The organism is Janthinobacterium sp. GW823-FHT06H09, from assembly GCF_058794735.1.
On sequence record NZ_JBXAHC010000005.1, the window covers coordinates 337031 to 392639 of the forward strand.

Annotated in this window: 54 protein-coding genes (2 of these 54 cut by a window edge); 25 read left to right on the forward strand and 29 right to left on the reverse strand. The window is 64.2% G+C overall.

The genetic code is table 11. The features are described from left to right. Positions 1-2103 carry the 5' portion of an insulinase family protein gene (locus AC1Q6X_RS10695; RefSeq protein ID WP_492496855.1) on the reverse strand. 768 nt of this gene lie to the left of the window's left edge, so 2103 of the gene's 2871 nt are visible here — the first part of the coding sequence; the start codon lies at positions 2101-2103; its stop codon lies off the left edge, out of view. Between the two features lie 284 nt (positions 2104-2387). Between AC1Q6X_RS10695 and AC1Q6X_RS10700 the strand changes: the two genes are divergently transcribed. The 5 genes from AC1Q6X_RS10700 (at position 2388) to AC1Q6X_RS10720 (ending at position 7548) form a co-directional block, all read left to right on the forward strand. Then, the gene (locus tag AC1Q6X_RS10700) at positions 2388-3800 is read left to right on the forward strand and encodes a HAMP domain-containing sensor histidine kinase (protein WP_492496857.1); all 1413 of its coding nucleotides are present in this window, start codon (positions 2388-2390) and stop codon (positions 3798-3800) included. Next, complete coding sequence (locus AC1Q6X_RS10705; protein ID WP_492496859.1) at positions 3797-4339, forward strand: hypothetical protein; 543 nt, start codon at positions 3797-3799, stop codon at positions 4337-4339. The genes AC1Q6X_RS10700 and AC1Q6X_RS10705 overlap by 4 nt, the downstream gene beginning before the upstream one ends. Beyond that, complete coding sequence (locus AC1Q6X_RS10710) at positions 4336-5703, forward strand: sigma 54-interacting transcriptional regulator (RefSeq protein ID WP_121670765.1); 1368 nt, start codon at positions 4336-4338, stop codon at positions 5701-5703. The genes AC1Q6X_RS10705 and AC1Q6X_RS10710 overlap by 4 nt, the downstream gene beginning before the upstream one ends. A 267-nt stretch (positions 5704-5970) precedes the next feature. Continuing rightward, positions 5971-6333 (forward strand): BON domain-containing protein, encoded by a 363-nt coding sequence (locus AC1Q6X_RS10715; RefSeq protein WP_034752546.1) that lies wholly within the window; start codon positions 5971-5973, stop codon positions 6331-6333. A 201-nt stretch (positions 6334-6534) separates the two neighbouring features. Beyond that, the gene (locus AC1Q6X_RS10720; RefSeq protein WP_492496862.1) at positions 6535-7548 is read left to right on the forward strand and encodes a bile acid:sodium symporter family protein; all 1014 of its coding nucleotides are present in this window, start codon (positions 6535-6537) and stop codon (positions 7546-7548) included. Here AC1Q6X_RS10720 and AC1Q6X_RS10725 read toward each other — a convergent pair. Further along, positions 7500-8963 carry a UdgX family uracil-DNA binding protein gene (locus AC1Q6X_RS10725; RefSeq protein ID WP_492496863.1) on the reverse strand — a complete coding sequence of 488 codons (1464 nt, stop codon included), beginning with the start codon at positions 8961-8963 and terminating at the stop codon, positions 7500-7502. The two genes, AC1Q6X_RS10720 and AC1Q6X_RS10725, sit on opposite strands and share 49 nt — an antisense overlap. Beyond that, a complete protein-coding gene (locus tag AC1Q6X_RS10730; protein WP_070312680.1) occupies positions 8960-10192 on the reverse strand; it encodes a putative DNA modification/repair radical SAM protein in 1233 nt (410 codons plus the stop codon). Before AC1Q6X_RS10730 ends, AC1Q6X_RS10725 begins: the two co-directional genes overlap by 4 nt. Before the next feature lie 137 nt (positions 10193-10329). Here AC1Q6X_RS10730 and modA point away from each other — a divergent pair, with 137 nt between their 5' ends. Genes modA through AC1Q6X_RS10750 form a run of 4 tightly spaced genes read left to right on the forward strand, consistent with a single transcriptional unit; the run spans position 10330 to position 13315 of the window. Continuing rightward, positions 10330-11100 (forward strand): molybdate ABC transporter substrate-binding protein, encoded by a 771-nt coding sequence (modA, locus tag AC1Q6X_RS10735; protein WP_070223268.1) that lies wholly within the window; start codon positions 10330-10332, stop codon positions 11098-11100. Positions 11101-11116: 16 nt separating this feature from the next. Further along, positions 11117-11788 (forward strand): molybdate ABC transporter permease subunit, encoded by a 672-nt coding sequence (gene modB / locus AC1Q6X_RS10740; protein WP_492496866.1) that lies wholly within the window; start codon positions 11117-11119, stop codon positions 11786-11788. Positions 11789-11796: 8 nt separating this feature from the next. After that, positions 11797-12507: a sulfate/molybdate ABC transporter ATP-binding protein gene (locus AC1Q6X_RS10745; protein WP_492496954.1), complete on the forward strand. Its 711-nt coding sequence runs from the start codon at positions 11797-11799 to the stop codon at positions 12505-12507. A 40-nt stretch (positions 12508-12547) separates the two neighbouring features. After that, entirely contained in the window at positions 12548-13315 is a 768-nt protein-coding gene (locus AC1Q6X_RS10750; RefSeq protein ID WP_070223263.1) for a TOBE domain-containing protein, read from the forward strand. 78 nt (positions 13316-13393) lie between these two features. Here AC1Q6X_RS10750 and AC1Q6X_RS10755 read toward each other — a convergent pair whose 3' ends face one another. Beyond that, on the reverse strand, positions 13394-16468 hold the full coding sequence (locus AC1Q6X_RS10755; RefSeq protein WP_492496868.1) for a response regulator: 3075 nt from the start codon (positions 16466-16468) through the stop codon (positions 13394-13396). 239 nt (positions 16469-16707) lie between these two features. Here AC1Q6X_RS10755 and fnr point away from each other — a divergent pair, with 239 nt between their 5' ends. Beyond that, positions 16708-17466 carry a fumarate/nitrate reduction transcriptional regulator Fnr gene (fnr, locus tag AC1Q6X_RS10760; RefSeq protein WP_070223259.1) on the forward strand — a complete coding sequence of 253 codons (759 nt, stop codon included), beginning with the start codon at positions 16708-16710 and terminating at the stop codon, positions 17464-17466. 126 nt (positions 17467-17592) lie between these two features. On the opposite strand, the gene AC1Q6X_RS10765 is transcribed toward fnr, so the two are convergent. The 11 genes from AC1Q6X_RS10765 to AC1Q6X_RS10815 form a co-directional block, all read right to left on the reverse strand. Then, positions 17593-18117, reverse strand: a complete 525-nt coding sequence (locus AC1Q6X_RS10765) for a FixH family protein (RefSeq protein ID WP_070223257.1) — start codon at positions 18115-18117, stop codon at positions 17593-17595. Positions 18118-18263: 146 nt separating this feature from the next. Next, a complete protein-coding gene (gene ccoG, locus AC1Q6X_RS10770; protein WP_121670761.1) occupies positions 18264-19646 on the reverse strand; it encodes a cytochrome c oxidase accessory protein CcoG in 1383 nt (460 codons plus the stop codon). Positions 19647-19650: 4 nt separating this feature from the next. Next, positions 19651-20571: a cytochrome-c oxidase, cbb3-type subunit III gene (gene ccoP / locus AC1Q6X_RS10775; protein WP_046681778.1), complete on the reverse strand. Its 921-nt coding sequence runs from the start codon at positions 20569-20571 to the stop codon at positions 19651-19653. Further along, on the reverse strand, positions 20564-20764 hold the full coding sequence (locus AC1Q6X_RS10780; RefSeq protein ID WP_070223255.1) for a cbb3-type cytochrome oxidase subunit 3: 201 nt from the start codon (positions 20762-20764) through the stop codon (positions 20564-20566). Before AC1Q6X_RS10780 ends, ccoP begins: the two co-directional genes overlap by 8 nt. 1 nt (position 20765) lies before the next feature. After that, positions 20766-21380 carry a cytochrome-c oxidase, cbb3-type subunit II gene (gene ccoO, locus AC1Q6X_RS10785; protein ID WP_070223252.1) on the reverse strand — a complete coding sequence of 205 codons (615 nt, stop codon included), beginning with the start codon at positions 21378-21380 and terminating at the stop codon, positions 20766-20768. A gap of 15 nt (positions 21381-21395) precedes the next feature. Further along, positions 21396-22823, reverse strand: coding sequence for a cytochrome-c oxidase, cbb3-type subunit I (gene ccoN / locus AC1Q6X_RS10790; protein WP_046681775.1), 1428 nt, complete (start codon positions 22821-22823; stop codon positions 21396-21398). Positions 22824-23051: 228 nt separating this feature from the next. Further along, a complete protein-coding gene (gene ccoS / locus AC1Q6X_RS10795) occupies positions 23052-23228 on the reverse strand; it encodes a cbb3-type cytochrome oxidase assembly protein CcoS (protein ID WP_046681774.1) in 177 nt (58 codons plus the stop codon). Positions 23229-23230: 2 nt separating this feature from the next. Continuing rightward, on the reverse strand, positions 23231-25660 hold the full coding sequence (locus AC1Q6X_RS10800) for a heavy metal translocating P-type ATPase (RefSeq protein WP_492496873.1): 2430 nt from the start codon (positions 25658-25660) through the stop codon (positions 23231-23233). A 22-nt stretch (positions 25661-25682) separates the two neighbouring features. Continuing rightward, positions 25683-26453: a sulfite exporter TauE/SafE family protein gene (locus AC1Q6X_RS10805; RefSeq protein ID WP_492496875.1), complete on the reverse strand. Its 771-nt coding sequence runs from the start codon at positions 26451-26453 to the stop codon at positions 25683-25685. A gap of 9 nt (positions 26454-26462) precedes the next feature. Further along, positions 26463-27911 carry an oxygen-independent coproporphyrinogen III oxidase gene (gene hemN, locus AC1Q6X_RS10810; RefSeq protein WP_070223244.1) on the reverse strand — a complete coding sequence of 483 codons (1449 nt, stop codon included), beginning with the start codon at positions 27909-27911 and terminating at the stop codon, positions 26463-26465. Positions 27912-27936: 25 nt separating this feature from the next. Next, a complete protein-coding gene (locus AC1Q6X_RS10815) occupies positions 27937-29595 on the reverse strand; it encodes a methyl-accepting chemotaxis protein (RefSeq protein ID WP_070223242.1) in 1659 nt (552 codons plus the stop codon). A gap of 261 nt (positions 29596-29856) precedes the next feature. Between AC1Q6X_RS10815 and AC1Q6X_RS10820 the strand changes: the two genes are divergently transcribed. Next, a complete protein-coding gene (locus tag AC1Q6X_RS10820) occupies positions 29857-31074 on the forward strand; it encodes a DUF1444 domain-containing protein (protein ID WP_492496877.1) in 1218 nt (405 codons plus the stop codon). 10 nt (positions 31075-31084) lie between these two features. On the opposite strand, the gene AC1Q6X_RS10825 is transcribed toward AC1Q6X_RS10820, so the two are convergent. The 3 genes from AC1Q6X_RS10825 to AC1Q6X_RS10835 all read right to left on the reverse strand — a co-directional run bounded on the left by AC1Q6X_RS10825 (position 31085) and on the right by AC1Q6X_RS10835 (position 34702). After that, positions 31085-33196, reverse strand: a complete 2112-nt coding sequence (locus AC1Q6X_RS10825; protein WP_230504438.1) for an EAL domain-containing protein — start codon at positions 33194-33196, stop codon at positions 31085-31087. 42 nt (positions 33197-33238) lie between these two features. Next, the gene (gene yiaA, locus AC1Q6X_RS10830; RefSeq protein WP_492496880.1) at positions 33239-33670 is read right to left on the reverse strand and encodes an inner membrane protein YiaA; all 432 of its coding nucleotides are present in this window, start codon (positions 33668-33670) and stop codon (positions 33239-33241) included. Between the two features lie 84 nt (positions 33671-33754). Next, on the reverse strand, positions 33755-34702 hold the full coding sequence (locus tag AC1Q6X_RS10835) for a DUF808 domain-containing protein (RefSeq protein ID WP_121670757.1): 948 nt from the start codon (positions 34700-34702) through the stop codon (positions 33755-33757). Between the two features lie 181 nt (positions 34703-34883). On the opposite strand from AC1Q6X_RS10835, the gene AC1Q6X_RS10840 reads away from it, so the two are divergent. The 3 genes from AC1Q6X_RS10840 to AC1Q6X_RS10850 all read left to right on the forward strand — a co-directional run bounded on the left by AC1Q6X_RS10840 (position 34884) and on the right by AC1Q6X_RS10850 (position 38010). Then, complete coding sequence (locus AC1Q6X_RS10840; RefSeq protein ID WP_492496882.1) at positions 34884-35525, forward strand: LysE family transporter; 642 nt, start codon at positions 34884-34886, stop codon at positions 35523-35525. A gap of 103 nt (positions 35526-35628) precedes the next feature. Next, positions 35629-37398: a DUF6600 domain-containing protein gene (locus AC1Q6X_RS10845; protein ID WP_492496884.1), complete on the forward strand. Its 1770-nt coding sequence runs from the start codon at positions 35629-35631 to the stop codon at positions 37396-37398. A 315-nt stretch (positions 37399-37713) separates the two neighbouring features. Continuing rightward, on the forward strand, positions 37714-38010 hold the full coding sequence (locus AC1Q6X_RS10850) for a DUF493 family protein (protein ID WP_070223235.1): 297 nt from the start codon (positions 37714-37716) through the stop codon (positions 38008-38010). Here AC1Q6X_RS10850 and gcvA read toward each other — a convergent pair. Beyond that, positions 38003-38908, reverse strand: a complete 906-nt coding sequence (gene gcvA / locus AC1Q6X_RS10855; RefSeq protein WP_070223233.1) for a transcriptional regulator GcvA — start codon at positions 38906-38908, stop codon at positions 38003-38005. The genes AC1Q6X_RS10850 and gcvA overlap by 8 nt on opposite strands. A gap of 110 nt (positions 38909-39018) precedes the next feature. Between gcvA and yfcF the strand changes: the two genes are divergently transcribed. After that, positions 39019-39657: a glutathione transferase gene (gene yfcF, locus AC1Q6X_RS10860; protein ID WP_083287351.1), complete on the forward strand. Its 639-nt coding sequence runs from the start codon at positions 39019-39021 to the stop codon at positions 39655-39657. Here the strand turns inward: yfcF and AC1Q6X_RS10865 are convergent. Then, the gene (locus AC1Q6X_RS10865; protein ID WP_492496887.1) at positions 39545-40816 is read right to left on the reverse strand and encodes a multidrug effflux MFS transporter; all 1272 of its coding nucleotides are present in this window, start codon (positions 40814-40816) and stop codon (positions 39545-39547) included. The genes yfcF and AC1Q6X_RS10865 overlap by 113 nt on opposite strands. A 125-nt stretch (positions 40817-40941) precedes the next feature. Here AC1Q6X_RS10865 and pdxR point away from each other — a divergent pair, with 125 nt between their 5' ends. From pdxR to AC1Q6X_RS10905, 8 genes are all read left to right on the forward strand, one after another. Beyond that, a complete protein-coding gene (gene pdxR / locus AC1Q6X_RS10870) occupies positions 40942-42414 on the forward strand; it encodes a MocR-like pyridoxine biosynthesis transcription factor PdxR (protein WP_492496889.1) in 1473 nt (490 codons plus the stop codon). Between the two features lie 75 nt (positions 42415-42489). After that, complete coding sequence (lipB, locus tag AC1Q6X_RS10875; RefSeq protein WP_070223225.1) at positions 42490-43194, forward strand: lipoyl(octanoyl) transferase LipB; 705 nt, start codon at positions 42490-42492, stop codon at positions 43192-43194. Positions 43195-43231: 37 nt separating this feature from the next. Further along, complete coding sequence (gene lipA / locus AC1Q6X_RS10880; protein ID WP_070312669.1) at positions 43232-44239, forward strand: lipoyl synthase; 1008 nt, start codon at positions 43232-43234, stop codon at positions 44237-44239. Between the two features lie 122 nt (positions 44240-44361). Further along, complete coding sequence (locus AC1Q6X_RS10885; RefSeq protein ID WP_070223351.1) at positions 44362-44631, forward strand: type II toxin-antitoxin system Phd/YefM family antitoxin; 270 nt, start codon at positions 44362-44364, stop codon at positions 44629-44631. Continuing rightward, on the forward strand, positions 44612-44917 hold the full coding sequence (locus AC1Q6X_RS10890; protein ID WP_070223221.1) for a Txe/YoeB family addiction module toxin: 306 nt from the start codon (positions 44612-44614) through the stop codon (positions 44915-44917). The genes AC1Q6X_RS10885 and AC1Q6X_RS10890 overlap by 20 nt, the downstream gene beginning before the upstream one ends. Before the next feature lie 90 nt (positions 44918-45007). Continuing rightward, positions 45008-45676: a uracil-DNA glycosylase gene (gene ung, locus AC1Q6X_RS10895; RefSeq protein WP_070288957.1), complete on the forward strand. Its 669-nt coding sequence runs from the start codon at positions 45008-45010 to the stop codon at positions 45674-45676. Between the two features lie 105 nt (positions 45677-45781). Continuing rightward, on the forward strand, positions 45782-46093 hold the full coding sequence (locus AC1Q6X_RS10900) for a type II toxin-antitoxin system TacA family antitoxin (protein ID WP_071650246.1): 312 nt from the start codon (positions 45782-45784) through the stop codon (positions 46091-46093). Beyond that, the gene (locus tag AC1Q6X_RS10905; RefSeq protein ID WP_175444800.1) at positions 46068-46550 is read left to right on the forward strand and encodes a GNAT family N-acetyltransferase; all 483 of its coding nucleotides are present in this window, start codon (positions 46068-46070) and stop codon (positions 46548-46550) included. The genes AC1Q6X_RS10900 and AC1Q6X_RS10905 overlap by 26 nt, the downstream gene beginning before the upstream one ends. A 101-nt stretch (positions 46551-46651) precedes the next feature. Here the strand turns inward: AC1Q6X_RS10905 and AC1Q6X_RS10910 are convergent, their stop codons facing one another. The 4 genes from AC1Q6X_RS10910 to AC1Q6X_RS10925 form a co-directional block, all read right to left on the reverse strand. Beyond that, the gene (locus AC1Q6X_RS10910; protein ID WP_492496893.1) at positions 46652-48808 is read right to left on the reverse strand and encodes a TonB-dependent receptor; all 2157 of its coding nucleotides are present in this window, start codon (positions 48806-48808) and stop codon (positions 46652-46654) included. A 92-nt stretch (positions 48809-48900) separates the two neighbouring features. Further along, positions 48901-49239: a hypothetical protein gene (locus AC1Q6X_RS10915; protein WP_492496895.1), complete on the reverse strand. Its 339-nt coding sequence runs from the start codon at positions 49237-49239 to the stop codon at positions 48901-48903. A 67-nt stretch (positions 49240-49306) separates the two neighbouring features. After that, the gene (locus tag AC1Q6X_RS10920) at positions 49307-50128 is read right to left on the reverse strand and encodes a helix-turn-helix transcriptional regulator (RefSeq protein ID WP_492496897.1); all 822 of its coding nucleotides are present in this window, start codon (positions 50126-50128) and stop codon (positions 49307-49309) included. Then, positions 50118-50663: a YbhB/YbcL family Raf kinase inhibitor-like protein gene (locus tag AC1Q6X_RS10925; RefSeq protein ID WP_492496899.1), complete on the reverse strand. Its 546-nt coding sequence runs from the start codon at positions 50661-50663 to the stop codon at positions 50118-50120. Before AC1Q6X_RS10925 ends, AC1Q6X_RS10920 begins: the two co-directional genes overlap by 11 nt. A gap of 215 nt (positions 50664-50878) precedes the next feature. Between AC1Q6X_RS10925 and AC1Q6X_RS10930 the strand changes: the two genes are divergently transcribed. Further along, complete coding sequence (locus AC1Q6X_RS10930; RefSeq protein WP_492496901.1) at positions 50879-52036, forward strand: PepSY-associated TM helix domain-containing protein; 1158 nt, start codon at positions 50879-50881, stop codon at positions 52034-52036. Between the two features lie 90 nt (positions 52037-52126). After that, entirely contained in the window at positions 52127-52549 is a 423-nt protein-coding gene (locus AC1Q6X_RS10935) for a PaaI family thioesterase (protein ID WP_492496903.1), read from the forward strand. A gap of 68 nt (positions 52550-52617) precedes the next feature. Here the strand turns inward: AC1Q6X_RS10935 and AC1Q6X_RS10940 are convergent, their stop codons facing one another. The 5 genes from AC1Q6X_RS10940 to AC1Q6X_RS10960 form a co-directional block, all read right to left on the reverse strand. Continuing rightward, a complete protein-coding gene (locus AC1Q6X_RS10940) occupies positions 52618-53313 on the reverse strand; it encodes an anti-sigma factor (protein ID WP_070312663.1) in 696 nt (231 codons plus the stop codon). Beyond that, positions 53310-53900: a sigma-70 family RNA polymerase sigma factor gene (locus tag AC1Q6X_RS10945; protein WP_492496905.1), complete on the reverse strand. Its 591-nt coding sequence runs from the start codon at positions 53898-53900 to the stop codon at positions 53310-53312. The genes AC1Q6X_RS10940 and AC1Q6X_RS10945 overlap by 4 nt, the downstream gene beginning before the upstream one ends. Positions 53901-53985: 85 nt before the next feature. Beyond that, positions 53986-54507 carry a peroxiredoxin family protein gene (locus tag AC1Q6X_RS10950; RefSeq protein WP_070223196.1) on the reverse strand — a complete coding sequence of 174 codons (522 nt, stop codon included), beginning with the start codon at positions 54505-54507 and terminating at the stop codon, positions 53986-53988. A gap of 86 nt (positions 54508-54593) precedes the next feature. Beyond that, the gene (locus tag AC1Q6X_RS10955) at positions 54594-55280 is read right to left on the reverse strand and encodes a BON domain-containing protein (protein WP_070223194.1); all 687 of its coding nucleotides are present in this window, start codon (positions 55278-55280) and stop codon (positions 54594-54596) included. Further along, positions 55273-55609: the 3' portion of a phosphoheptose isomerase gene (locus AC1Q6X_RS10960; protein ID WP_034752465.1), read on the reverse strand. The gene runs 260 nt beyond the window's last position; the window shows 337 of its 597 coding nt (coding positions 261-597); its start codon lies beyond the right edge, outside the window — the gene reads right to left on this strand; its stop codon occupies positions 55273-55275. Before AC1Q6X_RS10960 ends, AC1Q6X_RS10955 begins: the two co-directional genes overlap by 8 nt.

A 55609-nucleotide genomic window follows, 5' to 3' on the forward strand; every position in this document is an offset into this window, starting at 1 on the left:
CGACGTCTTGCTCAACTGCTGCAAACGGCGGTAGAACGGCAAAGCTGCCGGGCCGCCGACGATGTCGTCGAAGCGGCGCGTTGGCGACAGCGGGGCCGCCGACGCCAGCATGGCGTAGCGGTTGCCCGATTCGGCCAGGCTGGAGAGTTTGTCCTGCACCAGGCTTTCGATCAGGAAGGCCAGGCGCTCTTCTTCATCGAAGCGTGGCTTGGCGATCCAGGCCGACAGCACGGCGGCGATCGCCGCGTGTTCTTCGCGCAAGCCGCTGGCCGAGAACGACAATTCCACGCGCATCGCTTGCTGCGGGCGCGGGATGGCTTCCAGGCCGATGTGGAACGACGGCACCATGCTCTGGCGCCAGGCGCTGGCGTCGTCGAACGACATGTCGCCCACGCCCAGTTCCGGCGCCAGGTCCGTGTACAGGCGCAGCCAGGGCCACGACGCTTCCGGCAAGCCCGATACGTCGTACAGCACATTGGCATAGCTGATGCCGTTCGAGGCAATGCTGAACGCCACGGCGCCATCGACGGCCGGTGGAATCGGCAGGGCCGGGCGCGGCGCGGCGCTGACGTCGCCCGGGCGGATGCGCGGCAGCACTTCCGAATTCGACGGCAGTTGCTGATGCGCTTCCAGCGCGGCGGACTCGGCCACGATGTGTTCGCGCTCGGCATCCGTCAGCTTTGCCTGCAGGGCCGCCAGTTTGGCGTCTTCCTGCGCGGCGCGGTCCGTAAAATAGGCGCTGTCGGGCACCACGTGCGTCGTCAAACGGGTCGGGTTGGCGATCAGCTCGCGTACCAGCTGCTTGAAGAAGGCCGGGTCGTCGATCTGCTGTTCCAGGGTTTCCAGGATGGCCGCATTGTCGAAGGCATCCATCACGTTGCCGTCGTACATGGCCAGCGGCAAGGCGTGCAGCAAACGGCCCAGGCCGTAAGGCATGCGGCCGCTGCTGATTTCGCGCTGGCTGTATTTGATGTCGCGCAAGGCCGCGTGCAGCACGGCGGCGGGTATGCCCTCTTCCGCCGTTTCTTCCAAGGCCGTCCAGATGCGCTGGTGCGCATCGGCGATCTGTTCCTGCGTCAAACCTTCCATGCCGATGTGGAACACCATCTGGCGGATGCCCGCGTCACGGCCATTCATGTCCGATGGGCGGCCATAGCCGGCCGATTCCATGGCGCGCATGACGGGCGCCGACGATTCACCGAGCAAGCCGTGCGACAGCAAATGCGCGTGGTAGTAGGCGATGGGGTCGCTCGATTCGCCCATCAGCCAGGCAAATTGCAGGCCGAATTCATCGTCGCGCGCTTCCTGCGAAGGAATCTTGACGATGTTTTCCTGCGGCGCCGTCCACGCGGGCGCCAGCTGCGGCAGGCGGCGCGGGCTAAAGCCGCTGAGCTTGGACAGCACGCGCTCGGCGACCTGCTCTTGCACGGCCGACGCTTCGATATTGCCGGAGGTCATGATCACGGCTTGCGAAGGATGGTAGTGACTGGCGTGGAATTCTTTCAGCATGGCATGCGTCAGCTCGGGGATATTCAGCGGATCGCCGCCCGATTCCACTTCATACGTCGTGCCCTTGAGCAAGGCGCTGGCGATGCCGCTGTCGAGTGCGCGCATGGGGCTGTTGAAGGCGCCCTTCATTTCATTGAAGACGATGCCCTGGTACACGAGCTTGTCGCCTTCGAACGCATGGCGCCAGCCTTCCTGGCGGAAATTCAGGTAATCGAGGTTGGGGAAGAAGGCGGCGTCGAGGTACACGTCGAGCAGGTTGAAGAAATCCTTGCGGTCGGTGCTGGCGAACGGATACACGGTGCGGTCCGGATAGGTCATCGCATTCATGAAGGTGGCCGTCGAGCGGCGCAGCATCGAGAAGAACGGGTCGCGCACCGGGTAGCGCGACGAACCGCACAGGGCCAGGTGTTCGAGGATGTGGGCGCGTCCGTCGCTCAATTCCGGCACAGTGGGAAAGGCCACCAGGAACACCATCTCAGCCTGCTCGGTATGCATGTGGATATGGCGCATGCCCGTTGCTGGCTCGACATATTGCTCGATGGTTGCCTGCAAGACTGGAATGAAGTTGCTGCTGACTTTTTCAAATGTGCTCATGCGGTATGGGATCTCTTCGGTAGGTGATTCGGAGTGTCGGTGGGGCTGCATCACATGTGGGGGCAAAGTGGCGCAATGCCAGGGCCGTGGGCTACTTTGATGCCTGCGTGAAGTTTTTCCCTATTGTACTAGGAGTATTCGTGCGCCGCCGCCGGGGCCTTGCTGGCCGCCGGAAAAGCGACAGTGTTGCAAAATTGATCATTACAAGGTGGGTGGCGTCTCCGAATGAAAGCTTAGCGTACCATGCGCCTTTTGCACTCCAGACTGAACCGAAGGCGCCTACCTTGTCCCGACTTTCCTTTCGCCAACTGTTATTTGCCGCCTTCATTTTGACGACGGGTATCTTGACGGCTACTTCCGTGCAAGCCCTGCTGACCCTGGAGCACCTGGCCCGGCTGGGGCGCGAGACGGCGGCGCAGGCGATTGCACTGACGGAACAGTCGCAGCGCCTGTCCGAGCGCACCCTGGCCATGGAGCGCAGCGCGCGCCAGTTCCTCGTGCTGGACGACCCCGTGTTCCGCGAGCGTTACGCGGCGGCGCGCGAGGAAGCGACGGCGGCGCTGCAAGTGCTGAACCGCGCCACGCCCGAATTCGCTCCCCAGCTGGCCGACGAATGGACGGTGCAGGCGCAATCGGCGTGGGAAGTGTTGCAAGCTGGAAAACGCCGCAAACGCGATGGCCACGCCGTCGTGTACCGCGCGTTTGCCCGCATGACGCAGATCAATGACAGCCTGGCGCGCGAAAGCAAGACGGAAATCGGCAGCCGCAATGACGCGCTGCTGGCCGAGCTGGAGCGCCAGCGCCGCCTGCTGGGCCTGCTGGTGGGCGGCGCCGTGCTGCTGGCGGCCGTGCTGGCCACCTGTTTCGGTTTTTTACTCTCGCGTCCGCTGCGCCGCATCGAGACGGCCATCGAGCGCCTGGGCGAGAAGCGCTACGACCAGCCCATCGTCGTCGGCGGCCCGGCCGACACGCGCCGCCTGGGCCAGCAGCTGGACTGGCTGCGCCAGCGCCTGGCGGACCTCGATGCCGACAAGGAACGTTTTCTGCGCCACATCTCGCATGAGCTGAAGACGCCGCTGGCGGCCCTGCGCGAAGGCGTGGCCTTGCTGGAAGACGAGGTGGCGGGCAAGCTCAGCGACAGCCAGCGCGAAATCGCCGGCATCTTGCAGCAAAACACGGCCTCGCTGCAAACCCAGATCGAAGACTTGCTGCGCTACAATACCGCCGCTTTTGATGCCCAGCATCTGGCGCACAGCAAGGTCGACTTGCTGGTCTTGCTGCAAGATGTGGTGGCCGCGCAGCGCCTGCAATGGCTGGCGCGCCGTTTGACGGTCGAGGTGCAGGGCGAGTCCCTGATCGTGCAGGCCGACCGCGACAAGCTGGCCACCGCCCTGGCGAATTTGCTGTCGAATGCCGTGCGCTTCAGCCCGGAGGGCGGCACCGTGCGCTTCAGCTTGTCTTGCGAAGGCGGCCGTGTGCGCATCGATTGCATCGACGAGGGGGCCGGCGTGGCGCCCGAGGATGCCGCGCGCATTTTTGAACCGTTTTACCAGGGAGTGCGCCAGGCGGCCGGCGCGCGCAACGGCAATGGCATCGGCCTGTCCATCGTGCGCGAATATATCGCCGCCCACGATGGCAGCGTCACTCTTTTACCGCGCCAGGCTGGCGCGCATTTTCGGATAGAACTGCCCTTATGATGACGAGAACTTCCCTGGCCGGCATGGCCGCCTGTGCGCTGCTGTTGGGCGCTTGCGCCGCCAAGTCCCCCGTCCAGACGCCCGTGCTGGTACAGACGCCGCCGCGCGTGGTGGTCGTGGCCGACCCCCAGCTGGCCGAACTGCTCGCGTATCAAAGCGCCTTGCGCCTGATGACGCCGTCGGAACTGGCGAAAGCGCAGCTGGACCAGGCCAAGGCCGACCACGCGCCGCACAACACGATCCGCCGCGCCATGCTGCAGGCGACCGTGCGCGGCCCCGGCGACCTGGCCCGCGCGCAAGCGTTGCTGGAACCGCTGGCCACGGCCACGGGCAAGGATGCGCAGCTGCTGGCGCCGCTGGCGCAATTGCTCGGCAGCCAGTACGCGGAACTGCGCCGCCAGGAAGACAGCATCGACAAGCTCAACACGCAGTTGCGCGACGCGCAGCGCCGCATCGACTTGCTCAATGAAAAACTCGAGGCACTGAAAAACATCGAGCGCAGCCTGTCCGTGCGCCCTGCCGCGGGAGCGGCGAAATGAGCGAGCACGCCCACATTTTATTGGTCGACGACGACCCCGACCTGTTGCGTTTGCTGACCATCCGCTTGAAGGCGGGCAACTACCGCGTGACGGCCGTGGGCAGCGCGGAAGCGGCGCTGGCGCGCCTGGCCGTGGAATTGCCGGCCCTGGTCATTACCGACGTGCAATTGCCGGGCCGCGACGGCCTGGCTTTGTTCGATGAGATCCGCCGCCAGCATGCTGCCCTGCCTGTCATTTTACTGACCGCGCACGGCACCATCCCCGACGCCGTCGATGCCACGGCGCGCGGCGCGTTTGCGTATCTGACGAAGCCGTTCGACGGCAAGCTCTTGATGGAAAAGGTGGCGTACGCCATCAACTTGTCCACCGTCATGCCGGCGCCCGCGTCCGGCGACGAAAGCTGGCGTGCCGAACTGATCAGCCGCAGTGCGCAGATGGCCGAGCTGCTGGCCGAAGCCAAGCTGGTGGCCGGTTCCGACGCCAGCATCCTGATCCGCGGCCCCAGCGGCACGGGCAAGGAATTGCTGGCGCGCGCGCTGCACAACGCCAGCCGCCGCGCCAAGGCGCCGTTCATCGCCGTCAACTGCGGCGCGATTCCCGAACAACTGCTGGAATCGGAACTGTTCGGCCACGTGAAAGGCTCGTTTACGGGCGCCGTGGGCAACCGCGAAGGTTTATTTCAGGCGGCCGATGGCGGCACCCTGTTTCTGGACGAGATCGGCGACATGCCGCTGCCGCTGCAAGTCAAATTGCTGAGGGTGCTGCAGGAGCGGGCCGTGCGGCCCGTGGGCGCCGACCAGACGCGGCCTGTCGACGTGCGCTTGCTGTCCGCCACGCACCGCGACCTCGATGTGGCCATGGCGGAAGGGCAATTCCGCGAAGACCTGTATTACCGCCTCAACGTCGTGACCTTGACCCTGCCGCCGCTGGCCGAGCGCCGCGAAGATATCGCCCTGCTGGCGAACCATTTCCTGCAGAAACTGGCGGCCAAGTACCAAAAAACCCTGAACGGCTTCGCGCCCGACGCCCTCACGGCCCTGGTGGCGGCGCCATGGCCCGGCAACGTGCGCCAGCTGGTCAATGTCGTCGAGCAAGTCTGCGCGCTGGCCACGGCGCCGCTGGTGCCCTTGTCGCTGGTGCAGCGCGCCCTGCGCGTGCCGTCGCTCGAAGCGCTCAGCTATAACGAAGCCAAGCAGCGCTTCGAGCGCGACTACCTGATCCAGCTGCTGCGCCTGACGGACGGCAACGTGGCCGACGCGGCCCGCCTGGCTGACCGCAACCGCACGGAGTTCTACCGTTTATTGCAGAAATACGAGCTGACGCCGGCCCTGTTCCGGGCCGACGGCGACCCTGTCGCTGATTAGCGACAAAAATAAAGCGTTAAAAATCAGCGTCTTAGTCTGAAACATTGATATTGTTGCCACAAGCTGTCGCTGGCAGGCGACAAAAAGCCCCGTTTTTCGGGCCGGATCCGGCGGAAATGGGCTGGAAAAATCGGATTTGAATATAAGTACTTGATTTTTAAGGGAAATTAAAAGCTGGCACGGTGCTTGCTGTATGGGTAGATGTGACGCTTCAAAGTGTTGCTTTATCCAAGTAAGAAGCTTTTAACTTCATTGAGAGGAACTACCATGCAAACATCGAAACTGTTCAATACCCTGGTTGCCGCTATCGTACTGTCGGGCGCCTCGATCACCGCTTCGCATGCAGCTGACTCCGCCCCAAAAGCACAAGCTCCTGCTGACACCGTCGTGGCCGCCAACGCCGCCGCTGCCGTCCCTGATGAAACCATCACTTCCTCGGCCAAGGCCGCCCTGAGCGCCGATGCGCAAGCCGCTGCCCTGCCAGTCAAGGTAGCAACCCAGCAAGGTGTGGTCGTCCTGTCGGGCGATGTACCGAGCGCCGAAGCGGGTGACCGCGTCGTGCAGATCGTCGCTTCCGTGAGCGGCGTGAAAGAAATCAAGAACGAGCTGAAAGTCAAAGCCGCCGGTTAATCCCTCGCGCTGTACTTTACTCCGGGTTGCCCTGTCTGCGGACAGGGCATTTTTTTTGTGCCATTGTGTCCACAAGCCACGCTTGCTTCCAGGCAGGTAGTCCGGCGATAGGGTTAGAATAGCCAGCACTGGCGCCGATTCCGGCGCTTTTTGTCATCCATGGCGCAGTGTTGCAAGGCTGGGCCGCTACCAGGCTACCGCATGTCTTCTTTTTCTTCCGCCGCCCTGCTGCGCAATCTGAAACCCGACAACTTCACCATCGCCCTGCTCGTCACCGTGGCGCTGGCCAGCTTCCTGCCCTGCACGGGCCAGACGGCCGTGGTCTTCGGCAATATCACCACTGTTGCCATCGGCGCCCTGTTCTTCCTGCATGGCGCCAAGCTCTCGCGCGAAGCTGTGGTGGCCGGCGTCATGCACTGGCGCCTGCATTTGCTGGTGCTGGCCAGCACGTTTATTTTGTTCCCCCTGCTGGGCCTGGCCCTGCGGCCGCTGGCGCTGACCTTCCTCACGCCCGAGCTGTACGTGGGCATTTTGTTCCTGTGCGCCTTGCCGTCGACCGTGCAATCGTCGATCGCGCTGACGGCCATGGCGCGCGGCAATGTGCCAGCCGCCATCTGCAGCGCTTCGGCCTCGAATTTCATCGGCATTTTTCTTGCCCCCATCCTGGTGGGCTTGCTGGTGGCGAAAGGCGCGGAAAGCAAGTCGTCGGTCGACGCCGTTTTATCGATTGTCATGCAATTGCTGCTGCCCTTCCTGGCCGGCCAGTTCCTGCGCCGCTGGATAGGCCGCTGGGTCGACCGCCACAAGGCCATGCTGAAATTCGTCGACCAGGGTTCCATTTTGCTGGTGGTCTACACGGCCTTCAGCGAAGCCGTCAGCGAAGGCCTGTGGCACACGATCTCGGTGGAAACCCTGGTCGCCCTGGGCGTGTTCAGCATCGTGCTGCTGGCCCTGGTCCTGGGCCTGATGACGTTCATCAGCCGCCGCCTGGGTTTTAACAAGGAAGATGAGATCGCCATCGTCTTTTGCGGCTCGAAGAAAAGCCTGGCCAGCGGCGTACCGATGGCCAAGGTCTTGTTCGCCACGCACTCGCTGGGCATGGTGATTTTGCCGCTGATGCTGTTCCACCAGATTCAATTGATGATCTGCGCCGTGATTGCGCAGCGCTATGCGCGGCGCGATGAGGCGCAGGAAGTGCCGGCGGCGACGCCGTGATGCGGCTCCTGCAGTAGCCGCAGCGCCTGCCGCAAGCCATCGACAATCACCGCGTAGGCCTGGCGCCGGCTCTCTTCGTCCCGTGCGCGCAGCACATATGACGGGTGATACACGGTCACCACCCAGCGCCCGTCGTGTTCGATGGGCGTGCCGATCAGCGGCGTCATGCTGGCCGCGCCATCCTGCAGCACGGATTTCAATGCCGTGCTGCCCAGCGCCACGATCACCTGTGGTTTGCCACGTTCGATCTCTTCTTCCAGCCAGCCATGGCAGGCGAGGATCTCGCGCTGGGCCGGGGTCTTGTGCAGGCGGCGCTTGCCGCGCGGTTCCCACTTGAAATGCTTGACGGCATTGGTCAGATAGATGCTGTCGCGCGCTAGGCCCGCTTCCTGCATGGCCTGGTCCAGCAGTGTACCGGCCGGGCCGACGAACGGCAGTCCGGCCAGGTCTTCCTGGTCGCCCGGTTGTTCACCGACGAGCATGATGCGGGCGGTGTGCGGACCTGTGCCGGGCACGGCTTGCGTGGCGTGCTGCCACAGTGCGCAGCGGCGGCACTGGTCCAGTGTCGTGGCGGCCTCGCGCACCGGCTGGGCCCGCTCTGCGCTGATCGGGATCATGGCGGCGCCCTGCCGCTGTCCCACGCTGGCGGTTTGGCCCGTGCGCCGCTCGCCGTTGGCCGCGCCGCTCAGCATGGTGGGCACGATGGCGCCTTCGGGTAAATTTTTCCAGAAGCGCGAAGGGATATGGCTGTGCAGCAAGTCCGCATTCACGCGCGCGGGGTTGAAGATGCTGCGGTAGTACGTCAGCCATAGCGCTTCGCCCGCATCGTCGATGTCGGCCGCGCCGCGCAGCAGGGCCGGTCCCGCGTGCAAGGTGGCGCCATCCCACAGCATGCTGGCGCCGGGCGTGGCGATCATCCAGCTGGCCTTTCCCATGCGGCGCGCGAAGTGGCGCGCCACCTGCGGCAGCACCGCGTGCGTGGGCTCGAACCAGGCGACAAAACGGGGCGCGCCGTCACTTTCGGCCCGCTCGCGGAAGCGCACGTAGGCATGCATGTCGTGCTCCTCGCGGTGCACGGCCTTGACCATGGCGTGCAGGCGCGCGCCGTCCGCGTCGGCCGGGGACACCACGTCGTGCTGGCCCTGCTGCCAGCGCCACAGCACCTGATACAGGAAGGCCCAGCGGTCATGCACGTTGAAACAGGCGGCGCTTTCCAGCAGTTCCACCAGCTGGCGGGGCAGGCGCAGCGGTGGCGCGCCGGTATCCGTGGCCTCTGGCGTGGAGGAAAACAGGTCGCCGTCGCCGGGCTGCGATTGCCAGGCCACGTCGGCAGGCGGCACGCCGCGCGCGATCAGTTCGCGCGCGGCCGCGCGCCACGCGTCGAACGATTGCGCCAGCCGCACGAACGTACTCATGCTGCCTGCAGCTCCGGCCATAAGTTCAATTGCTGCGGTGCGTCCGCCATGGCGCGGCGCAAATGTTCGGAGGCGGTGGTGTCGCGTGCGGGAAAGTAGTCGGCCGTGATGATGAAGGGGGCAATCTTTTTCATGCTGCAGCGCAGGCGCGACAGGTCGGCATAGCGCACTTGCCGCAAACGGCGCAGGTCGACGATGCGCTGCGCGTTACGCAGGCCGATGCCGGGCACGCGCGCGATCATGTGCTGCGCCGCGCGGTTCAAGTCCAGCGGAAAATGTTCGCGGTGCGCCAGCGCCCACGCCAGTTTCGGATCGATGTCGAGCGCCAGGTTGCCGCCGCTGGCGGGCAGCAGTTCGCTGGCCTGGAAACCATAGCTACGCAGCAAGAAATCGGCCTGGTACAGCCGGTGTTCGCGCAGCATCGGCGGCGGCGCCAGCGGCACGCTTTTCGGGCTGTCGGGGATGGGGCTGAAGGCCGAGTAGTACACGCGCTTGAGTTTATAGCTGCCGTACAGGGTCTCGGCCGTGGCGAGGATTTGCTGGTCGTCGCTGGCGTCGGCGCCGACGATCATCTGCGTGCTTTGCCCGGCCGGCGCGAAGCGCGGCGAGCGCGGTTCTTCGGCCTTTTCATCGAGCTTGCGGCGGATGGCGCCCATGGCCAGCTTGATCGTGTGCACGCTCTTTTCCGGCGCCAGCTTCTGCACGCTGTCCTGGGTCGGCAATTCGATGTTGACGCTGAGCCGGTCGGCATAGCGGCCCGCCTGCGCGACCAGGGCCGGATCGGCGTCGGGGATGGTTTTCAGGTGGATGTAGCCGCGGAACTGGTGTACTTCGCGCAACTCGCGCGCCACCTGCACCAGTTGCTCCATCGTGTAGTCGGCCGACTGGATGATGCCGGAACTGAGGAACAGGCCGTCGATGTAGTTGCGCAGGTAAAAGTCGCTGGTCAGTTTCACCACTTCGGCCACCGTAAAGCGCGCGCGCGGCACGTTCGAGGTACGGCGGTTGACGCAGTACTGGCAATCGTACAGGCAGTAATTGGTCAACAGTATCTTCAGCAGCGAGACGCAGCGCCCGTCCGGCGTGTAGCTGTGGCAAATCCCCATGCCCGAGGTGGCGCCAAAGCCGTCCTTGCCGATGGAATCGCGCTTCGGCGCGCCGCTGCTGGCACAGGAAGCGTCGTACTTGGCCGCGTCGGCCAGGATTTCCAGCTTGTCCGTCAATTCCATGGTGCACCTCGATATACTGTGTTTATATACAGTATATCAGGGAATCGGCCTGGTACCGGCTTGATCTGTGCAATGGCAGAACGCTATATATCGGTGTATATTACGGACCTGGTTCTTTTCTCATTCAGGATACGCTCATGTGCCTCACCTTGCGCCTCACCTCCCTCGCCCGCCTGCTTGGCGTCACCCTGCTCGCCACTGCCGCTACCTCCGCCCTTGCCGGCGAAGTGGTCGTGTCGGCCGCAGCCAGCCTGACGAACGCGTTCAAGGATGCGGCGCAAAGCTACGAGGCGCAGTATCCGGGCAGCAAGGTGTCCCTGAACTTTGCCGCCTCGGGCGTGCTGCTGCAGCAGATCGTCAAGGGCGCGCCCGTCGACGTGTTTGCCTCTGCCGACCAGGAAACCATGGATGCGGCGCAAAAGCAGGGCCTGGTATTGCCGGCCGACCGCATGGACTTCGTCGGCAACAGCCTGGTGCTGATCGTGCCGCACGATAGCAAGCTGGGCATCAAAGCTTTGGCCGACCTGACGCACAAGGGCGTGACCCGCGTGGCCATCGCCAACCCGGCCAGCGTGCCCGTCGGCCGCTATTCGGAAGGCGCGCTGAAGAAGGCGAAGCTGTGGGAAGCCGTGCAGCCGAAAGCCATCGGCACGCAAAACGTGCGCCAGTCGCTCGACTATGTGGCGCGCGGCGAAGTCGATGCGGGCTTTGTCTACGCCACCGACGCGGCCATCATGAAAGACAAGGTGAACGTGGTGCTGGACGTGCCGCTCGACGCGCCCGTGCTGTACCCGATCGCCACCATCAAGGGCAGCGGCAATGCCGCCGAAGCGAAGCGCTTCGTCAGCTACCTGCAGACGGCACCTGCGCAAGCCATCCTGGCCAAGTACGGGTTTAAAAAGCCATAAAGTAAAAAGACTGTACATGGATATCGCCTGGACCGCGCTGGCCCTGTCGCTCAAAGTTGCGGCCTGGGCCACGGCGCTCAATTTGCTGCTCGGCATCGGTACGGGCTATCTGCTGGCGCGCACGCGTTTTCCGGGGCGCGAGCTGCTCGACGCCCTGCTGACCCTGCCGATGGTGATGCCGCCCACCGTGCTCGGCTATTACCTGCTGGTGCTGCTGGGCCGGCGCGGCACCCTGGGCGTCTGGCTGCAGGACAACTTCGGCATCAACCTGATCTTTACGTGGCAGGGCGCCGTGATCGCTTCCACGGTGGTCGCCTTTCCCCTCGTCTTCAAGCCCGCGCGCGCCGCCTTCGAAGCGGTTGACGGGCAGCTCGAGCAGGCGGCCCGCGTGCTGGGCATCTCGGAGCTGGCGATTTTCTTTCGCGTCACCTTGCCGCTGGCCTGGCGCGGCATCCTGGCCGGCGTGCTGCTGGGCTTCGTGCGCGCGCTCGGCGAATTCGGCGCCACCCTGATGGTGGCCGGCAGCATTCCCGGCAAGACGCAGACCCTGTCGGTGGCCGTGTATGAAGCCGTGCAGGCGGGCCAGGATGAGGTGGCCAATACGCTGGTCGTGATTATCTCGCTAGTTTGCATCGTGGTGCTGCTGTCGGCTGGCCGCCTGGCGCCCGGGCGCGTCGCGCACAAATGAGGCCTATGATGACGTCCATGCAACTCGACCTCGACATTCGCGCTACCTTGCGCTCCGGCAAACGCCGTTTCGACCTGCACGTGCAATGCACCTCCGGCAGCCAGCGCATCGCCATGTATGGCCCGTCCGGCGCCGGCAAGAGCATGACCCTCAAAGCCATTGCCGGACTGTTTACACCGGATGCGGGCCATATCCGCCTGAACGGGCGTACCCTGTTCGACTCGGCCGCCGGCATCAACTTGCCGCCGCAGCAGCGCAATGTCGCCTACCTGTTCCAGGATTACGCGCTGTTCCCGCACCTGACGGTGCGCCAGAACGTGGGCTTCGGCCTGGCGCGCGGCTGGTTCAATCCGCGTGCGCGCGAAAAATTGCAGACGGTCGAGCATTGGCTCGATGCCTTCCACTTGCAGGAACTGGCGCACCAGTTTCCCGACGAGTTGTCCGGAGGCCAGCGCCAAAGGGTGGCGCTGGCGAGGGCGCTCGTGGCGGAACCGGCCGCGTTGCTGCTCGACGAGCCGTTCGCCGCCCTCGATCCGGCCCTGCGTGTCAAAATGCGCCTGGAACTGAGCCAGTGGCAGCAGCGCCTGGACGTGCCCATGATCCTGATCACCCATGATCCGGAAGATGCGCGCATCCTGGGCGAGCATGTGCTGTACTTGCGCGACGGACAGATCGATAACAGGGAAGAACACATGGCATTGGGTGAACGCATTGGATAAATCAGCGGCAGCGGAAATCGGCCTGCAAGGCTCGGTATGGATGACGGTGGGCGGCGAGCACCTGGGCGGCGCCGGTCGGGTGGAATTGCTGGGCGCCATCGCCGAATGCGGCTCCATCACGCAGGCGGCCAAGCTGGTGAAGATGAGCTACAAGGCGGCCTGGGACGCGATCGACGCGATGAACAACCTGGCCGGCGAGCCGCTGGTCGAACGCCTGACGGGCGGCAAGGGCGGCGGCGGCACGCGGCTGACGCAACGGGGACGCCAGCTGGTCGACAATTTCCGCATCATCGAGCGCGAGCATGCGCGCTACCTGCGCCAGCTGGGCAGCCAGGCCGAAGGCATCGCCGACGATCTTTTACTCATACGGAGAATGGCCATGAAAACCACGGCACGCAACCAATTCCTGGGCAAGGTGGCCGAACTGAAACAGGGCGCCGTCAACGACGAAGTCACGCTGGAATTGCCGGGTGGCCAGCACATCGTGGCCATCGTCACGCAAGGCAGCAGCGCAAGCCTGGGCCTGGTGCCGGGCGCGGAAGCGTTTGCGCTGATCAAGGCATCGTCGATCATCCTCGTGGCCGACAGCGCAGGCGCGCGCTTTTCCGCGCGCAACCAGCTGGCCGGGCTGGTGACGCGCGTGCAGACGGGCGCCGTGAACACGGAAGTGGTGCTGGACTTGCCGCGTGGCGGCACGATCGCCGCCATCATCACCAACCAGAGTAGCACCGAGCTGGGCATCGAGATCGGCAGCAGTGTGACGGCGATTTTCAAGGCGTCCAGCGTGATTCTGGGCGTGCCCGCGTAAATGGGGTAGGTCGGATTAGCGCGCAAGCGCGTAATCCGACAAGGTTCCGGGGTCTGACCCCAGTTTTACGTTGCAGGCTTAATCCTTCAGCCTGGACAACCAATCGGCCGCCGCCGCCAGCGCCTGCTCCAGTTCCTGCGCCGTCTGCGCCAGCAGCGCCGGCACCTCGTCGAGGCGGCCCGCATCGATGGCTTCCTCGGTGGCGAACGCGGTGCGGATCAGGCGTTTCGTGCCCAGGGTGCCGACGGAGCCGCGCACGCTGTGCAGGATGCGCGCCACGTCGCTGTGGCGGCCTGCCTGCAATGCTGTTTCGGCGTCGCGCATGGGCGTCATGCCCTTGTTCAGCGCGTCTTCCACCATGCGCCGCAGCACGCCGCGCCCTTTCGCGTCGCGCCCCATCACGCGCATCAGCGGCGCCATGGAAAACACTTCCTCATCGGCGACGGGCGCCGGCCCCGCCGTCTGCACTGGCGGGCGCTTGGGCAGGTGGCGCAGGATCACTTCCATCATCTCTTCCACCACCACGGGCTTGGCGATGAAATCGCTGATGCCGGCCGTCATGCAGCGCTCGCGCTCGGACGCCAGCACGCCGGCCGTCATGGCGATCACGGGCAGGCTCAAGCGTAGTTCCGTGCGGATGATGTGGGTGGCGCTGAAGCCGTCCATGACGGGCATCTGCATGTCCATCAGCACGATGTCGTAGCGCAGCGCTTCCGTGCGCAGCCGTTCCACGGCCTGCAAGCCGTCGCCCACCACGTCGAGGGTGGCGCCCATGTGTTCGAGGATGCCGCGCGCCACGGCCTGGTTCAAATGGTTGTCTTCCACCAGCAGGAAATGCACGCCGGCCAGTTCCGTGCCCAGCGGCTGCTGCAGCATGCGCTGCTCGCCGCCGTCGTGCTTGGTAATCAGCGCCTGGTGCAGGGCGTCGAACAGGCTCGAGCCCGTGATGGGCTTCATCAGCACGACGTCGGCCTCGGCCGCGCTGGAGATTTCCTCCAGGTGGTTGCGGGCGAAGGCGTTGACCATCACCACGATGGGCTGGCGCTGGCCGCTGGCTGCCTGGCGGATAGCCTTGGCCGTGGCCAGGCCGTCCATCACGGGCATGTGCCAGTCGGCCAGCACCACGTCGTACGGCTGCTGCTGCGCCAGGCGCTCGCGGTACAGTTCGATAGCGGCAAAGCCGGAGTCCACTTCGTCGGCCAGCCAGCCCCATGCCTCGATCAGCTTGACGATCAGTTCGCGCGTGGTGCGGTTGTCGTCGGCCACCAGCAGGCGCAGCTGGCCCAGGGTGGGCGTGCGCCGCGTTTCGGCCGGCTGCGCCAGCATCTCGAACGGCACGCTGAACCAGAAGCGGCTGCCTTTGCCTTCGCTGCTGGCGACGGCGATGTCGCCGCCCATCATGTGGATCAGCTGTTTGCTGATGGCCAGGCCCAGGCCCGTGCCGCCGAAGCGCCGCGTGATGCTCTGGTCGCCTTGCGAAAACGCGGCAAACAGCTGCTGTTGCTGCAACTCCGTCATGCCGATGCCCGTGTCGCGCACTTCGAAGCGCAGCCAGGCGCGGCCCTTGTCTTTCTCGGACAGGCTGACGGCCACCACCACTTCGCCGCTCTCGGTGAACTTGATGGCGTTGCCGGCCAGGTTGACGAGAATCTGCTGCAGGCGCTGGGCGTCGCCCATGAGGCGGCGCGGCACGTCGGGCTCGACGGCAATCGCCAGTTCCAGCTCCTTTTCGCCCGCATTCATCGTCATCGTCGTGGCCAGCGTGTTCATGACCTCGTCGAGGTCGAATTCGACGGGCGACAATTCCATGCGGCGTGCCTCGATCTTCGAATAATCGAGCACGTCGTTGAGGATGCCCAGCAGCGACTGGCCGGCCACGCGCACCATGGTCAGATACTTGCGCTGTTCCGTATCGAGCTTGGTATTGCCCAGCAAATACACCATGCCCAGCACGGCATTGAGGGGCGTGCGGATTTCATGGCTCATGTTGGCCACGAAATCGCTCTTCGCGCGGTTGGCCGCCTCGGCCCGGTCGCGCTCCTGTTCCAGCTCCGCCGCGCGCGATTCGAGCTCCTGCTGCAAGCGGTCGCGCTCGCTCATCAGGCCGTTGAACGCTTCCGTCAGCTCGCCGATCTCGTCGCGCTGCTGCACGGGCACGGGAGTGAAACGGCTGCCGCTGGCGCGCAGCGCCTGCAGGGTGTCGCGCAGGCGCACCAGCGGCGAGAGCAGGCGCACGGTGACCCAGCCCAGCACGGCTGCGGCCAGCAGCGAGGCGAGGATGCTCCACAGCACCAGCCGGTACAGCACGCCGTCGAACGGTTCGAAGGCGTCGTCGAGGGGCAGCGAGGCGGCCAGCAGCCAATTTACGGATTTCAGGCGCTTGAAGCTGTTGACGGCCGTGATGCCGCGGCTGTTGGTGCTGACCATGGTGCCTTCGCCATCGTCCTTCAGCAGCCGGGTGGTCGTCAGGTTGGCGTTCGGCAGGCGCGGCTGCAGCAAACGGCTGGTGTCGGGATGCAGCACATAGCGCGGCACGGCGCCGCGCGTGAGGACGAAGTAATAGCCGCTCTTGCCGATCTTTTCTGAGCGCAACCTCCCCAGCAGGTTATCCTTGTACAGGCGCAGCACGCCGATCACCACGCCGGCCACCTGGCCATCGGCGCCCAGCACGGGCGCGACCATCTGCACGATGGGCATGCCGCTCGATTTGCCCAGCATCGGCTCGGTGATCATGGGCTGGCGCGTGCGCAGCACGGTCTGGAAATACTCGCGCTCGGCGACGTTGATCCCGGCGCGCCCCGCCACTTCCGGCATGTCGGCCACGACGGCGCCGTGCGCGTCGAGCACCAGCACGTCGTCGAACAGCACCAGCATCGAGCGGCGCGAATAGTAGTCGCGCAATTGGGCGGGCTGGGTGATCAGTTCTGGCGGCTGCTGCCGGGCCGTCAGGGTGACGATCTGCAGCAGCATGCCCAGCTTGTCGTCGAGCTCGGCGGCGGTGCGGCTGATCAGGGACGACTGCTGGCTCAACAGTACCTTGGTGAAATCGTCGCGCATGTGCTGCACCTGGATCATGGTGACCAGCGCGATCATGGCGATCGAGGTCAGGCTGGTGGCCAGCGCGACTTTTGCTTTGATGCCGAGAGGCTTCATGATTTCCTTTTCAGTACCGGGCGGCACAGGCGGCAGATAATGCTGTCAGGAATTTTCCTATCAATACCCCAGCTTGGCAAGCGCCGCCACGCAAATTGCCCTCTCCGCATGGGCTTTTGACGATGTTGCCATATAATTAAAGTCGGAACGTCGTTTATTCAGCGAAATTGCGGTGAAATTGGCACACGGCAACCCTGTATGCAGTAAACTTGTTGTTGCATTTTCTAAAAGGTACCGACATGACTGAAGCGCTACTCACTCCAACCTCGCCCACAGTGACCGTGGAAGCGTTGCGTGCGCGATGCTCGACCTGCAGCATGCATCAATTGTGCCTGCCGATGGGCCTCGACGTGGGCGACATGGACAGACTGGACCAGATCATCGGCCGCCGCCGCAAGATCGTGCGCGGCGCTTCGCTGTTCCGCATCGGCGACTCGTTCCAGAACCTGTATGCGATCCGTCTGGGCCACTTCAAGACCTACCAGATCAATCCGGGCGGCGAAGAGCAGGTGACGGGTTTTCAGATGGCTGGCGAACTGCTGGGCATGGACGCCATCAGCGCCGACCGCCACCACTGTAATGCGGTGGCGCTGGAAGACAGCGAAGTGTGTGAAATCCCGTTTTCCAGCCTGGAACAATTGCTGGGCAATATGCCGACCCTGCTGCGCCATTTCCACCGCATGATGAGCCAGGAAATCACGCGCGAGCAAAGTGTCATGCTGTTGCTGGGCAACATGCAGGCGACGCAGCGTTTTGCCGCCTTTATCGTCAACCTGGCGTCGCGCTATGAAGCGCGCGGCTATTCGGCCAGCAAATTTCAGTTGCGCATGTCGCGCGAGGAAATCGGCAACTACCTGGGCCTGACCATCGAAAGCGTCAGCCGTTTATTGTCGAAATTCAAGAAGGAAGGCTGGCTGCGCGTCTCCAACCGCGAGATCGAGATCTTGCAGCCGGCCAAGTTAAAAGCCATTACAGCCGGCACCGACGTCTGCAAGTAACAGCACCGTCAAAACCTACTGCGCGTCGTGCTTTGCGGCCTGCGATGCTCGCTGTGCTATAGCACAGCTGTGCTTCTCAGCCACAAATCACTGCCGCTCGCTACGGTTTTTTCCCGGCGCTGTACGTTATAACTCTTCATCCGCATGCAGCGCGATGCTGCGTTGCACGGGCCAGGTCCAGATGCCGGACAGGCGCCACTCGCGTTTGTCGTTTTCCACCAGCACTTGCCAGCGGCTGCGCTCGAGCATCGGCAGCGCCACGGAAAAATTGCCGGCCGCATCGGGCTGCACCAGCAGCTTGATATCCTTTTCCGGCAGGGTCGCATGCGCCAGGTGCAGCTGCAAAGGCCCCTGGTACGCCTTGCCGAAGCTGTGCACGGAGCCGCTCAGGCGCGCTGCAGCGACGTCATACGACAGGGTCGTATCCATGGCCAGGTCGCTGGCGATCGTGTCGCGCTTCAAATCCTGGTTGATCGCCTTGCCCTGCTTGTAATAGTCGCCCACCACCAGCGCATCGGGCTGCGTAAACGCGATATAGCCCATGAAGCTGCCGACGACCACGGACAGGCCGGGACCGATCATCAGCAGCCATGGCCAGCGGTGTTTGTACCACGGGGCAACGGGAGGTTGCAGTTTCAGACTGTCGGACATTGTGTTCTCCTTGGGGGTGGACCCTTTGGGTCCGACTCCAGCTTTTGCTTCCGGGTTGAAAATCAAGTGACCCTAACGCATGATTGATGATACCCCTACGGCGAAATAACGGGGTCGGACCCGGAGGGGCCGACCCCAAATCAACATCACCGCGGCACGATGAACACCGCGCTTTCGCGCACGTGCAGCGACGGGTCGTCCAGCGAGTGCAATTCGATCGCAATCTTGTTCGAGCCCTTCTCGCCGACGCCGTGCGGCACGCGCAGGCGGATCGGCCAGCCCAGCGTTTCCGTCGGCTGCAAGGTCACTTCGTCGCGCGTCAGCAAGGTCAGGCCCGGCAAGCCGGAAGCGCTGATTTTAAAGTGCTGGCTTTGCTCCGAGGTGTTCATGATCTGCAGACGATAGACGTTTTCGATCATGCCGTCTTCCACCTCGCGTCCCATCGAACCGCGGTCGCGGATCACGTCCATTTTCAGGGGCGTGCGCAGGGCCAGCGACGTACACACGGCGATGATGATCAGGGCCAGGATGGACGTGTAGATCAGCACGCGCGGGCGCATGGCGCGCTGGCGGATCTGCTTCGAATTGAAGTTGTTTTCCATCGCATGGTCGGTGCTGTAGCGTATCAGGCCACGCGGCCGCTCGACCTTGTCCATCACGGTATTGCAGGCATCGACGCAGGCGGCGCAGCCGATGCATTCATACTGCAGGCCGTTGCGGATATCGATACCGGTCGGACACACCTGCACGCACAGGGTGCAATCGATGCAGTCGCCCAGCTTGTCGTTGTTGCCGGCCTTCTTGCTCATGGCGCCGCGTGGTTCGCCGCGCTTGGCATCGTAGGTGATGATCAGGGTGTCCTGGTCGAACATGGCGCTCTGGAAGCGCGCGTAGGGGCACATGTATTTGCACACCTGCTCGCGCAGCCAGCCCGCGTTGCCGTAGGTTGCCAGGCTGTAGAACAAGACCCAGAACCATTCCCAGGGACCGAAATTGAGGGTGGTCACCTCGCGCGCCAGTTCCTTGATCGGCGTGAAGTAGCCGACAAAGGTAAAGCCCGTCCACAGGGCGATGGCGCCCCATACCAGGTGCTTGGCCGTCTTCTTGAACGCCTTGCGCACGGAGGGGCCCTGCTTGTCGAGGGCCATGCGCGCGCTGCGCGTGCCCTCGATGCGGCGTTCGACCCACAGGAAGATTTCCGTGTATACCGTTTGCGGGCAAGAAAACCCGCACCACACCCGCCCGGCAATGGCCGTGACGAGGAATAACAAATACGCACAGATGATCAGCAGGGCCGCCAGATAGATGAAATCCTGGGGCCACAGCACGACGCCGAAAATGTAGAACTTGCGCGTGGTCAAATCGAACAGCAGGGCTTGCCTGCCATTCCAGGTCAACCACGGCAAGCCGTAGAACGCGAGCTGGGTAAGCCATACGCATACCCATCGCCAGGTAGCGTAGCGTCCTTTGGCCTCGCGAGGGTAGATTTGCTCGCGGGCCGCATACATCTTGATGACTTGAGGTTCCATTACATCATTTCACGGGCGTCTGGGGATTCGACAGGCTCCAGACATACGCCGACAGCACGTGTACCTTGGATTCGCCGAGGAAGTCGCTGAAGGCCGGCATGGTGTTGTTGCGACCCTTGCGCACGGTTTCCATGATGGTATCGGCGCTGCCGCCGTACAGCCAGATCTTGTCCGTCAGGTTAGGCGCGCCGAGCATCTGGTTGCCCTTCGCATCGGCACCGTGACAGGCCATGCAGGCGCCGAACTTGGCCTTGCCCAGCACGGACTTGACGGGGTCCGACGTGGAACCGGACAGACTCAGCACGTAATGGGCCACGTTCTCGACATCTTTTTCGGAACCGAGCGCGGCGCCCATCGGCGGCATCTGCCCATTGCGGCCGTGCATGATGGTGGTCTTGATGATGTCGGGATCACCGCCATACAGCCAGTCCTTGTCCGTCAGGTTGGGGAAGCCCTTGTTGCCGCGGGCATCCGAACCGTGGCACTGCGCGCAGTAGGTCAGGAACAGACGCTGGCCGATCGCTTGCGCCTGCGGATCGGCGGCCACCGTCTTCAAGTCCTGGCTCAGGTACTTGTTGAACAGGGGGCCGTAGTCGGCTTCCGCCTTCTTCAGCTCTTCCTCGTACTGGCCCGTCGATTTCCAGCCCAGGCTGCCGGCGTAGGTGCCCAGGCCCGGGTACAGGAACAGGTAGGCCAGCGCGAAGACGATGGTGATGTAGAACAGCCACATCCACCAGCGCGGCATCGGCGTATTGAGTTCCTTCAAGTCCTCGTCCCACACGTGGCCCGTGGTGCCGTCGGCGGGGGCGCCGGCGGCCACTTTCACTTTCGACTGCGAGTACAGCAGCACGCCGCAGCCGATGATGCCCAGCAGGGACAGCACGACGATGTAGATATTCCAGAAGCCATTGGTAAAGTCAGCCATGGTTGCGCTCCCCTTGTGCCGGCGCGGCATCGGCCGGATAGTCGAGCGCCTCGTCGGCGAACGGCAGGCGTGCCGCCGCGTCGAAGTCGCCATTGCTGCGGCTGAACGTCCACCACAGGATGCCCACGAATGTCATAAAGGAAACCACCGTCATGACGCTGCTGGCGCTGTCAAACAGGTTTTCGATTGCCATGCTAATTCCTTGTTTTGATTAATGTACCGAGGCCTTGCAGATAGGCGACCAGGGCGTCTTCTTCCGTCTTGTCCTGCAGCTGCGCGGGGCCGGCGGCGATCTCTTCGTCGCTGTACGGCTGGCCCAGGCGTTTCAGGGCGCGCATCTTCGGCATGATGTCGTCAGGCACCAGCTTGGTCTTCGCCAGCCAGGGGTAGGCCGGCATGTTCGACTCGGGCACCACGTCGCGCGGGTTGTTCAAGTGCGTGCGGTGCCATTCGTCGCTGTAGCGGGCGCCCACGCGGGCCAGGTCCGGCCCCGTGCGCTTGGAACCCCACTGGAACGGACGGTCGTAGACGAACTCGCCGGCGACCGAATAGTGGCCATAGCGTTCCGTTTCCGCGCGCAGCGGACGCACCATCTGCGAATGGCAGTTGTAGCAGCCTTCGCGCACGTAGATGTCGCGGCCCGCCAGGCGCAGCGGCGAATACGGCTTCAGGCCGGCGACGGGCTCCGTCGTGCTCTTCTGGAAGAACAGGGGGACGATCTCGACGGCGCCGCCGATGCTGATCACCACCGTGACCAGGGCGATCAGCAGCCAGGGGTTTTTCTCAATCCATGCATGTGAAAATTTCATTTGCTTTCGCTCCTATCAGGCGTGCGCCGCGTTCAGTTCCGGAATGCGGGCGACGGGGAGTTTGCTGCCGCGCAGAGTCATCCAGGTGTTGTAGCCCATGATGCACATACCCGACAGGTACAGCAGGCCGCCGGCCACGCGCACCACGTAGTACGGATACGTTGCTTTCACGCTCTCGACAAAGGTGTAGGTCAGGGTGCCGTCCGGATTGACCGCGCGCCACATCAGGCCCTGCATCACGCCGGCGATCCACATTGCGGCGATGTACAGCACGATGCCGATGGTGGCCACCCAGAAGTGCACGTCGACCAGGCGCGTGCTGTGCATCTGCGTGCGGCCCGCCAGACGCGGCAGCAGGTAGTAGATCGAACCCATGGTGATGAAGCCCACCCAGCCCAGGGCGCCCGCATGCACGTGGGCAACGGTCCAGTCGGTGTAGTGCGACAGCGAGTTGATGGTCTTGATCGACATCATCGGACCTTCGAAGGTGGCGATGCCGTAGAACGACAGCGAGACGATCATGAATTTCAGGATCGGATCGGTGCGCAGCTTGTGCCAGGCGCCCGACAGGGTCATGATGCCGTTGATCATGCCGCCCCAGCTTGGTGCCAGCAGGACCAACGAGAAGACCATGCCGATCGATTGCGTCCAGTCAGGCAATGCCGTGTAGTGCAGGTGATGCGGGCCCGCCCACATGTAGGTGAAGATCAGCGCCCAGAAGTGGACGATCGACAGACGGTACGAGTACACGGGGCGCTCGGCCTGTTTCGGGATGAAGTAGTAGACCATGCCCAGGTAGCCGGCGGTCAGGATGAAGCCCACCGCGTTATGGCCGTACCACCACTGGATCATGGCGTCCTGCACGCCCGCATACGCGGAATACGACTTGGTGAACGAGGCTGGCATGACGGCGCCATTGACCACGTGCAAAATCGTCACGGCCAGGATGTAGGCGCCGAAGAACCAGTTCGCCACGTAGATGTGCTTGACCTTGCGCTTGATCAGGGTGCCGAAGAAGACGATGGCGTAGGCGATCCAGACGACGGCGATGAGGATGGCGATAGGCCATTCCAGCTCGGCGTATTCCTTGCCGCGGGTCAGGCCCATGGGCAGGCTGACGACCGCGCACAGGATTACCGCTTGCCAGCCCCAGAAGGTAAAGGCGGCCAGTTTGTCGGAAAACAGGCGCACCTGGCAGGTGCGTTGCACGACGTAGTACGAGGTGGCGAACAGGCCGCAGATGCCGAAGGCGAAAATCACCGCATTCGTGTGCAGCGGACGCAAGCGTCCGTATGTCAGCCATGGTATGTCGAGGTTCAGGGCAGGCCAGGCCAGCTGAGCGGCGATGATAACGCCAACCAGCATGCCGATGATGCCCCATACCACAGTAGCGACCGCGAATTGCTTCACGATCTTGTAGTTATAGTTCAGCGATTGATCCACAAAGACTCTCCCTGGAATTACTATTTATGATGGTGGCCAGAGAGTAAGTGTTTGACCGCGAAAAAACTTTGATGTGGATCAAAATTCCCCGGATGAAATAAGCGTAGCGAACTGGCATCGAAATAAAGTGATATTTCGATCAAAAAAGCCGTACAAGATCCCTGCAAAAAGGGCATGTGGAGCAGACGCGCCGGCCATGGCGTGCGGGACGCCGGCCGGGCGGTGAGGTCAGGGATGCGGTTCGCCGGGCGCCGGCTTGACCGTCGTATCGTCGTCCTGCAGCACGCGCAGGCCCGGTCCGACGAGGTCGTCGAACTGGCCGCTGTCCGAGGCCGTGAAATACACCCACAGGGCGATGAAGACGACCACGACGCTCAGGGGGATGAGGAGATACAGTGCTTCCATGTTCAGGCTTTCCGCAGGCGCAGGGCGTTGGCGATGACGACCGCCGAGCTGGCAGCCATGCCGACGCCGGACAGCCAGGGGTTTAAAAAGCCCAGCGCGGCGGCCGGGATGGCCGTCAGATTGTACAGCGTGGCCCAGCCCAGGTTCTCGCGGATGATGCGCATGCTGCGCGCGGCCGTCTTGGCCGTGTCGAGCACGGACACCAATTGGCTCGACAGCAGCACCGTGTCCGCATGCGCTTGCGCCAGCGCGGCGCCGGAGCCCATGGCGAAGGACACGTCGGCACCGCTCAGCACGGCGGCGTCGTTGATGCCGTCGCCCACCATCGCCACCACGGCGCCCGTCGCCTGCAATTGCTGCACGAAATCGAGCTTTTCATCGGGCAGGCATTCGCCGAAGGCCGTGGCGATGCCCAGCTCCGCCGCCACGCTTTGCGTCAGCGCTTCCTGGTCACCGCTCAGCAGCACGACTTGCTTGCCGTGCCGGTGGAAATACGCGACCACGTCGCGCGCTTCCGGGCGCAGCGCGTCGCTGAGCAGGAAACGCGTCAGCCAGCGCCCCTGCGTGCCCAGGTACAGCGGCGTCATGCCCTGCATGCCGACGGCCGTGTCACCCAGCGGCGGACCCGCGATGGCGGCGACAAAGGCCGCATTGCCCAGGCGGTAGCGCACGCCGTCGACGATGCCTTCGAGGCCCTGGCCCTGCACTTCCTGCAGGTTTTCCGCATGCGTGCGCGGTGTTTCTCCCGCTGCTGCCAGGATCGCCTGTGCCAGCGGATGGGCGCTGCCCGCCTCCAGCGCGGCGGCCACCTGCAGGCAGTCGTCTTCCGTCATGCCGTCCAGGCCTTCGATCTGTTTCAGCACGGGGCGGCCCAGGGTCAATGTCCCCGTCTTGTCGAAGACGATGTGGGTGGCGCGGTGCAGGGTTTCCAGCACGTGCGGCTGGACGATCAGCACGCCGCGCCGCAGCAGGCTGTCGGTGGCGGCCGCCAGCGCCGTCGGCGTGGCGAGAGACAGCGCGCAGGGGCACGACACGACCAGCACGGCGATGGCCACGGGCCACGCCTGCGACGGATCGTGCCAGCTCCAGAAGGCGAACACGGCGATGGCAAACAGCAGCAGGCCCAGCACGAACCAGGCGGCCACTTTATCCGCCCACTGCGCGATCTGCGGCTTGCCGCTGCCGGCCCGCTCGATCAGCTTCAACAGGTCGGACAAGGTGCTTTCGCGCGCCGGTTTCAGTACGCGCAAGATTAGTGCCGCGCTGGCATTGATTGCGCCGCCCGGCACCCGCTCGCCCAGTTTGCGGCGCTGCGCCGCGCTCTCGCCCGTCAGCAGCGATAAATCGAGCGCGCTCGTGCCTTCGATGATGACGCTGTCGGCGGCGATCGCCTCGCCCGGCTTGACCAGGATGATGTCACCGGCGGCCAGGCTGCCGGCCGGCACCAGGGTGGTGGCGCGGTTGTCGGGAAAGCCCGCCATCAGCGAGGCGGACGCGGGCAAGGCGTGCTGCAAGCGCTCGAGGGCCGAGGCGGCCTTGCGGCGCGCCTGCAGCTCGAAATAGCGGCTGCACAGCAGTAGAAAAATGAACATCGTGGCCGAGTCGTAATACACCTCTCCGCGGCCCGTAAAGGTTGCCACCACGCTGCCGAAGAACGCTGCCAGGATGCCCAGCGCCACGGGCACGTCCATGCCCAGGGTGCGCGCGCGCAGGCTGGCCCAGGCGCCCTGGAAAAACGGCATGGCCGAATAGCAGATGGCGGGCAGGGTCAAGAGCAGGCTGGCCCAGCGCATCAGGCTGGCCATATTGTCGTCCAGCGTGCCGTCTTCGGCCGCCAGGTAGGCGGGTGCCACGTACATCATCACCTGCATCATCGACAGGCCGGCCACGAACAGCTGGCGGCCCAGCGTCTTGCTGGCTTTTTGCAGGCGTTCGCCATGGCGCACGGCGTCATACGGATAGGCCGTGTAACCGACTTGCCGCACGGCTTGCAGGATGTCGCCCGGCTCGCACTGCGCGCGGCTCCAGCGCACGTACAGGCGCTCCGTGGCGACGTTCAGGCTGGCCGCCTGCACGCCGGGCAGGCGCGTCAATTGACGTTCGATCAGCCAGACGCAGGCGGCGCAGCGGATGCCTTCGACGGACAGGGTCGCTTCGCAGCTGCTGGCGTCGCGCGCGAATTGCGCGTCGTCATTGCTGTACAAACGCAGTTCGGGCGGCACCATGGTGGCGTCAGCCGCGTTGACGGCGTATTCGTCGCGGTCGCGATAATACGCGCTCTGGCCGATGTCGACGATGGTTTGCGCCACCGCTTCGCAGCCGGGGCAGCACATGGCGCGCGGCACGTCGTCGATGGTGACGTGCCAGCTCGAGCCGCTGGGCACGGGCAAGCCGCAATGGAAGCAGGCGGAGGGTTGTAAAACTGCATTCATAAGTTTGTTTTCATGCGTCTTTTCATGGATGGCCCGTGACGCACAGGGCGTCGAGCCAGCCCAGCGAGACGCCATTCGCGGCGCGCAGCAGGCCCAGCAAGCCAAAGCCCAGCACCAGCAAGCCGCTGGCGATGCGCACGGGGCGGCGCTGCATCTGTGCGCGCAGGCGCGTGCCCAGCAAGCCCATGCCCAGCAACGTGGGCAGGGTGCCCAGGCCGAAGGCGGCCATCGTGGCCGCACCGCTCAGGGCCGAGCCTTGCATCATGGCCGTCAGCAGCGCGCTGTAGACCATGCCGCACGGCACCCAGCCCCACAGGCCGCCCACGGCCAGGGCCTTGAACGGCGTATCCATGGGCATCAGCGGTTTCAGCAGGGGGCGCACGCGGCGCCAGACGACGTTGCCCGCCGCTTCCAGCCGGGCCAGGCCGCGCCAGGCATCCATCAGGTACAGGCCCAACGCCACCAGCATCAGGTTGGCCAGCCAGTAGCCGGCCACTTGCAGTGACGCCATGTGCAGCATGCCCGCGCCGGCCAGGCTGCCGGCCAGGGCGCCAGCCAGCATGTAGCTGCCTATGCGCCCGCCGTTGTAGGCCAGCACGCGCAGCACATTGGCCTGCACGGTTGTCTGCAATGCCGGGCGCGCCACGGCGATGGCGATCACCGGGCGCGCTGGCGCGGGAGCGGCACCGCCGCTGATCGACAGGGCGCCCACGATGCCGCCGCACATGCCGATGCAGTGCACGCTGCCGGCCAGGCCGACCAGGAACATGGGCACGAGGCTGAGGGCGTCCATCGGGCGGTGTTACACCGTTTTCGAGTAGCGCAGCGGCTGCACCGCGTCCGGCGCCGCGTTGGCGCGCGCCATGGTCAGGTAGCGGTCGAAAACCATGCAGATATTGCGGATCAGCAAGCGCCCTTTCGGCGTCACCGTCAGCCAGTCTTCCTCGATGACGAGCAAGCCGTCACGCGCCAGTTCGCGCAGCTTTTCCAGTTCCGTGGCGAAGTAGCTGCGGAATTTCACGGGGTGCGCCTGCTCGATGGTGGCGATCGACAATTCGAAATTGCACATCAGCATCTGGATGATGATACGGCGTAATAAATCGTCCGTATCGAGCTTGATGCCGCGCGCGATCGGCAGCACGCCTTCGTCGAGCTTTTCATAGTACGCGTCGAGCGTCTTTTCATTCTGGCTGTAGACCGCGCCGACGGAACTGATGGCCGACACGCCGCAGGCGATCAGGTCCGCTTCCGCGCGCGTGGAATAGCCCTGGAAATTGCGGTGCAAGCGGCCCTGGCGCTGCGCCACGGCCAGGTCGTCCGTCGGCTTGGCGAAATGGTCCATGCCGATGTAGACATAGCCGGCGGCCGTCAGGCGCGCGATGCACAGGCCCAGCATGGCCAGCTTGGTGGCGCTGTCGGGCATGTCGGCGTCGAGGATGCGGCGCTGCGGCTTGAACAGGTGCGGCATGTGCGCGTAGTGGTACAGGGCGATGCGGTCGGGGCTGGCGTTGATCACCTTGCGCAAGGTTTCCGTCATCGTGTCCAGGTTTTGCTTGGGCAGGCCGTAGATCAGGTCGATGCTGATCGAGCGGAAACCGGCGTCGCGCGCCGCCTGCATGATGGCCACCGTTTCCGCTTCCGGCTGGATGCGGTTGACGGCTTTTTGCACGTCCGCGTCGAAATCCTGCACGCCCAGGCTGATGCGATTAAAGCCTTGCGCGCGCAGGGAAAACACGCGCTCGCGCGACACGGTGCGCGGGTCGATTTCGATCGAATATTCGCCGTCTTCATCGGACGCGAACTCGAAATGCTGGCGCAGGTGCGCCATCAGTTCGTCCATCTGCTTTTCGCTCAGGTAGGTGGGCGTGCCGCCGCCGAAGTGCAATTGCTCGATCTGGTTCATGCCGGCAAACAGCTTGCCCTGCATGGCGATTTCCTGTTTCAGGTAGCTGAGGTAGGTGGCGGCCTTGCTGCGGTCTTTCGTGATGATCTTGTTGCAGGCGCAGTAGTAGCACAGGGTGTCGCAGAACGGCACGTGCACGTACAGCGACAGCGGACGGCGGCCGCCGCGCATGCGCAGGGCGGCCAGCGCTTCGAGGAAATTGCCGTAGCCAAAGTCGGCACTGAAACGGTCGGCGGTCGGATACGACGTGTAGCGGGGGCCGGACTGGCTCATCTTGCCGATGATGACCGGGTCGAATTCGACGACGGCGTCCAGGTCGGCGGAAGCACTGCTGAGGAGTGTAGGCATGATGTGTTTTGATGTCTTGAAAGGTTTAGGCGGCCAGGCGTTTCATGGCGGGTTTGCCGGCGTTCGCGGCGCCGCCCTTGCCGCCGGGCATGGCGACGCGGCGCGGTGGCGGCATCTTGCCGAAATTGAACAGGCTCACGGCTTGCGACAGGCTGGCTGCTTCTTCCGCCAGGCGCGTGGCGGCCGCGGCGGCTTCTTCCACCAGGGCCGCGTTCTGCTGCGTCACCTGGTCCATGTGGGCGATGGCCTGGTTGACCTGGTCGACGCCGATGCTCTGCTCGCGCGAGGCGATGGAAATTTCCTGCATGATCGCCGTCACCTGCTTGACGGAGCTGACCACCTGTTCCATTGTGGCGCCCGCGCGGTTCACCTGCAGCATGCCGGCGCCCACCTTGCCGACGGAAATTTCGATCAGTTGCTTGATGTCCTTGGCCGCCACGGACGAGCGCTGCGCCAGGTTGCGCACTTCGCCCGCCACCACGGCAAAGCCCCTGCCCTGCTCGCCGGCGCGCGCCGCTTCCACGGCCGCGTTCAGGGCCAGGATGTTGGTCTGGAAGGCGATGCCTTCGATCAGGCCGATGATGTCGACGATCTTCTTTGACGAGGTGTTGATGTCGTCCATGGTGGTGATCACTTCGGAAACGATCTCGCCGCCCTGCACCGCCACTTTCGAGGCGGCCACGGCCAGTTCATTCGCCTGCACCGAGTTGTCCGCGTTCTGTTTCACCGTCGACGAGAATTCCTCGATGCTCGACGCCGTCTCTTCCAGGCTGGCCGCCTGCGATTCCGTACGGCCCGACAGGTCCATATTGCCGACGGCGATCTGCTTGGTGGCCACGGCCATGGTTTCCACGTTGATGCGCACGTCGCGGATGGTGGCGATCAGGTTGCTGTTCATCTGTTGCAGCGCGCGCAGCAGCTGGCCCATTTCATCCGTGCTGTCCGTTTCAAAACTGCCCGACAGGTCGCCCGCGGCAATGGCCCGCGCGCCGTTCAGGGCCTTGCCCAGCGGCTTGAGCACGGACATGCGCAAGGTGTACCAGAGGAAGACGTTGATCAGGAAACCGAACAGGGTGGCGCCGAAGATGGCGTAATTGGTGATCTTGCCGCCGCTGGCGAACAGGCTGATGATGCACACCAGCAGCTGCAGGCAGTTGACGATGGAGGTGGCGGCCCAGATGCGCAGGTTGAGCGACATGTGCGTCAGGTTGTGCAGCAGGTGCGCCAGGCCCGGGCGCACGATCTGGCCATGCTTGATGACGATGTTGCCGCCTTCCTTGTTGCGGATGGCCGCGTAGGCTTCCTCGGCCGCCTTGACCTGATCCTTGTCGGCCTTCACGCGCACCGACATGTAGCCGATGGTCTTGCCCGCTTCGCGGATGGGCGTGACATTGGCGCGCACCCAGTAAAAATCGCCGTTCTTGCAGCGGTTCTTGACCAGGCCCGTCCACGGCGTGCCGGCCTGGATCGACGCCCACAGGTCGGCAAACGCCTCGGCCGGCATGTCCGGGTGGCGCACGATGTTCTGGGGCGAACCGAGCAGCTCTGCCTCGCTGAAGCCGCTGACCTGGCTGAAGTACGGATTCACGTAGACGATATTGCCGTTCATATCCGTTTTCGACACGATGGCCTGGTCGTCCTGGACGAGGACTTCACGGTTAGTCACTGGCAAATTTTGTCGCATGGTCGCGGCTTCCTGGTCGGTTAAATGAGCAATTGGTAAGTAAGACTTGCACGATTGCAAGAATGGAGATCAGTGTAAGGAGTCGCCTGCGCAAATTTATTGATGTAGATCAAAATCCTCCAGATTGGCTCGGGTAATTTGCCGCAGCTCTCAAGCCAGTCCCATTTCGTCCCGGCAGCTTTTCGTTTATAGTGCCAAATTGGCTATTTATTTTGCTAAGCTGCACTATTTTCCAGAGCAGCGGTCCTTTTCAGGAGACGCATGGGTTTATTCGATTTTTTCCGCAGCCCTCCCTCGCGCGATGCCTTTGCGCAGATCGTCCTGCGGCAGATCGGCCAGGATGGCCTAGCATCCGACAGCCGCTATGAACGGGAACAGTTTCGCATCGTGTCGGGCAGCGACGACGGGCATGTTTTCAATCTGGACAATGCCTACCGCGACTATTGCGCCGCGCCGCGCAAGCAGCGTGCACACGTCGTGCAGCACTACCTGAGCATCTACTCGGCTCCCGGCGTGCCATCCAGCTTTGCCGACGCCCGCGCCAGCCTGATGCCCGTACTGCGCAGCCGCCGGCAGGGCGACCATCTGCGCCTGCTGGCGCAGACCGAGCCGCAGCGTCCGGCATTTGCCACTGCCTGCCAGGACTTCAGCGAGGATGCGGTCGTCATGCTGGCCTACGATACGGAAGCGAATATGGCCACCATCGGCCAGGCTACGCTGGCGCAGTGGGGCGTGACGTTCGAACAGGCGCTGGCGGCGGCCATGGACAATTTGCGCGACCGCACGGCGCACAGTTTCGTCGCGTTGGGCAACGGCTTGCTGCTGGGCGACTGGAACGACGCCTATGATTCTTCGCGCCTGCTGCTGCCGGACTTGCTGTACCGCGCCTGCGAAGGCGGCGAACCGCTGGTGATGGTGCCCACGCGCGGCCGCTTCCTGCTGGCGTCGTCGCACCATGCGGCGGGACAGCTGGCCATGGTGGCCCTGGCCGACCAACTGGCGCGCGACGAGGGGCGGCAGGTCTCGACCGCCCTGTATGGCGTGCGGGATGGGAAAATTGTCGCCTGCGAACCGGCCGATGCGGCCGTCGCCACGGCGCTGCGGCGTTTCCAGACGATCGTGCGCGCCGATCTCTACAACCAGCAGAAGGAAGAGTGGGAGCAACTCAACACGAGCACGGGCGAAGATGTCTTCGTCGCCAGCTGCCTGCTGATCGAACGGCAGCCGGGCGAGCGCGTCTTTTCCGTGAGCAGCTGGGCCCGCGACGTGCATACCTTGCTGCCGCGCACCGATGTCGTGGCGCTCGAGGTGCGCGACGAGCATGGCGAGCGCAGCGGCAGCAAGCTGCTGGCGTGGGACGAGGCGCAAGCCATCGGCGGCGGCCTGATGGAGCAAATCGATTGCTACCCGGTGCGCTACCGCGTGCGCGCGTTTCCCGATGCGCAGTGCGTGGCGGCGGCGCCGGCCTGCGAGCTCTGAAGCCTGGCCGCTAATCCACGCCCGCCGTCAGCGGCCGCAAGCCGCCCACGGCGTAGCCTTGCGCATAGTCGATGCCCAGCTCGCGGATGACGGCCAGGGTGGCTTCGTCTTCCACGTATTCGGCCACCGTTTGCAGGCCCATCACGTGGCCCACTTCATTGATGGCCTTGACCATGGCGCGGTTGATGGCGTTGGTGGCGATGTCGCGCACGAAGACGCCGTCGATCTTCAGATAGTCGACGGGCAGGGCCTTCAGGTAGCCGAACGAGGAAAAGCCGCTGCCGAAGTCGTCGAGCGAGAAGCGGCAGCCCATGGCCTTAAGCTGGCGCATGAACACTTGCGCCTTGGGCAGGTTGGCGATGACGGCCGTTTCCGTGATTTCAAAACAGATTTGCTCGGGCGCAATCGCGAATTGCACGAACTGCTCGGTAATGTAGTCGTGCAAGCCCGTGTCGGCCAGCGACATGCCCGACAGGTTGACGGAATACAGGGCCGGTGCGCGGCGCCGGCTTTCGGCCAGCGCCTCGAGCGGCGGCAGGCTGTCGCGCACGCTTTCGATATGCGCGCAGACGGCGCGGATGACCCAGCGGTCGATGGGCAGCATCATGTCGTAGCGTTCGGCGGCGGGAATGAAGGCGCCGGGCAGTATCAGGTCGCCCTTGCTGTTGCGGATACGGATCAGCACTTCGTCGTGGTGTTCCTCGCGGTCGTGCAGGTGCACGATGGGCATGGCGTACAGGCGGAAATAATCGTGTGCGAACGCTTCGTTCAGACGCGAAATCCACAGCATTTCGCCGTGCCGCTGCGCCAGCATGACGTCCGATTCCTGGTAGACATGGATGCGGTTGCGGCCCTGCTCCTTGGCCAGGTAGCACGCCTGGTCGGCAGCGCTCAGCAGCTCGCTCATGGACTTGCTGTCCTGGTTGATTTCCACGATGCCGATGCTCACGCCCAGCTCGAAGCTGCGGTTATCCCAGGCGAAGCGGAAATCGCGGATGGACTGGCGCAGCTGTTCGCCGATCTGCCGCGCATGGTCGAGCGGGCAGTGGGGCAGCAGCACGCCCAGTTCGTCGCCGCCGAGGCGCGCCAGGATGTCGCTGTCGCGCATGCGCCCCTGCAGCATCTTGGCCAGCAGCTGCAGCAGCACGTCGCCGGCGCCGTGGCCGCAGGTGTCGTTGATGACCTTGAACTGGTCCAGATCCAGGTACAGCAGCGCATGCGTGTGGCCGTCCTGCTTGGCCGTGTGCAGGGCGCCGGCCACCAGATGTTCGAATTCGCGCCGGTTGATCAGGCCCGTCAGGGCGTCGTGCGTGGCTTGCCACGACAGCTGCTGGCTCAGCTTGCGTTCGTGGCTGACGTCGCGAAACACGACGACGGCACCGAGGATCTCGCCGTCGCGCGACCAGATGGGCGCGGCCGAGTCTTCCACGGCGATATGCCGCCCTTCGCGCGTGACCAGCTGCGCATGCGTGGAAATGCCGATGGCCTGGCGCTGGCGCAAGCACTTGATGGCCACGTGTTCGAGCGGCGCACCCGTGTGTTCATCGACGAGCTTGAGGGTTTCCCAGATGTCCAGGCCCTGCGCCAGCTCGTTGCTCCAGCCCGTCAATTGCTCGGCCACCCGGTTCAGGTAGCGCGTCTTGCCCTGAGGATCGGTGGTGATGACGCCATCGCCGATGGAGCTGAGCGTCACTTCGGCCAGTTCCTTGCTTTCGGCGATCAGAAGTTCGCGCTCCATGTGCTCGGTGATATCCCAGATGATGCCCAGGGTGCGTTCGGGATGCCCGTCGGCATCCATGAAAATTTGCGCCTTGGCAGCCAGCCAATGTTCGCTGCCGTCGGGCCAGACGACGCGGTATTGCAGGGCGTAGCCTTCGCGCCGGCGCACGCCGTCCTGCAGCACGGTCATGACCTTGTCGCGGTCGCTGGCGTGCACGCAGTCGAGAAAGGCGCGAAATGGCTGCGTCAGCGCGCGTTCTTCCAGGCCCAGCAAGGCAGCGCCCTTGGCCGACCAGCTGACCGTGCCGTCGATGACCTGGCCATCGACGATGCGCGAATCCCAGATGGCCATGTGCGCCGCCTCCAGTGCCATCTGCAAACGTTTCTGCTGGTCGCCCATCATCCCCTCCCGACATGGATACGGAGATAGACGGGGCGGTGGCGTTTAAGTTCCCGGCACGTCCTGCGGCGCGAGCGGCGCGGCGCGCGCCACGTCGCGCACGTTCTTTTGCACGGCCACGGCGGCGAACAGGCTGAGTAAAAACGCCATGGCATAGAACCCTTTTTCGCTGTTTTGCAGGGTGGCGTTCCACAGGCCGACAGTCAATAACAGCAAGGCCAGCAGCACGGAAATCCAGCACAGGCCAAAGTAAATCCCCGTCACGGCGATGCCTTCGGCGCGGTCGCGCACGGATTTCTGCAGCGAGATGGCGGCGAACAGGCCGTACACGAGAATCGTGAAGTAATAGCCCTTCTCGTTGAGGGCCATGCTGGCGTTCCACAGGCCGGACAGGTAAGTGACGATGCCGATCAGCAATGCCGCCCAGGAAGCGCCGATAAAGGCGCTGCTGGGGCGTGGGGCGGGGGAAGTCTGCATAAGGTCTCCATGGGCAGCGGGCGCCGCCGGCATGGCCGGGGCGGCAGGCACGGATGCGCCTGCCGCCTCATCAGACCAGAAAGTTTATTTGCTTGGCTTGATCATGCGCAACAAAGCGGACACGGCGGTGACGCCGGCCAGCACCAGGCCGCCGGCGATCAGGCCGGCCACCGCATTGATCAGGCTGGGCGTGACGGCGGCCAGCACGGGGCCGATGCCGGCCACGCTGCCCACCGCTTCTTCCGCATGGTGCAGCATGGCGCTGGCCCACGGCCAGCCGTGCGTCAGGATGCCGCCGCCGACCATGAACATGGCCAGCGTGCCCACGACGGACAGGAATTTCATCAGTTTCGGCGCCGCCGACACGAGCATGCGGCCCAAGCCGCGCACGCCATCCATCAGCGCGCCCGCACCCTTGCGCGCGGACAAATAAAAGCCCGCGTCATCGAGCTTGACGATGCCGGCCACCAGGCCGTACACGCCCACCGTCATGATGATGGCAATGCCGACGACGACGGCCACCTGCTCGGCAAAGGTGGCCGCGGCCACGGTGCCCAGCGCGATGACGATGATTTCCGCCGATAAAATAAAATCGGTGCGGATGGCGCCCTTGATCTTGTCCTTTTCCAGGGCGACGAGGTCGACCTGCGGGTCGCGCAGCGCCTGCGCCAGCTCGGCCTTGTGGCTGTCGTCCGGATGCAGGTATTTATGGGCAATCTTTTCGAAGCCCTCGAAGCACAGATAGGCGCCGCCCACCATCAGCAATGGCGTGATGGCCCACGGCGCAAACGCGCTGATGGCCAGCGCGGCGGGCACGAGGATGGCCTTGTTCTTCAGCGAACCGACGGCGACGGCCCAGACGACGGGCAGTTCGCGCTCGGCGCGCACGCCGGCCACTTGCTGCGCGTTCAGGGCCAGGTCGTCGCCGAGCACGCCGGCCGTCTTCTTGGCGGCCACCTTGGTCATCAGGGAAACGTCATCGAGGATGCTGGCGATGTCGTCGAGCAGGGCCAGCAGGCTGGAGCCGGCCATCTCAGCGCGCTCCCACGGTAGCGGCAGGAAATTGTGGAGCGAGGAAAGTGTTGTTTTTCATGATGTTATTCTTGGTTGTACGGCAAGGAAGTGTGTGACTGCGATCTTACCTCAGGGCGGGCCGGCAAGGCCGCACCGACCGGGTTAAAATTGCTCATCGTCACCATTTTTTGGACACCGCATGCATTTCGCCACCTGGATCACCTTTGTCATCGCCGCTTCCATCATCGCCGTCTCGCCCGGCTCGGGCGCCGTGCTGTCGATGTCGCACGGCCTGTCGTACGGGGTGAAAAAGGCCAGCGCCACGATTCTGGGCCTGCAGCTGGGGCTGCTGGTGGTGCTGGGCATCGCCGGCGCCGGCGTCGGTTCCCTGCTGCTGGCCTCGGAAGTGGCGTTCAATATCGTCAAGACGGTGGGCGCCCTGTACCTGATCTATTTGGGCCTGTCGCAATGGCGCGCCAAGGTGGCCGTCACGGGCGACCTGCATGCCGACGCCGTGGTGCCTTCCATGCGCCGGCGCGTGCTGACGGGCTTTCTGACCAACGTGACTAACCCGAAAGGCATCATTTTCATGGTGGCGGTGTTGCCGCAATTTATCAGCCCGGCAGCGCCGCTGCTGCCGCAGCTGCTGATCCTGGCCGTCACCATGTGTACGATCGATCAGATCGTCATGCACAGCTACGCCTTCCTGGCTTCCTCGATGCAGCGCTTTTTCCGCGATGCGCGCGCCGTGAAAAAGCAGAACCGCTTCTTTGGCGGCTTGCTGATGGCCGTCGGCGCGGCCCTGTTCTTCGTCAAGCGGGGCAGTCAGGCGGCATCCTGAACGAAGTCAATATGCAAACATTTGTAAGCCCGCTTGCGAGGTCCGTCGAATGCGGATGTAATCGGTGGCAATCATCCCTGTAAGTCCTGCCTGGAGCGCTGCCATGCGTCCTACCCTGCCCTTCCCCCTCCTGAACACCGTGTGCGCCGCGCTGCTGTCGTCGGCGTGCACCTTCGCCCTGGCGCAGGACCCGCCCGCCCGCGTGGGCCGCATTTCCACCGTCGAAGGGCAAGTGCTGGTGCGCGCCGGCGATGGCGAGGCGCAAAACGCCCTCTTGAACTGGCCCGTCACGACGGATAACCGCTTGAGCACCCTGCGCGGTGCGCTGGCCGAATTTCGCGTGGGCGCGGCCGCCGTGCGCCTCGATGGCGATTCCGAGCTGGAAGTGAGCGACCTCGATGACGACAGTTTCAAATTGCACCTCAGCTATGGCACGGTCAGCGTGCGCGTGCGCAACCCGGACGCGCTGCGCGGCTTCGAGCTGACCACGGCCCAGGCCCGTGTGATCCTGACCCAGCCGGGCTGGGTGCGCATCGAGGCGGGACGCCAGCCCGGCACCAGCGTCGTCAGCGTGCTCGACGGCGCGGCCGACGTGGATGGCGCGACGGGCAGCGTGACCTTGCGTGCCGGCAAGCGCGCCGAGCTGACGGACGAGGAGCTGCGCACGGGCGCCTTGCAGCGGATCGCCTTCGACAACTGGCCCGAAGCCTTGCCCGCCGCCGCGCCGGCCTTGCGCTATGTCACGGACGATACCACCGGCTATGAAGAGCTGGACCGCTACGGCGCCTGGCAGGAAGACGCGCAATATGGGCCCCTGTGGCTGCCGAGCAGCGTGCCGGCCGGCTGGGCGCCGTACAGCGACGGGCGCTGGACGTGGATCGCGCCGTGGGGCTGGACCTGGGTCGACAATGCGCCGTGGGGCTATGCGCCCTCGCACTACGGCCGCTGGGTGCTGCTGGGCCAGCGCTGGGGCTGGGCGCCCGGCCGCGAGCGCGGCCGCGTGCCGTGGGCGCCGGCCCTGGTGGGCTGGGTCGGCGGCAACCACTGGCAGCAGCACGGCCAGCGGCCGGGGCCCGGTATCGGCTGGTTCCCCCTGTCGCCGCACGACCGCTACGTGCCCGGCTACCGCGCCAGCGCGGACTATGAACGCCGCATCAACCGCGTCGCCGAGGGGCGCCGCCCGGTCATGGGTGAGCGGGGTGAGTGGGGTGAGCGCGAACGCCGTGCGGGCATGACGATGCTGCCCGGCGAACGTTTTGGCGGCGCGCGCACGGTCGACGTGCCGCGCCGCAACCGCACCACCATGCCGCCGCCCGTCATGCAAAGCTTGCCGTTGAGCACCGCGCCTGCGCCGGCCGGCAACTGGCAGCGTCCCGTTGAGGCGCCGCGCGGCGACCGGGAGCCCCGGCGCGACTGGGGTAGCCGCCCTGGCCGCCTGCAGACGGACGACGGCCAGACGCACCTGGCGCCGCATCCCATGCAGCCGAACCGCCCGCCCGTGCCGGCCCAGCCGCAGCAGCCACCCATGCCGGCGCAGCCCGTGATGCCGGCGATGCCGGTCTTGCCACCGGTGCATGACCATGTGGCCCGTCCCGGCTGGCGTGGCGAGGAGCGGCCCCGCGCCGACTGGCCCCGCGCCGAGCGTGGCCCCCGCCGCGAGGTGCTGCAGACGGCGCCGCCGCCCTCCCTGCCTGCGCCGCCGCCCGTGGCACAGCCGCGCCCTGCGCCGCCGATGCCGGCCCCTGCCGCCCGTCCGCCCCAGGAAGCGCGCAGCGCCGAGCGTCCCAATCCGCCGCGTGAACGCAACAATGAGCGCAACAACGAGCGCGGCGGTCCCGGCCGCAATGGCCGGATGCAGGAAGCGGAGCGCTGACGGCCGTGCCGTCTGTCGCGCCGTATCGACGTTCAAGCCGCGAAATGCGCAGTTCGTCACATACCGGAGGTAAAGCTGCCGTGGTTTGGCTACAGTACGGCCACTGCTTATCCTCCAAGTGACAGCATCGACTTTTCCGGCTATTTTGTCCAAACGAAATAGTTTTCGCCAGCTTACCCAGCTGGCTTTTTTTTTCCGCGCCCCTGGGGCCATGGCGGCCGGCGCAGGCGCTGCCAAAGTTGGCTACAATACGCCTTTATGCAGCCGCCGCGCGATAAGCGCTGCCTGTTCTGACCGGCACTGATTGGATTTCCCATGCAAACCACCCCACCGACCGAAGTGACGATTCCTCCCAGCGAATCGCTGATCGAATACCCGAGCGATTTTCCCATCAAGATCATGGGTCCGACGCATGTCGATTTCGCGCCGACCATGCTCGAGCTGGTCATCAGCCACGATCCGACCTTCCATGTGGGCCGCATGGAAGAGCGTCCATCGGGCAAGGGCAATTACACGGGCCTGACCGTGACCGTGCGCGCCATCAGCCGCGAGCAGCTCGACGCCCTGTACATGGCGCTGTCGGGCCACCCGATGGTCAAGATCGTCATGTAAGCAAGGTGGGCGCTTCGCGTGCCTGGAAGGCGGCGATTTCTTCGTCCAGCCAGGCACGGAAGGCGTGCACGGGCCCGCGCTGCGCCGCAGCGGGCGGGCTGACCAGGTAATACGCGTCGGCGCAGGGCACCGCCATATCGAACAGGCGCACCAGCCGTCCCGCGGCCACTTCCTGCAACGCCACCACATGGCGCACCAGCGCCACGCCATCGCCATCGATGGCCGAACGGATCAGCATCGACAAATCCTCGTACAGTACGCCGCCCACGGGTTCAGCCAGCGGCAAGCCAGCCGCCGCAAGCCACGGCCGCCAAGGCTCGAGCGAGCGCAGCAAGGTCACCTGCGCCAGCGCCTCCGGCGTGGCCGGCAAGTTGCCGCCCCGGTAACGGGGGCTGCAGACCGGGTAATACACGTCGCCCATCAGCGGCTGCACCAGCAGGCCGGGATAATGGCCGCGGCCGAAGCGGATGCCCACGTCGATGCCTTCGCCTTCCAGGTCCTGCAAGGCGCCGCTCGTTTGCAGCACCACTTCGATGCCGGGATGGCGTTCGATGAAATGTCCGAGGCGCGGCGCCAGCCAGCGCGCCGCAAACGAGGGAATCGCGGTGATCGTCAGCCGCGTATTGGCAGGCGCAGGCCGCAGGGCTTGCGCCGCCGTGGCGATCTCTGTAAAAGCCTTGCCCAGCACCAGCGCGAATTGCCGCCCCTGTGGCGTGACCGTCACATGGCGGCCATTGCGCAGGAATAGCGGCAAGCCCAGCTCTTCTTCCAGCTTGCGCACCTGGTGGCTGATGGCGCCGTGCGTCAGGTGCAACTCCTCGGCCGCGCGCGAAAAATTGCCGTGGCGGGCAGCCGCCTCGAAGGCGCGCAGTGCTGAAAAATTCGGCAATCTGGACATGGCGTTTAATGTGAATAAAAGTAACTAGCACGTCGAATATAACTCGTTTTGTTAGCTTAACACGGCGCTTTATGATGAATCCTGTTCACTTATCCACAGGAAGGCCCGCCATGTCCCTCATTTTGTATGTCGACCGCAACCGCATCAGTCCGTACGCCCTGTCCACCTATGTCGCCCTGAGCGAAAAGCGGCTTCCCTTCACCGTCCAGGACGTCGACCTGGACGCCGGCGCGGCGCGTCAGCCGCCGTTCAGCGCCCTGAGCCTGACGCAGCGCGTGCCCGCCATCGACCACGACGGCTTTATCCTGACGGAATCGAACGCCATCGCCGATTATCTCGACGACGTCTTTGCCGCGCCCGATTATCCTTCCGTGCTGCCGCGTGATCTGCGCCAGCGGGCACGGGCGCGGCAGGTGCAGGCCTGGCTGCGCAGCGATCTGCTGGCGCTGCGCAACGAGCGCGATTCCACCGTCGTGTTCCACCCGCCCCGCGCGGACCATGCGCCGCTGTCGCCGGCGGCACAGGCCGCTGGCGCCAAGCTGCTGCAGATCGCGGGCGAACTGGTGCAGGGCGAGCATCTGTTCGGCGCCTGGAGCATCGCCGACACGGACCTGGCCCTGATGTTGTTGCGTTTGATCAAGAGCGGCCAGCCCGTGCCGCCTGCGCTGCGCGCGTATGCGCTGGCCCAGTGGCAGCGTCCTGCCGTGCGGCAGTGGCTGGCGAACGTGCCGTTGCCGCAACTGGCTTAGTCAGCAGCCACACGAGGGCAAAGGCGCCGCTGGCCGCCGCCGTCACCCACAGCAGCGGTTTTTCGCTGCCGTCCGTGATGGCGGCGATGACGGCGCCGCAGGCGGCCGTGATGGCCATCTGCACGAAGAAGAACAGGCCCGAGGCGCTGCCCGCCTGGGCGCCATACGGCTGCAGCACGGCCAGCTGGCAGGCGGGAATCGCCATGCCTACCGACACCATCACCAGCAGCATGGGCGCCACCAGCGAGGCCACATGCTGTGGCGCCAACGTACCCGCCAGCAACAGGCTGGCCGCCCCCGCCACATTCAGCAGCACAGCCACGCCCAGCATGTGATCGGCGCCCAGGCGCGGTCCCAGCGCGCGGAACAGGCTCGAGCCCGCGATATAGCCGCTCACCGTCAGCCCGAACACCAGCGCATACGCGCCGGGCGACAGGTGCATGCCCCTTTGCAACAGCACGGACGATTCCGCGATGAACGGGAAATACGTGCAATACACACAGCCGATGGCCAGCGCATAGCGCAGGAAATATCTGTCGCCCAGCAGGCGGCAGTACAGCGACAGGGTATTGCCCTGTGGTACGACGCTGGCCGGCCTGGTTTCCGGCACCCAGGCGGCGATCAGCCACAGCGACAGCGCACCCAGCAGGCACAGCACGCCAAACACGGCGCGCCAGCCGAGCGCCGCGTCGAGCACGCTGCCGGCCAGCGGCGCCAGGATCGGCGACAAACCCATCGCCATCGATATTCTGCCCAGCATGCGCGCCTGCGTGGCGGGGTCGAAGCGGTCGCGCACCATGACCCGGCCGATGATGGTGCCGCTGCAGCCGCCGAACGCCTGCAGCACGCGCGCGGCGATCAGCATGTGCACGTCGCTGGTGAAGGTGCAGACGATGCTGGCGAGCACAAAAATGCCCGTGCCGGCCAGCAGCACGGGACGGCGTCCGTAGCGGTCGGCCAGCGGTCCGCAGGCGAGCATCGAGGCGGCGGAGCCGGCCATGAACAGGCTCAGGGTCAGTTGTAACTGGGCATCGCTGGCATGCAGGGCATCGGCCATGGCCGGCAGCGAAGGGAGATAGATGTCGATGCTGATGCGCGACAGGCAGACCAGCAGCAGCACGATGCCGCCCCAGGCCCATAAAGCGATGTGTTTCTGCATTGTTTTATACGATCCTTGCAAACGTGCGCCCCGCTGGCGCACCGGAACGGTGAGAGTAGGTTGGTTGTGGTGTAATGCGAAGTGCCACTCATCAGAAAACTCATTGGACCACTTGGACGATCATCATGCCGCGAGGAAAATCACCGCACGCCCTGGACTTGCCTCGTCCCACCAGCTGGCTCGACAAGGCAGGCGTCAACAAGCAGGATGGCGCGTATGAAGCGCTGCGCTCGGCCATCCTGACGAAGATGCTGCCGGCGGGCAGCCGGCTGCCATCGAGCCGCACCCTGGCCGAACGGTGGGAGTTGTCGCGCGGCACCATCGAAACCGTGTTCGACCGCCTGCACGCGGAAGCGTATGTGACGCGCGTGCCCGGTTCCGGCACGCGCGTGTGCGCCGTGGTGCCGGAACGCTTTTTGATGGCAGGATTTGCAGATACCGCCCCGGCCGCGCCGGCCAGCGTGCCCGCGCCCGCCCCGGACACGGGCGTGCGCGACGGCTTGCCCTTCGTGGCGCGGCGTGCCGACGCCAGCCTGTTTCCCATGGCTGCCTGGTCCAAGTGCGCCACGCGGGCGCTGGCGGCCGCCACGCCGGAGCAGCTGTGCAGCGCCGATCCGACCGGCCTGCCCCAGCTGCGCCAGCAGATCGCCGACTTCCTCGCCAAGTACCGCGGCATCCGCTGCGACCCGCAAGATATCGTTGTCACGACCGGCATCCGCCACGCGATCGACTTGCTGGCGCGCGGCATCGTGCGCGATGGCGACAAGGTGTGCCTGGAAGAACCGGGCTATCCGGCTGCGCGCGCCCTGTTCGCCCTGGCCGGCGCCGTGCCCGTGGACATTGCCGTCGATGCCGGGGGCATCGATTGCGCCGCCCTGGCTGCGCACACGGACGCCTGCCTCGCCTACGTGACGCCGGCGCACCAGTCGCCGCTGGGCGTGACCATGTCCGTCACGCGCCGCCTGGCCTTGCTGGAATGGGCGAACGACAGCGGCGCCTGGGTGGTGGAAGACGATTACGACAGCGAATTCAATTACCACAGCGCGCCGCTGGCGGCCCTGAAGGCACTGGACCAGTACCAGCGCGTGATTTATTGCGGCAGTTTCAACAAGACCCTGTTTGCCGGCCTGCGCGTGGGCTTCATGGTGCTGCCGCCCGCCTTGCGCCCGCAACTGCTGCGCATCGTGCAATTGACGGGCAGGTCCGTGGGCGTGACGGAACAGCTGGCGCTGGCCGCCTGGATGGAAGAAGGCGCTTTCGTGCGCCATCTGCGCCAGGCGCGGCTGGCCTACAAGGAGCGGCGCGACCTGCTGCTGGCCTGCCTCGAGCAGACGGCGCCCGGGCGCTACACGATTTCCGGCCAGCAAGCGGGTTTTCATTGCGTGCTGTGGCTGCCGCCCGATGGCGACGAACGGGCGTTTTGCGCGCGCGCGGCGCAAGAGGGCCTGGCCCTGCAGCCGCTCGGTGACTTTTGCCACAGCGCCAGGCTGGCGCCGGCCGTGCTGCTCGGTTACACGGCCCTGAGCCTGGCCCAGGTGCGCCACGCTGCACAAAAATTGGGCAGATTGCTGTTGTCGCCGGCGCCCGCGGCTGAATGAAACGGCGGCCTGGCTTATAATCACGGCTTCGCCGCAGCGTCCGCAGGGCGCCGGCAGCTGATTACAGAATCTGTCATGACCACCACCCGCACCGAAACGGCGCTGATCCGCGAGCTGGGCCGCGTCGATTACGAGCCGACCTTTGCCGCCATGCGCGCCTTTACCGACGCGCGCACGACGGACACGCGCGACGAACTGTGGATCGTCGAGCATCCGCCCGTCTTTACGTTGGGCCTGGCGGCCGACCGCGGCCATCTGCTGGCCGGCGCCGAGAGTGTGCCCGTGGTGCAGACGGACCGGGGCGGCGAAGTCACCTTCCACGGCCCCGGCCAGGTGGTGATTTACCTGCTGATGGACTTGCGCCGCAACAAGCCGGGCGGCAAGCTGTATGCGCGCCAGTTCGTGCATAAAATCGAGCAAGCCATCATCAACGTGCTGGCGGCGTATAATCTCGCAGGCGAGCGCATCGATGGCGCGCCCGGCATCTACATTGCCGGCGGGCCAGACAAGGGTGCGAAGATCGCCGCGCTGGGATTGAAAGTGCGCGGCAACGGCTGCACCTACCATGGCGTATCGCTCAACGTGGCGATGGACCTGGCGCCGTTTTCCTGGATTAACCCTTGCGGCTATTCCGGCCTGAAGACGGTGGACATGCGCAGCATGGGCGTCGTGGCGCCGCTGGCCGAGGTGCAGCGGGCCCTGGCCCAGGAATTGACCGTATTACTCGATGTAAGCGAAGTAAACAGCGCCGCAGGCGCGCCTCAGGCAGCGGATGCCTGAGCAAACAAACCAACATGCCCGTCAAGGGCTTGCAGCCATGACTTCTGAGACCATTTCCAGCACCGCCCCCGCCGCTCCCGCCTACAACCCGAGCGAAAAGCAAAAAGGCGCCAGCAAGACTTCGCGCATCCCGATCAAGATCATTCCGATCGAGCAAGTCGAGCGCCTGAAAAAGCCGGACTGGATCCGCGTCAAGGCCGCTTCGGCTTCGACCCGTTTCTATGAAATCAAGGATGTGTTGCGCGAAAACAAGCTCGTGACCGTGTGCGAGGAAGCCAGCTGCCCGAACATCGGCGAGTGTTTCGGCAAGGGCACGGCCACCTTCATGATCATGGGCGACAAGTGCACGCGCCGCTGCCCGTTCTGCGACGTGGGCCACGGCCGTCCGGACCCGCTGGACAAGGAAGAGCCGGCCAACCTGTCGAAAACCATCGCCAAGCTGCGCCTGAACTACGTCGTCATCACCTCCGTCGACCGCGATGACTTGCGCGACGGCGGCGCCGGCCATTTCGTCGAGTGCATCCAGCAAACGCGCGCCCTGTCGCCGAACACCCGCATCGAAGTGCTGGTGCCCGACTTCCGCGGCCGCCTGGAAAAAGCCCTGGATCTGTTCAAGGATGGCTTGCCTGACGTCATGAACCACAACCTGGAAACGGCGCCGCGCCTGTACAAGGAAGCCCGTCCCGGTTCCGACTACATGCACTCGCTGAAACTGCTGAAGGATTTCAAGGCCATGTACCCGGACGTCAAAACCAAGTCCGGCATCATGGTGGGCCTGGGCGAGACGGACGAGGAAATCCTGCAAGTCATGCGCGACATGCGCGAGCACGACATCGACATGCTGACCATCGGCCAGTACCTGGCGCCATCGAACAGCCACCTGCCCGTGCGCCGCTACGTGCACCCGGACGTCTTCAAAATGTTCGAGGAAGAAGCCTATAAAATGGGCTTCACCCACGCCGCCGTGGGCGCCATGGTGCGCAGCTCGTACCACGCGGATGAACAGGCGCACAGCGCCGGCGTGGAATCGGCGCTGAATTTCTAAGCCGTTTGCGCCACATCAAAGCCGCCCGCGATAGCGTGGCGGCTTTTTTTTGCCTGATTGAGGTGATGTACAATATCCTGTACAATTATTGGCATGTACTTTCCATGGAGTGGTGGCACGGCATGAATATCCTGACTTTCAGCGAGGCGCGCGCGGGCCTGAAAAGCGTGATGGACGACGTCTGCAACGACCATACGCCTACGGTGATCACGCGCGTGAATGGCGAACATGTGGTGATGCTGTCCTTGTCGGACTACAACAGCATCGAGGAAACCCTGTATTTGCTGGGCACGGCAAAGAATGCCAGCCGGCTGATGGCGTCCGTGGCGCAGATCAAGGCGGGCAAGGCGCAGCCACGGGCATTGGCGCGGCATGAAAAACCGGAAGACTGAAAACAAGCAGCAGGCGCGCGCCGCCGTGCTGGCCTGGACCGATCATGCCTGGGAGGATTATCTGTTCTGGCAAGAGAACGACTTGAAAATCCTGCAAAAAATCAACGACTTGCTCGATGCATGCCTGGCCGATCCGTTCAAGGGCACGGGCAAGCCGGAACCGCTGAAAGGCGACCTGACGGGTTTCTGGTCGCGCCGCATCGACCGCCAGCACCGGCTCGTGTATCTGCCCGACGCGGGCTGCATCTACGTGGCGGCCTGCCGTTATCACTATGACGACAAATAGGCATTGCCCAGCCGTACCGTAACGCGGTACCGGACGTGACGCGGCTATACTGATCAATGATGTTTTAAAAACATGATTGACGGGGGAGCCATGGACGTACGCATCGACGCATCGTGGAAGGCGCGGCTGGAGGGGGAGTTTGCCCAGCCCTACTGGGAGCGCCTGGCCGCCTTCGTGAAGGAAGAGTACGCGGCGGGGCCGTGTTTTCCTCCGGGTAAATACATTTTTCGCGCCTTCGACCTGACGCCGTTCGAGCAAGTCAAAGTCGTGATCCTGGGGCAAGACCCGTATCACACGCCCGGTGCCGCCATGGGGCTGTGCTTTTCGATTCCCGAAGGCACGCCGCCGCAGCCGAGCCTGCAGAATATCTTCAAGGAATTACACAGCGACGTGGGCGTGGCGCGCACGCGCACGGATTTGTCCGATTGGGCGCAGCAAGGCGTGTTCCTGCTCAACAGCGTGCTGACGGTGCGCGCCGGGGCGGCCGGTTCGCACGCGGCCAAGGGATGGGAAAAGCTGACGGACAGCGCCATCCGCCACCTGTCCGCCGAGCGCGAACACCTTGTGTTCATCCTGTGGGGCGGCTATGCGCAAGCCAAGCGCACCCTGATCGACCCCGGCAAGCACCTGGTGCTGGCAGCGCCGCATCCATCTCCCTTGTCGGCCAGCAAAGGTTTCTTTGGCAGTAAGCCGTTCAGCCAGGCAAATGCGTATCTGCAGGCGCATCATCATGCCGAAATCAAATGGGGCAATGAATAATGGTGACATTTTGTCTCCAGTAAGGGTTGCTTTGTCCCTATCATGTGCTATGCTCATTGGGATACCCGACGACATCCGAACAAACCCGACGACACGAGCTAAATAATGAGTGTGACTGAAGAACGCGGCCGTATTACGGCCAGGGTTTCCGGCTCAATTGCCGAGAAACTTCAAGAAGCGGCTGAGCTGACCGGCGCTACCTTGAATCAATTCCTCGTGCAAGCTGCATTGGAAAAGGCGGAAATGATCATCGATCGCGAATACCTGATCCGCTATTCCCGTCGTGACGCCGCCATGATGATCGATTTGCTGGAAAACCCGCAGGGGCCGAATGCGGCTTTGACGAAGGCTTTTGAAAATTATGCACAGAAAGTAGAGAATGGCGTACTTCGTGACAGCACTGAAAGCAATACATGATGTAACAAGGTTTCATTGCGGCACACCGGTATTGGATACGTGGTTGCAGACAATAGCAAGGCAGCATCAGCGGCATGGCGCATCGCGAACGTTCGTGCTGGTCGATGAAACTGATCCTACGGAAATTATTGGCTATTTTTCACTGGCGATTCGTACCATGACCCCCAAGGAGGCTATTCCCATCGCCATGATGAAGAAGTTGCCCAGCAACGTACCCGGCTTTACCTTGGCGCGGCTTGCTGTCGCGCAGCGGCATCAGCGTCGCGGCTTTGGCCGATTGCTGCTGGTAGCGGCCATGAAGCGTGTGCAATCGGTCGCAGCGGAGGTGGGCGGTTTTGCCCTGTTTGTCGATGCCAAAGAGCCGCAAGGCACGCAATTTTATCAACAGTATGGTTTTACGCCCCTCCCCGATGATCCGCTGACCATGCTGCTACCAATCGCCGATATTCCCCATTAAAACAGCATCCCGATAGACGCCACGAGATCGTTTCTTAACGGCAACCGACAGCGGCAGGCGTTGCTCCCTGCCGCTGTCTTCGCGCGTAACGGTGGTAACGGTTAAAAACTGGTCGACAGGCCGGCGTAGATGCTGCGGCGGGCGCCATACTGCGGCGCTCCCACGCCCACGCCGGAACCGTCGCGCAGCAGGTACGACTTGTCGAACAGGTTGATCAGGGCCAGCCGTCCTTCCACCTTGCCCACCGGCGTGTTCTTCCACGTGTGCGTGAGCGCCGTGTTGACGGTGAAGTAACTCGGCAAATGGCCGGAATTCGGTGCGCCGCCGTCCGGCGTCATGCGCAGGCCGCTGCCGTAGAGGAAGTCAGCGCTCACTTGCGAATCGCCGAAGTGATAGTGGCCGCCGCCCGACAGCGTGTATTTCTGGTCATGATCGAGGTAGACATAGTGCTGGCTGATGTAGTTCAACTCATCGGCGCCAAACAGGGCTTGCCCCGAATTGATGTTGCGGCCCTGCGCCTTTTGCGTGCTGGCGTTGAGGAACAGGCCCCAGTTTTTCTCGCTGTAGATGGCGGACAGCTCCAGGCCCTTGGCGTAGCCGTCCGCATAGTTGAACGGCGTCAGGATCAACGCCTGGCCGAACTGGCCTTCGTCGAGCAAGTTGTTGATCTTTTTATAGTACACATCGGCCGTCACGGTCAGTTTTGAATTGACCTGGTGGCTGATGCCGATATCGTAGTAATGCGTGCGCTCGGCCTTGACGTTGTCGGACCGGCCGATTTCCGGCGCATTCGTCGTGTTCGCGTACAGGTCGATGCTGGCTTGCGCCGCCAGCTCCTGCGGCGGCGGCGTGAAGTAGCGCGAATAGCCGGCGTGCAGGGCCGTGCCCGGCGCGATCTGGTAGGCCAGGTTGACGCGCGGGCTCCATTGCTGTTCGCTCGTGTAGGCCGAGACCTTGTCGAAGCGGGCGCCGTAGTTCAGGGTCAGCGGCTTGCTGATATGCCACTCATCCTGCAGGTAGACACTGGCCAGGGTGCCCGTCTTGCCGCTGTTGTCCAGAATGCTGAACGGCGTGGTGGAAGTTTGCGCCCCGTCCATGGCGGGGAAGACGGCCACCGTGTTGTCGCTCGTCGTCTTCTGGCGCGTGTAGGCCAGACCCGCGCGCACGGTGTGGTCCTGGTGCAACTTGTAGCTGATGTCGAACTGGGCACCGGAAGCGCTGTTCGCGCGGCGCGAGTCCGAGGCCACGCCGTTGTAGATCAGGTCGCCAATGGCATCGGGCGTGAAGTGCAGTTCCGAATTCTGGTGGAAGGCCGACACCTGGTAATTGACGTCGCCCAGGCTTTTTTGCAGCGACAGCACGAGAAAACGGTTCACTTCGCGCTGGTTTTCATTCAGCTGCGAGGAAGGGATGCTGGACGTGCCCGCCTGCGTGTCGCTGTGGCCGGCCAAGCTGAATGCCGGCGCCTGGTCCGGGTTGTTCGGGATCTGGAAGCGGCCGTTATAGGTGCCGAACATGGCGCCCAGGCGGGTATTGTCATCGAGGAAATACGACAGGCTGCCGAAGGTTTTATTCTGGCGCGTCTTGTCGTGCAGGGCGCTGCGCGTGGCTTGCGGGTTTTCCACGCCCAGTGCATTGCCCAGATAGCTGCCGGACAAATAGTAATTGAACTTGCCCACGCTGCCAAAAAATTCGGCACTCGGCTCCACATGGTCGTGGCTGCCGACCATGATGCCGATGCGCCCGCCGGGCGTCATGCCGCCCTCCTTCGTTTCAATATCGACGATGCCGGCCGTGCGCAGGCCGAACTGGGCCGGCAAGGCGCCCGTCATGAAATCCGTCTTGTCGATCAATCGCGTGTCGATCGACTGGCCGAAGCCGCTGATGCTTTCAGGCAACTGCACGCCATTGATGCGGTATTGCACGTTGGCATGGTCGTCGCGCACATGCAAAGCACCTGATCCCTTCGAATCCTGCGACACGCCCGGCAAGCGCAGCAGCACTTCATTGAACGGCGTGTTGTCGCCCTGGCCCAGCATGTCGACCATGTGGCTGTCGATGCTGTAGATGGTGGTGCCGACTTTCGGCGACAGTTCGATGCGCGCGCTTTTCAGATGGGCGGAGGTGACCTCGACCTTTTGCATTTCTGGCGGGGCGGCATCGGTACTGGCTTCGGCAGGCTCGGCGGCATGGGCGGAAACGGTAAACAGGCTGGCAAGGGCGAGCGACAGCGCGCTCAGGCGTGGTGTGTGTTGCATGGTAAACCTCGAAAATAGTCAACGCCAGGCGGCCAGGCGCGCATCAAAGCGCGGCAAGGGGCAGCCTGAAAAGGATAAAAACAGCGTGGGAACTACAGTGAGGCGGCAGGCGGGCCGCGTACGGGCGGCAGGACGAGGGCGGTGACGGGCGCCAGGGTAGCGGGCGCGAGGGCCAGCAAGCGGTACGGCAGTAACTGGGCGGGCGGCTCGGCGATGGCCGGCGGCACGGCGATGTCGGCCACCTTGTCGATGACCGTGGCGCACAGCGCGCATTCTTCCGCGTCGAGCGTCGTCTTGTGCAGGTGCGAGGCGGCCGTCGACAGCAGGAACACGAGGGCCAGCGCACTGAACAGCGCCACGCACAGCTGCCACGGCGTGCGCGCGAGGGCGGACGCCGGGTAAGGCTTGCGGGATGGCTGGCGGGAAGACATGGGCGCATAGTAGCAAGAAAATCGCCGCGCTGTCAGCGCTTGTTGCTTGATTTGCGCCAGAGCGGGCTTACAAGGTGGCGCGCAGGTCGCGCGGCGACAGGCCGTAATGCTGGCGGAAACGGGCCGCGAAGCGCGAGGGCGAGGCGTAGCCGCAGGCGGCGGCGATGTCGGTGATGGGTAAGATGCCAGATTGTAATTCCTGCAAGGCCAGTCCCAGCCGCACGTCTTCCAGGATGGCGCGGAAGTGACGCTGTTCCAGGGCCAGCTGGCGGCGCAGGGTCGAGGCGCCCAGGTGCAGATGGCTGGCGACCTTGGCCACGCTCCAGTCGGCGCCCGGGTCCAGCAGCAGCACTTGCTGCACGCGCGCGGCCAGCGGGTCGCGGCGGTCCAGCAACAGCGGGCCGCAATGGCCGCCCAAGGCCAGGGCCAGCAGCAAGCCTTCCGCCTGGTGCGCCAGCAGCGCAGGCGGCGTGCTGCTGGCCAGGCTGGCCGTCAGCTGGTCCCAGGCCACCGCCGCGTGGGCATCGAGCGGCACGCACAGGCTGGCCGTGGCCGCCTGGCGCAGCTGGGTATCGACGAGGCCGCCATGGCGCGCGCGGAAACGGGCGATCAGGGCCGGCGAAAAACTCAGCACTTCCGCGCGGTAGCCTTGCGCGCCGGGCAGGTTGGCTACGCCCAGTTCCTGTCCGGCCGGCATCAGCACCACGTCGTGCGTGCCGGCGCGCGCCTGGCGTGCCCCCCATTCCAGCAGCTTGGTTCCTTGCCGCACGCGGCATAGGGCGCTCTGGAAGACGGGCACGCGGCGCAGGGTTTGCGCGCGGCGCGCCTCGATGGTGCCGTGGGCGATGCGCAGCTCGCTCAGGGCCACCGCTTCCATGTCATCTGCCATACAGTCCCGTCAGCTGTGCCTTGCCCAGTGCGTTGGCGTTGAGCATGTAGCCGAGCATGGCGCCGCTGGCGCCCTGGTCCAAGGGCAGCTTGTCTGTTTTCAGCGCCCACACCGTGATCTGGTAGCGGTGGGCCTGGTCGCCCGGTGGCGGGCAGGCGCCGCCATAGGCGCTGTCGCCGTAATCGTTGCGCCCTTGCACGGCGCCGGCCGGCAAGGCGGCGGTTGTCGTTCCCGCAGGCAAGGACGTGGTGCTGGTCGGCACATTGAACACGCTCCAGTGCCACCAGCCGCTGCCCGTGGGCGCGTCCGGGTCGTACAGGGTGATGGCGTAGCTTTTCGTGCCGGCTGGGGCATTGCTCCACGACAATTGCGGCGACAGGTTGCCGCCCGTGCAGCCGAAGCCCTGGAATACTTGCGCGCTCGCCAGGCGCTGGCCGGGGGCGATGTCGGTGCTGGTGACCGTGAAATCGGCGGCGTGGGCGCCCAGGTGAAGAGCGAGGCCCAAGGTGGCGGCGAGGAAGCGGGAGGCGGTCATAGTTTTCCTTTCGATAAGTATAGGGGAAAGTGTATGCCGTGCAATATTTACCCGCGATGCCGATGCGCTCGCTGATGGTGCTGAAACGCTCGTTTTATTCTATTTTAGCCGTTCGCATGAGCGTGTTGTGTGGTTTGCCGCTTTCTGACCGTGCATGATTTTCACTGTGGGGCTTTCATGCTATCGTTTCGCAGCCCAAATTTCCCAAAGTTTCCATGTCACAACGCTCGATCAAGTGGTTGCTCAGCAAACTGCACCTGTACGTGGGCCTGTGGTTCGGCGCCCAGTTCGTCCTGCTGGGCTTGACGGGTTCCGCCATCGCCTGGATGCCGGAACTCGACGCTTACCTGAATCCCAACTTGTTACAGGCGAGCACGCCCGCACCTGGCCAGGTGTTCCAGGTGACGCCGCGTACGCTGCAGGTGGTGGTGGATGGGCTTACGGCCGACCCCTCCTACGGCAAGCCGAGCCAGCTCAATCCGCCCGCCGACGCGCGCGACGTGTACGTGGCCTCGTACCGCCAGCCAGGCAAGCCATCCCTCTTCAGCCAGGCCATCGTGCGCCAGGTGATGGTCGACCCCTACACCCTGCAAGTCAAAGGCGAGCGCGACTGGGGACGCTTCGGCCTCTCGCGCCCATTGCTGATGTCGTGCATGTTTCATTTGCACCGCTATGTATTGTCCGGCGACGCGGGCAAGACGATCACGGGCATTTCCGGCGTGGCCCTGCTGCTGATGGCCCTGAGCGGCATTTACCTGTGGTGGCCGCGCTTGCAGTGGACGGCGATCCGGCGCGCCTTGACGGTGTCGCATGGCGGCTCCTGGCCCCGTTTCAATTACACCTTGCACAAGGCGGCGGGCTTCTTTGCCGCGCCCGTGCTGGCCGTGCTCGCCTTTTCCGGCATCTATTTCAATTTGCCGCAATTGATCGTGCCCCTGGTGGAGCTCGTGTCGACGGTGCCGGACACGGCAAAATTGAAAAATGTGGCCCGGGATGGCGCCGTGCTCGATGCGGGCCAGGCCATGGCCGCCGCGCAGCAGCTGTATCCGCAGGCGCGCGTGTCGCGCATCGTGCTGCCGGCGAAAAAGGACCAGCCCTACGAGATTCGCGTGCGCCAGCCCGGTGAAATCGCCCACGGCGACGGCGCCACCCGCATCACTCTGGACGCGCGCAGCGGCTTGCCCCTGCGCGTACGCGATCCCTTGCGGGCGCCGGCCGGCGATGTCTTCCTGGGCTGGCAATTCCCCCTGCATACGGGCCAGGCCTTCGGCGTGGCCGGGCGCGCCTTCATTACCGTCTTCGGTTTGATGCCCTTGCTGTTCCTGCTGACGGGCACCCTGGTGTGGTGGAAACGGCGGCGCGGCCGGAAATAAGCGGCCGCCAAACCGTTGCGGGGAAAGTTGCTATCATCATAGTATTTTCCGGCGTATCCACTGTCCGGAGTCACCCGCACAAGGACCAGCATGAGCCATCCAGAGATCACCGTAGCAATGTTGAATGAACGCGGCACAGGCCGCCTGCCCGGCCACCTGGGCATCGTCATCACGGAAGTGGGCGATGGCCAGCTGACGGCGGAATTGCCCGTGCTGCCGCATCTGCTGGCGCCGAATGGCTATCTGCACGCGGGCAGCGTGGTGACCCTGGCCGACACGGCGTCAGGCTATGGCTGCATCGTCAACCTGCCCGAGGGCGCCAACAATTTCACCACCATCGAGCTGAAATCGAACCACCTGGGCACGGCCCGCGAAGGCACGCTCACTTGCACCGCCAAGGTCGAGCACAAGGGCCGCAACACGCAAGTGTGGGATGCCGTGGTGAAAAGCAAGGAAACGGGCAAGACGATCGCCCTGTTCCGCTGCACGCAGATGATTCTGTATCCAAAGTAAGGTAAGCAACCCAAATCAACTGCTGGGGTCAGACCCGACGGGTCTGACCCCGGATTTTTGCGTTAGGGTTAAATTTTTACCCAGTTACCTTTATACAAGATTGGTCCCGTCGGTCCGTTCGGATTCGGCGAACCGCCTTTCGGCTCCAGGGTGACGGCCAGCAAGGCCACGTCGTTGCCGATGGCGCGCTGGGACAGGGCCAGTTTCACATTGCCCTTGTCCGCCAGCAAGCCCAGGGAGCGCGGGTTGCCGCTCTTCGGCACGGCCCACAGTTCCAGATCCTTATCACTTGGCACGGGCGCGTTGGCCACCATGCGCACCTCGAGCGCGCCGTGGCGGCTGTCGGCCGTCAGCACCAATGCCGTTTGCGCCTTCTCGTCCGTCAGGCTGGCGACATAGCTGATCTGCGGCGCGTCCATCACGCGCGTGGCCAAGACGATCACCAGCAAGGCGGCGATGGCGCTCGACGCCATGCCCAGGCCACGCCAGAACGACAGCGCATCGCGCCACAACGCCCAGCCGCCCTGCGGCTTCAGGTGCAGGCGCTGCTCGATCTGCTGCCACACGCGCTTGGGCGGCGCCACGGGCGTGGCGAATTCGGCCATCGGTTCCAGGCGCCGGCGCCATTCGGCCGTGATATTGCGCAAATCGGCGTCGTTGTGCAGCCAGCCTTCGAAACGCCGCCGCGCGCCCCCTTTCAGGGTGCCCAGTACATATTCGGACGCCAGTTTCTGGCGCAGGGTGTCATTGCCGCGGATATTCATGATGCCTCCCGTTTCGCCAGGCACGTGCGCAGCCGTTCCAGGCTGCGGCGTATCCACGTCTTCACGGTGCCGATCGGCAGCGACATCTGCTGCGCCACTTCGCTGTGCGACAGGTCGTGATAGAAGGCCAGGGCGACCACCTGCCGGTGCAGCCCTTCCAGGGCGGACATGCAAAACGCCAGCGCCTTGGCGTCACCGCTCAGCTGCAGTGATTCGATCGGCGTGGCCTGGGGGTCCCGGAGTGCATTCATGACTTCGCTATCAAACTGTTTGGCATCGATTTCCACGGTATCGTCGCTGCGCCGCAGCACATCGAACGCCTTGTTGCGCACGATGGTGGCCATCCAGGTCATCGGCGCGGCCAGATGGCTCTGGTAAGCGGCGGCGTTGTTCCAGATGGCGACAAAACCCTCTTGCAAGGCTTCTTCAGCGAGCTCTTGCTTATGCAATATACGCAGCGCGAAGCCAAACAGTTTCGATGAGGTGGAGTTATATAGCTGGCGGAACGCCGTGGCGTCCTTGTTCCCGGTGGCAAGCAGCCAGGTTTTCAGTTGCTGCGGGTCGAGCGATTGAGCGGCTGGGGACACGGCTGGCCTTCACAAGGTGAATGGGATCACGCCTGGGAAGGTTATAACAGATTGACAACGCTTGGCAACAGGGTTTTGTGCCGTGTTATCCCGCGATGGCCGTTTCGAGCAATTTGTGCAGTTCGGCAAATTCCGGCTTGCCCACGTAGCGCTTGAGGATCTTGCCCTGCTTGTCGAGCACGAAGGTGGTGGGCGTGAGGGCCACGTCGCCGTAGGCCTTGGCCGCCTCGCCCGTCACGTCGAGCGCCACCTTGAACGGCAGCTGGCGCGTTTCGGCGAAATTCAGCACGTAGTTGGCCGGATCGTATTTCATGGCCACGGCCACGAATTCCAGGCCCTGCCCCTTGTACTTGTTGTAGGTGTCGACCATGTCCGGCATTTCCGCCACGCAGGTGGTGCACGAAGTGGCCCAGAAATTGACCATCACCACCTTGCCGCGCAGGCTGGCCGAGGTGATCTTCTCGCCATGGATGCCGTGGAAAGTCACGTCCGGCGCGCGTTGCTTGTCGTTCAGCGACAGATAGCCGGCCGCCGCCACGCCCGCCACGAACACGGCGATGAGGGCTGGCTTGATCCAGGACTTGCTTGCGGAGGGCGAAGTGGACATGGCAAAGTTTCACTAATGTAGAGCAACGATGCGGCCATTATAGACGCATCGTCAGTCTGGCGCCGTAGGTCAAACGGCGGAGGCGTTTATTGCTGGACCGTATCGCTGACCGTGCTGGTCGTGCGCTGCTGCGGCGGATCGGGCTGCAATTGCTTCAGTTCCGCTTCCGAAATGTAGTCGAACAGCTTGACCACTTTCTGCACGCCGCCCACGCCGCGTGCCACGTCGGCCGCGACCGTGCCTTCGCGCTGGGTCACGCGGCCCATCAGGAAGACGGTGCCGTTTTCCGTGACGACCTTGAACGAGGCGGCCGAGATGGTTTTCATGTCGACCAGGCTGGCCTTGACCTTGGTGGTGATCAGCGCGTCGTTCGAGCGCGAGGTATAGCTGGCCGGGCCGGCGATGATCAATTCATTGGCCACCGACTCCACGCCCTCGATATTGCGCACTTCGCGCTCGACGGCATTTTTCATCGCCTCGTCGCGCACTTCGCCCGTCAGCAGGACGCGGCGGTTGAAGCTGGTGACATTCACGTGGCCCGCATCGCCGACGATGGACGGGATGCGCGCCTCGCCCTTGACGGCGATCGACTTGTCTTCGGTCTGGGCGCCCAGGGTGCGGCGGTCCGCCGCGGCAACGCCGCCCATCACCGCGCCGCCGACCATCAGTTCGATGCAGCCGGTGAGCGAAGTGAGCATGGCGCCGCACAGCAGTGCGGTGGCCAGCGGGCGTTGTACGCGTTTCCAGCCTGGGCCAGTACCGAATTTAGTCATTCACGTCTCCTCCGAATAGCGCGACGTCGATGCCGTCGCAGATGCAATGTATGGTGGTCAGGTGGACTTCCTGGATGCGCGCCGTGCGCTCGGCCGGCACGCAGATATGCACGTCGGCGTCCGTCAGCATCTTGCCGATGGCGCCGCCGTCCTTGCCCGTCAGCGCCACGACGCGCATTTCGCGCTCGAGCGCCGCTTCCACGGCCGCCATCACGTTGGCCGAATTGCCCGACGTGGAGATGGCCAGCAGGATGTCGCCGGCCTGGCCGAAGGCCTGCACCTGCTTCGAGAAGATCTCGCGGTAGCTGTAGTCGTTGGCCACGGCCGTC

Coding starts and splice junctions, on each gene's coding strand:
- AC1Q6X_RS10730 (WP_070312680.1), bottom strand. CDS start 10,192: ATGGAATTGACGGACAAGCTGGAAATCCTGGCCGACGCGGCCAAGTAC.
- ung (WP_070288957.1), top strand. CDS start 45,008: ATGGACGTACGCATCGACGCATCGTGGAAGGCGCGGCTGGAGGGGGAG.
- AC1Q6X_RS10755 (WP_492496868.1), bottom strand. CDS start 16,468: ATGAAGCCTCTCGGCATCAAAGCAAAAGTCGCGCTGGCCACCAGCCTG.
- ccoO (WP_070223252.1), bottom strand. CDS start 21,380: ATGAAATTTTCACATGCATGGATTGAGAAAAACCCCTGGCTGCTGATC.
- yfcF (WP_083287351.1), top strand. CDS start 39,019: ATGTCCCTCATTTTGTATGTCGACCGCAACCGCATCAGTCCGTACGCC.
- AC1Q6X_RS10765 (WP_070223257.1), bottom strand. CDS start 18,117: ATGTCCGACAGTCTGAAACTGCAACCTCCCGTTGCCCCGTGGTACAAA.
- fnr (WP_070223259.1), top strand. CDS start 16,708: ATGACTGAAGCGCTACTCACTCCAACCTCGCCCACAGTGACCGTGGAA.
- AC1Q6X_RS10745 (WP_492496954.1), top strand. CDS start 11,797: ATGACGTCCATGCAACTCGACCTCGACATTCGCGCTACCTTGCGCTCC.
- yiaA (WP_492496880.1), bottom strand. CDS start 33,670: ATGCAGACTTCCCCCGCCCCACGCCCCAGCAGCGCCTTTATCGGCGCT.
- AC1Q6X_RS10925 (WP_492496899.1), bottom strand. CDS start 50,663: ATGACCGCCTCCCGCTTCCTCGCCGCCACCTTGGGCCTCGCTCTTCAC.
- modA (WP_070223268.1), top strand. CDS start 10,330: ATGTGCCTCACCTTGCGCCTCACCTCCCTCGCCCGCCTGCTTGGCGTC.
- hemN (WP_070223244.1), bottom strand. CDS start 27,911: ATGCCTACACTCCTCAGCAGTGCTTCCGCCGACCTGGACGCCGTCGTC.
- gcvA (WP_070223233.1), bottom strand. CDS start 38,908: ATGTCCAGATTGCCGAATTTTTCAGCACTGCGCGCCTTCGAGGCGGCT.
- AC1Q6X_RS10915 (WP_492496895.1), bottom strand. CDS start 49,239: ATGTCTTCCCGCCAGCCATCCCGCAAGCCTTACCCGGCGTCCGCCCTC.
- lipA (WP_070312669.1), top strand. CDS start 43,232: ATGACTTCTGAGACCATTTCCAGCACCGCCCCCGCCGCTCCCGCCTAC.
- AC1Q6X_RS10890 (WP_070223221.1), top strand. CDS start 44,612: ATGAAAAACCGGAAGACTGAAAACAAGCAGCAGGCGCGCGCCGCCGTG.
- AC1Q6X_RS10850 (WP_070223235.1), top strand. CDS start 37,714: ATGCAAACCACCCCACCGACCGAAGTGACGATTCCTCCCAGCGAATCG.
- ccoG (WP_121670761.1), bottom strand. CDS start 19,646: ATGGAACCTCAAGTCATCAAGATGTATGCGGCCCGCGAGCAAATCTAC.
- AC1Q6X_RS10825 (WP_230504438.1), bottom strand. CDS start 33,196: ATGATGGGCGACCAGCAGAAACGTTTGCAGATGGCACTGGAGGCGGCG.
- AC1Q6X_RS10815 (WP_070223242.1), bottom strand. CDS start 29,595: ATGCGACAAAATTTGCCAGTGACTAACCGTGAAGTCCTCGTCCAGGAC.
- AC1Q6X_RS10940 (WP_070312663.1), bottom strand. CDS start 53,313: ATGAATATCCGCGGCAATGACACCCTGCGCCAGAAACTGGCGTCCGAA.
- AC1Q6X_RS10780 (WP_070223255.1), bottom strand. CDS start 20,764: ATGGCAATCGAAAACCTGTTTGACAGCGCCAGCAGCGTCATGACGGTG.
- AC1Q6X_RS10955 (WP_070223194.1), bottom strand. CDS start 55,280: ATGACTAAATTCGGTACTGGCCCAGGCTGGAAACGCGTACAACGCCCG.
- AC1Q6X_RS10750 (WP_070223263.1), top strand. CDS start 12,548: ATGACGGTGGGCGGCGAGCACCTGGGCGGCGCCGGTCGGGTGGAATTG.
- AC1Q6X_RS10885 (WP_070223351.1), top strand. CDS start 44,362: ATGAATATCCTGACTTTCAGCGAGGCGCGCGCGGGCCTGAAAAGCGTG.
- lipB (WP_070223225.1), top strand. CDS start 42,490: ATGACCACCACCCGCACCGAAACGGCGCTGATCCGCGAGCTGGGCCGC.
- AC1Q6X_RS10910 (WP_492496893.1), bottom strand. CDS start 48,808: ATGCAACACACACCACGCCTGAGCGCGCTGTCGCTCGCCCTTGCCAGC.
- AC1Q6X_RS10840 (WP_492496882.1), top strand. CDS start 34,884: ATGCATTTCGCCACCTGGATCACCTTTGTCATCGCCGCTTCCATCATC.
- AC1Q6X_RS10710 (WP_121670765.1), top strand. CDS start 4,336: ATGAGCGAGCACGCCCACATTTTATTGGTCGACGACGACCCCGACCTG.
- AC1Q6X_RS10920 (WP_492496897.1), bottom strand. CDS start 50,128: ATGGCAGATGACATGGAAGCGGTGGCCCTGAGCGAGCTGCGCATCGCC.
- AC1Q6X_RS10845 (WP_492496884.1), top strand. CDS start 35,629: ATGCGTCCTACCCTGCCCTTCCCCCTCCTGAACACCGTGTGCGCCGCG.
- ccoS (WP_046681774.1), bottom strand. CDS start 23,228: ATGGAAGCACTGTATCTCCTCATCCCCCTGAGCGTCGTGGTCGTCTTC.
- AC1Q6X_RS10805 (WP_492496875.1), bottom strand. CDS start 26,453: ATGGACGCCCTCAGCCTCGTGCCCATGTTCCTGGTCGGCCTGGCCGGC.
- AC1Q6X_RS10865 (WP_492496887.1), bottom strand. CDS start 40,816: ATGCAGAAACACATCGCTTTATGGGCCTGGGGCGGCATCGTGCTGCTG.
- AC1Q6X_RS10705 (WP_492496859.1), top strand. CDS start 3,797: ATGATGACGAGAACTTCCCTGGCCGGCATGGCCGCCTGTGCGCTGCTG.
- AC1Q6X_RS10950 (WP_070223196.1), bottom strand. CDS start 54,507: ATGTCCACTTCGCCCTCCGCAAGCAAGTCCTGGATCAAGCCAGCCCTC.
- AC1Q6X_RS10720 (WP_492496862.1), top strand. CDS start 6,535: ATGTCTTCTTTTTCTTCCGCCGCCCTGCTGCGCAATCTGAAACCCGAC.
- AC1Q6X_RS10725 (WP_492496863.1), bottom strand. CDS start 8,963: ATGAGTACGTTCGTGCGGCTGGCGCAATCGTTCGACGCGTGGCGCGCG.
- AC1Q6X_RS10820 (WP_492496877.1), top strand. CDS start 29,857: ATGGGTTTATTCGATTTTTTCCGCAGCCCTCCCTCGCGCGATGCCTTT.
- AC1Q6X_RS10930 (WP_492496901.1), top strand. CDS start 50,879: ATGTCACAACGCTCGATCAAGTGGTTGCTCAGCAAACTGCACCTGTAC.
- AC1Q6X_RS10935 (WP_492496903.1), top strand. CDS start 52,127: ATGAGCCATCCAGAGATCACCGTAGCAATGTTGAATGAACGCGGCACA.
- AC1Q6X_RS10900 (WP_071650246.1), top strand. CDS start 45,782: ATGAGTGTGACTGAAGAACGCGGCCGTATTACGGCCAGGGTTTCCGGC.
- AC1Q6X_RS10715 (WP_034752546.1), top strand. CDS start 5,971: ATGCAAACATCGAAACTGTTCAATACCCTGGTTGCCGCTATCGTACTG.
- AC1Q6X_RS10800 (WP_492496873.1), bottom strand. CDS start 25,660: ATGAATGCAGTTTTACAACCCTCCGCCTGCTTCCATTGCGGCTTGCCC.
- pdxR (WP_492496889.1), top strand. CDS start 40,942: ATGCCGCGAGGAAAATCACCGCACGCCCTGGACTTGCCTCGTCCCACC.
- ccoP (WP_046681778.1), bottom strand. CDS start 20,571: ATGGCTGACTTTACCAATGGCTTCTGGAATATCTACATCGTCGTGCTG.
- AC1Q6X_RS10835 (WP_121670757.1), bottom strand. CDS start 34,702: ATGGCCGGCTCCAGCCTGCTGGCCCTGCTCGACGACATCGCCAGCATC.
- modB (WP_492496866.1), top strand. CDS start 11,117: ATGGATATCGCCTGGACCGCGCTGGCCCTGTCGCTCAAAGTTGCGGCC.